A 57,671-nucleotide genomic window follows, 5' to 3' on the forward strand; every position below is an offset into this window, starting at 1 on the left:
GGAGTTCGCGAACCAGGTCGACGGGCGCCCCGTCTACGACTTCTTCCTCGAGCGCCTGAACGACGACGTCGTGCTCGAGATCGATACGTTCTGGTCGACGGTCGGCGGCATGGACACCCCCGCGCTGCTGCGCTCGTTGGGTGACCGCGTCCGGTTCTTGCACGTCAAGGACGGCAAGATCTCGGGCGACATCGCGACCGCGCTGCCCAGCAGCGAGAGCGCCCTCGAGGTGCCCGACGCCCTCGCCGCCGCCTTCAAGAACCAGACCCCGGCCGGTCAGGGTGACGTCGACGTGGCCGCCGTCCTCGCCGCCGCGCCGCACGCCCTGCGCGTCGTCGAGTTCGACGACTACGCGAAGGACGTCTTCGACGGCGTCGCGGAGTCCTTCGCCTGGCTGCAGGAGAACGACAAGTGAGCGGCGTCGACACGACGGGCGGCCGCACGGGTCGCGTGGGCGTCGGCGTCATCGGCGCGGGCGTCATCAGCGGCACCTACCTCGAGAACATGACCCGGTTCGCCGACCTCGAGGTGCTCTTCGTCGCCGACCTCGACCTCGACCGCGCGAAGGCGCAGGCCGAGACGTACGGGGTGCCGGGCCATGGCACGGTCGACGAGCTGCTCGCGATCGACGAGATCGAGATCGTCGTCAACCTGACCATCCCGGCCGTGCATGCCGAGGTCGGGCGTCAGATCATCGCCGCCGGCAAGAACGTCTGGAGCGAGAAGCCCCTCGCCCTCGACCACGAGTCCGCGCGCGACCTGCTCGCCGCCGCCGAGGCGGCCGGCGTCCGCGTCGCGTGCGCCCCCGACACCGTGCTCGGCGCCGGCATCCAGACCGCGATGCGCGCCATCGCCCGCGGTGACATCGGCCAGCCGCTCACGGCGACCACGATGTTCCACGTGCCCGGGCCCGAGTCGTGGCACCCCAACCCTGACTTCCTGTTCGCGCTCGGGGCCGGTCCGCTCTTCGACATGGGGCCGTACTACGTGACGACCCTCGTGCACGCGTTCGGCTCGGCCAGCCGCGTCAGCGCCGTGTCGTCGAAGTCGTTCGACACGCGCTCGATCGGCAGCGGACCGCGCGCCGGCCAGACCTTCCCGGTCGAGGTGCCGACGCACCACGCGGCGCTCATCGAGTTCGCGGGCGGGCAGTCGGCCCAGTCGACGTTCTCGTTCCAGAACGCGCTGCCCCGCATGGGTTTCGTCGAGATCAGCGGCACCGAGGGCACCCTCGTTCTTCCCGACCCCAACACGTTCGAGGGCGACTCGAGCCTGTGGCGCTTCGGCCACGACGAGCCCGAGACGCTCACGGCCGCGGGGTCGACCTACGGCCGCGGGTCGGGCGTGCTCGACCTCGCCCGGGCGATCCGGGGTGGCGATACCGAGCGGGCGAGCGGGGCCGTGGCCTCGCACGTCCTCGACGTGCTGCTGGCGATCTCGTCGGCCGCCGAGCAGGGCGCGCCGGTCGCCGTCGAGTCGGCGGTACAGCAACCGGTGCCGCTCGACGAGGACTGGGACCCTTCGGCCGCGACCCTCTAGGCCGGTCGGCCGCCGGGCCGCCGGGCCGCCGGGCCGCCGAGCCGCCGAGAAGACACGACATGCCGCTCACCTGAGAAGGTGAGCGGCATGTCGTGTCTCCGGAGTGGAGCAGGCCGACCGGGCGCGCGGGTTCAGGTCGCGCGCCCGGTCGGTGTCGACTACGCGGTGCGGATCGAGCCGGTCGCCGTGTGGATCGAGCCCGTGGCGGTGCGGACCGACGCCGTCACGGCCGAGAGGCGACGCAGCGCACTGGCGGTGTAGCGACCGATCGACAGGTCGCGACGAGCGGGCGTGCTGACGTACGAACCGGGGGCGACGTCGGCGGCGAGCGAGCCGACGTACGAGCCGACGGTCGTGGGCGCGGCCGTGCCGACGTAGCGGCCACCGAGCGGGGTGACGGCGGTGCGGGTGGTCGTGGCGGTGGTGTTCACGGTGACTCCTCGGGGCTGGGCGGGTGGTGCTGGTCGGGGGCCCGCGATCGTGGGATCGAGCGGGCGGCCACCGGCGGGGAGGGCTGCGCCGAGGTGCTCGACGGTGACCCTGGCCTCCGTCGGCGTTGTCACCACCATACGCCTTCTTTTGATTAATTCAAAACAACGCGGCCGTTCCTCGCTTTCCGGACAGGACGCACCACGCTCGCGTCGTGGAACCACGCTCCGCGGTGGTTCGACGACACGTCCGTGGTGCGACCTCGGAGCGGCGCGCGGCAGGGCCACGCCCGTCGACCTCCGCTCAGAGCGAGGCGCCGCCGCAGACGACGAGCGCCTGCCCCGTGATGCTGCGGCCGTGCGGCCCGAGCACGAAGGCCACGAGCGCGGCCACGTCGACCGGGTCGACGAGCGCGCCCAGCGGCGGCACGACCGGAGCCGAGGAGGCGCGGGCCGGGTCGGCCAGCATCGGCGTGTCGGTGGGCCCCGGCGCCACGACGTTGGCGGTGACGCCGCGCGGCGCGAGTTCGGCCGCCCAGCTGCGGGTCAGCGCGACCTGAGCCGCCTTCGTCGCCGCGTACTGGCTCTTGCCCGCGACGCCCACGGCCGTGCGGCTGCCGATGAGGACGATGCGACCGCCGTCGGACACCCGGTCGACCAGAGCGTCGACGAGAGCCGCCGCGGCCCCGACGTGCACGGCGAACATGCCCTCGAGCGCGGCGGGGTCGAGTCGGCCGAGGGGCGCGGCGACCTGGAACCCGGCCGCGTGGACGATCGCGTCGACCGGTCCCACCTCGGCGACCGAGGCCTCGACGTCTCGGGGCACCGAGAGGTCGCAGCCGAGCCAGGAGAACCCGTCGCCCAGGTCGACCGCTCGCCGGCTCAGTCCGGTCACCCGCCAGCCCTCGGCCAGCAGGAACACCGCGATCGCCCGCCCGATCCCCGAGCTGCAGCCCGTCACCACGGCGTGCCGTCCGGCACCGGCGTCGGCGCCGAGGGCGTCCCGCGTGTCGTCGTCGACCACGATTCAGTCCGCGACGTCCGCGCCGGGCAGGTCGGCCGGCGACAGGCGCACGTGGCGGATCGCCCGGCGGTGCCAGGTGTAGGCCACGTGCACGGCTCCGTCACTCGTCTGCGTGATGCTCGGGTACGACAGTTCGCGGTTCAGTCCGTCGCGTGAGTTGTTCGACAGGCACCAGCCGTCGCCGTCCTCGAGGTCGAGGCGGTGCGGCCAGGTGTGCCCGCCGTCCGTCGACACGGCCAGCGACATCGGTGCCCGGGGCGTGCCCCAGAACGCCGTACGGCCCGCGGTCGTCGTCCCGGCCCGCGCCTCCTGGTCGACGTCGACGTCGACGCCGACGCCGGCGACCGGGCCGGGCGGCACGGCCTGCTCGACGATGCCGGACTCGTCGATCTCGTCGTAGAGCCCCACCCGCCGTTCGGTCGTGGCGTCGGCCCGGCGGTGGTTGTAGACGATGGCGAGGCGTCCGTCGGCGAGCGGCACCCACTGCACCGACGAGTTGTTGTTCGGCAGCTCGGTCGGCACGGGCACCGACCACGACCGGCCGCCGTCCGTCGAACGCGACTCGTGCACGGCGTCGGCCCAGCGGCTGCGGAACAGCGCCAGCAGCGAGCCGTCGGCCAGCTCGTGCACGTTCATGTGCACGGCGCCCGTGCTGCCCGGGACGGCGACCTCACCCCACGTGGCGCCGCCGTCCCGGGAGGTCATCACCGAGCTCGTGTCGTGGTCGCCCACCCACGCCCGCCCGGGGGTCGTCACACAGCGGAAGACCGGCACGAGCAGGTCGCCTGCGCGCGTGACGACCGGCGGCTGCCGGACGAACACCCCGCTGGTCTCGTCGGCCGCGAAGAGCGTCGCGGGCTCGTCCCAGGTCGCACCGCCGTCGGTCGAGACCCGGCGACGCACCTCGGCGGAGTCCTGGGCGCCCGCGCGCTGCGCCGTGTACAGCAGCCAGACGTCGCCCGAGGGGGCCGTGAAGAGCACGGGGTTCTGCTCCGAGCGCGCGGGGTCGTCGCTGAGCCGCACCGGCTCGGACCACCCCTCGTCGTCGAGGGTCGAGAACCAGACGTGGATGTCCGAGACGCCCTCCTGCGTGCCGCCGAACCAGACGCAGGCCAGCCGGCCGTCGGGCAGCTCGGCGAGGTTCGCCGCGTGCGACTGCACCGTCGCCGTGGGCAGGTACGACCACGAGCGCCCCGCCGCGTCGGGCCGCGGTCGGCCGTCGGCGACGATGCCGTCCGGGCCGCCTGCCCGCGCGACCGTGTCCGGGCTGCTCACGCCGCGCCTCCTGCGGTCGCGGCCGGGTCGTCGGTCTCGAGCGCCCGCCGCAGGTGGTCGCGCGCGGCGGCCTCGAGGTGGTTGAGGTCGCCGGCGACCGTGGCGAACGTGTAGCCCGCCGCGAGCCGCTGTCGCGCGACGTCGCCGTGCGGCGTGTGGATGCCCGCGGCGATGCCCGCGGCCTCGGCCGCCGCCGCGACCCGGACGAGGGCGGCGTCGAAGGCCTCCTGCACGGCCGGGTCGCCCGGGTAGGCGCCGCCGACCGCGATGCAGAGGTCGCTGGGGCCGACGTAGAGCCCGTCGAGCCCGGGCGTCGCGGCGATCGCCTCGACGTTCGCGAGCCCGTCGGGTGTCTCGATCATGGCGAGCACGATCGTGGTGTCGTTCGCCTCGGCGGGCACCGGACCGATGCGCAGGCTCGACCGCATGGGCCCGTACGACCGGCGGCCGTGCGGCGGGTACTTCGCGCTGCGCACGGCCGCGGCCGCGTCCTCGGCCGTGTCGACGAGGGGCACGATGATGCCTGCCGCCCCGGCGTCGAGGGCCTTGCCGATGGGCGTGATGTCGTTCGCCTCGACCCGCACGAGGCCGGCGGACGTCTGCCCCGCGTCGATGGCGAGCAGACCGGTCATCATTCCCTGGTAGCCGAAGAGGCCGTGCTGCGCGTCGAGGCAGACGTAGTCGTAGCCGAGTCGCGCGATGCGCTCGGTGGCCGGCGGCGCGTCGAGGGTGACCCAGTAGCCGACCGCCCTCTCGCGGCGGCGGATCGTGCGGGCGAAGTCGCTGGCGGTGCTCATGGTGCTCTCTTCCGTGCGGTGCGTGCGGGGCGTGTGGTGCGGGGCGCGTGGTGCGGGGCGTGCCGCGCGTGGGGTCGGTGCGGGCTGGTCAGGAGGCGCGGGTCAGGAGGCGCGGGTCACCGAGCGTACGGAGGCATCGGCCCCCGCAACGAGCGCCCGACCTCGTCGCAGGCCGCCACCACCTCGTCGGGCAGCGGCCCCTCGGCGATCGCGGCGACGTTGGCGGTCAGCTGCTCGGGGCGCGAGCCGCCGAGCAGCACCGAGCCGACCTCGGGTCGATGCGCCACCCAGCGCAGGGCGAGCTCGACGAGCGACACCCCGGCCTCGGCCGCGATGCCGGACAGCAGGTCGATCGCGGCGAACAGCCCGGCGTCCCAGTAGCGCTTCGTGTACATCTCGGCGAGGGCCGAGTCGCCGAAGCGCCCGCCGGCCGGTGCCTGGTCGAAACGGTGCCGCCCGGTCAGCAGGCCACCGCCGAGCGGGTTGTAGACCATCGTCTCGATGCCGTGGACGCTCGCGAACTCGAGGTACTCGTCGTCGAGCCGGCGGGCGACGAGGTTGCAGAGCTGCTGGGCGACGACCGGTCGCGGCGCCCCCACGGCGTCGGCCACGCGCTCGACGTCGCCGATCCGCCAGGCGGCGTAGTTCGAGACGCCGAGCGAGAGCAGCTTGCCCTCGGCGACGAGCGCGGCGACGGTCGACAGGGTCTCGTCGAGCGGGGTCAGTCGGTCGGGCTGGTGCAGGTAGAAGAGGTCGAGCCGGTCGGTGCCGAGCCGCCGCAGGCTCGACTCGACGCTCGTGCGGAGGGCCACGGCCGACAGCGGCGGCAGTCCGCCGGCGTCGGCGTGCGGCATGCCCGCCTTCGACGCGAGCACGACCTCGTCGCGCCGCCCGCCGAGCAGACGGCCGAGCATGGTCTCGGTCGCTCCTCCCACGTACGCGTTGGCGGTGTCGATCCAGGTGACGCCGGCGTCGCGCGCCGTGTCGAGCATGCGCCCGGCGGTGGCCTCGTCGACGGTGTCGCCGAAGGTCATCGTGCCGAGCACGAGCCGAGGAGGCGCGGTGCGGTCGGTCGCCCCGTCGCCGGTCACGGCGGTGGCGGCTGCGGCGGTGTCTGCGGCGGTGTCGGTCCGGGTCATGCGGTGGCTCCCAACGAGAGGCTGCGGACGACGTGGCGCGGTTTCACGCCCGTCATCGTGGCGGGGTCGAGGGCGGCTCGACGGAGCCGCCGCGTGTAGTCCTCGGCGGGCGAGGTGAGCACCTGCGCCGTGGCGCCCTGCTCGACGACGGCGCCCTGCCTCATGACGAGGACGCTCTCGCTGATCTGCTGCACGACGCCGAGGTTGTGCGAGATGACGACGTAGGTGATGCCCGTGTCGACCTGGATCTCGCGCAGCAGCTCGAGCACCTGGGCCTGCACCGACACGTCGAGCGCGCTCGTCGCCTCGTCGCAGATCAGCAGGTCGGGGCTCGACGCCAGGGCCCGGGCGATGCCGATGCGCTGGCGCTGTCCGCCCGAGAACTCGTGCGGCCGACGGTCGAGAGCCGTCGAGGGCAGGCCGACGCGGTCGATCAGGCGGGCCGCCTCGGTGGCGCGCTCCTGCGCCGACCGCACCCCCTTCAGCCGCAGCGGCTCGGCGACGATGTCGCGGGCGCTGAGGTGCGGGTCGAGCGAGCCGTAGGGGTCTTGGAAGACCATCTGGAACCGGTGCCTCAGGGGCCGCAGCCGCGCCTCCGACAGGGTCGCGAGGTCGGTGCCGTCGAGCACGATGCGCCCGCTGGTCGGCTGCAGCAGGCGCATGACGGCCTTGGCGATCGTGGACTTGCCGCAGCCGGACTCGCCGACGATGGCGAAGGTGCTGCCGCGACGCACCGAGAACGACACGTGGTCGACGGCGCGGTGGGCGGTCGAGCCGCTGCCGTAGTCGACGACCAGGTCGTCGACCTCGAGGATGGTGTCAGACACGGGTGGCCTCCGGTCGGTCGGTGCTGGTCGCGGTCGTGGCGGGGGTCTCGTCCCAGGCTCCCAGGGTGGGCACGGCGGCGAGCAGCCCCCGGGTGTATGGCTCGGCGGGGTGCTCGACGATCTGCCGTACGTCGCCCGACTCGACGAACACGCCGGCCTTCATCACGTGGATGCGGTCGGACACCAGGCGGGCGACGCCGAGGTCGTGGGTGATCATCAGCAGGCCGATGCCGCGCTGCTCCTGCAGTTCGAGCAGCAGGTCGAGGATCCCGGCCTGCACCGTCACGTCGAGGGCGCTGGTGGGCTCGTCGGCCACGATCAGCTGCGGCTCGCAGGCCAGGGCGATCGCGATCAGCACGCGCTGGAGCATGCCGCCCGACAGCTGGTGCGGGAACTTCCGCAGCTGGGCCGACGGGTCGGGGATGTGCACCTGCTCGAGCAGTCGCACCGCCCGGGCCGTGACCGCGGCGCGACCGCTGGCGGCTCCGGCGATGCGGATGGCCTCGCCGAGCTGCGAACCGATCGACCGCACCGGGCTGAGCGCCGTCATCGGGTCCTGCGGGATCAGGGCGACGGCCCGGCCGCGCACCTTCCGCACCGCCGAGGCGGAGGCGAGCACGTCGAGGCCGGTGATGCGCACGTGGCCCGAGACGACGGCCAGGTCGGCCGGCAGCAGCTGCAACACACCCATGGCGGTGGTCGACTTGCCCGACCCCGATTCGCCGATGATCGTGACGGTCTCACCACGGGCGATGTGGAACGAGACGCCGTCGACGGCCCGCACGATGCCGTTCGTCGTCATCAACTCGATCTGCAGGTCGCGCACCTCGAGCAGCAGGTCGGGGTCGGCGGTGTCGTCGGTCACGGGGGTCATGCGATCGTTCCCTTCGTGCGGGTGGCCGCCGCTGCGGGGCGCGGTCCGACGAACCGGCGGAGGCGCGAGGCCGTCGACCGCCGCGGACGGTCCCGCAGGGCGTCGCCCAGCAGGTTCACCCCGACGACGAGCAGCACGATGAACAGGCCGGGGATCGTGACCATCCACCAGGCGGTGGTGACGTAGTCCTGGCCGTCCGAGATGATGCGGCCCCAGGTGGCGAAGGGCCGCTGCGGGCCCGCGCCGAGGAAGCTCAGCGCGCTCTCCAGCAACACGGCCTGCGCGAGCAGCAGCAGCACGACCAGCGTCGCCTGCTTGATGACGTTGGGCACGACGTGGCGCAGCAGGATCGTGAAGCGGTTCAGGCCGAGCGTGCGGGCCGACGAGACGTAGGGCTTCTCGCGTTCGACGAGCACGAGCGACCGGGTCAGGCGGGCCACCTCCGGCCACTGCGCGATCGCGATGACGAAGGTGATGACGGGGATCGACGGGCCGAACAGCGCGACCACGAGCAGCAGCATCATCAGCAGCGGCAACGACATCTGGGCCTCGAGCAGGCGGCTGATCAACGTGTCGGCCCAGCGCCCGTAGAAGCCGGCGATCGAGCCCAGCACGACGCCGATGGCACCCGAGACGATGACGGCGAGCACGCCGATCGCCAGCGAGACCTGACCGCCGTGCAGCACGCGCGACAGCAGGTCCCGGCCGAGCTGGTCGGTGCCGAACAGGTGGCCGGCCGTGAACGGAGGCGCGAGGCGGTTGCCGAGGTCCTGGCCGTTCGCGTCGGGCAGCGGCAGCGCCTGGGCCAGCACGATCGGGAGGATGACGACGAGGGCGCAGATCGCGCCGACCCAGAGCTTCACGCGGGCGGCGGAGGTGCGTCGGGCCGCCTCGGACCTCGTCAGCAGGCGCGGCGTGACCGCGGTGGGTCGCGCCTCCTCGGGGGTGCGGTCGACCGGGCCTGCGGCGTCCGGTCCGGACGCGCGTCCGGTGGTGTCGGTGCGGGTCATGCGGCACTCGCCTTTCCGAGCCGCACGCGCGGATCGAGCAGGGGATAGGCGAGGTCGATCAGCAGCTGGACGCCGACGGCGAGCAGCGACGTGACCAGCACGGTCGCCTGGATGAGGGGGTAGTCGCGGGTCTCGAGCGCCCGCACGATGAGCGACCCGACGCCGGGCCAGGCGAACACGACCTCGACCACGACCACGCCGTTCAGCATCGCCGCGAAGCGCGTGCCGAGCGCCGTGAAGACCGGGATCGCCGAGTTGCCCATGGCGTAGCGCCAGGTGAGCGCCCGCTCCGAGACGCCCCGCGAGCGGGCCACGGTCAGGTAGGGCGCCGAGAAGTTGGTCGCCATCTCGCGCCGCACCAGCCGCGAGATGAGAGCCACCTGCAGGATCGCGATCGTCACGGTCGGCAGGACGAGGCCGCCCCAGGTCGCGAAGCCCGATGCCGGGAAGATCGGGATCACCACGGCGAAGGCGCTGAGCAGCAGGATGCCGGTCCAGAAGTCCGGCATCGACTGACCCGCGATCGCGACGACGTTGACGCCGGTCTCGCCGCGGGTGTCGGTGCGGCGGGCCATCCAGACGCCGAGCGGGATCGACACGACCGCCGCCAGCAGGATCGCCGCGAACGACAGGGTCAGCGTGAACGGCAGACGTTCGAGCACGACCTGCACGGCCGGCGCCTGGAACGAGTACGAGGTGCCCAGGTTGCCCGTGACGAGCTGCTGCAGGAACACGCCGTACTGCTGCGGCAGCGGGTCGTCGAGGCCGAACTGCTCGCGCACCGCGGCGAGCTGCTCGTTCGTCGCGAGCGGCCCGGCGTAGGCCACGGCCGGGTCGCCGGGGGCGAGGCGGATCAGCACGAAGACCGTCGACACCGTGAGGAACACGGTGAGCAGGCCCTGGCCGAGGCGCTTGAGGATGTAGGTCGCCATGGTCAGGCCCCCAGTCGGACGCTCGAGAGCGGGTACGAGTTCGACGACGCGAGCGAGAGGCGCTCGACGCGCTCGCGACGGGCGAGCACCGACTTGGGCACGAACGCCCAGGCGCACGGCCAGGTGTCCCAGGCCGCCTGCTGCGCCTCGGCGAGCCGACGCTGACGCAGGGCCGCGTCGGGCTCGGTGGAGGCGCGGGCGATGGCGGCGGTGACGTCGGGCTGCACGTAGCCCTGGTAGGTGTCGCGGGTCTGCTCCTTCTCGGCGGTGCCCGCGTACATGCCCTGCAAGATGGTCAACGCCAGTCCCGTGGGGGCGGAGAACCCGTTCCCGAGCAGGTCCCAGTCGCCGGCCTTGCCCTGGCGCCACTGCAGGATGTCGCCGCCGGGCTCGAACTGCTGCAGGGTGGTCCGCACGCCGATCGCGCCGAACATCTCGACGAGGGCCTCCATGATGAAGGTGTCGCCGGCGAACTCGCCGGTCTCCCAGATGACGCGCAAGGTGAGGTCGCTCGCACCGAGCTCGGCGAGCGTGCGGCGCGCGAGGTCGGGGTCGTAGGTGTACTCGCCGGTCTTCGCGTAGCCGAGCAGGCTCGGCGGCACGACGCCGTCGGCCTGCGTCACCGAGTCGGTGAGCACGTCGCGCACGAGGGCGCGACCGTCGATCGCGTGGCTGAGCGCCTCGCGCACCCTGGCGTCGGCCAGCGGGTGCCCCTCGGGCTTGCGGAAGTTGTAGAAGATCTGGTTGATGCGCAGGCTCGAGGCCTCGTCGAGGGCGATGCCGGGCAGGCCCTGCAGCTGGGTCGCGGAGTCGGGCGTGATCGAGTCGATGACGTCGACCTCGCCGCTGCGCAGCGCGATCACCCGGCTCGACTCCTCGGGCAGGAACCGCACCTCGACCCGGTCGACACCCGGGGCCTCGCCCCAGTACTGCTCGTTGCGGGTGAGGCTGTAGGTGCCGGCGCCCCGGTTGAAGCGGGTGACGACGAACGGCCCGCTGCCCACGCCGTCCTGCAGCTCCTCGGGCTTGTTCGCCGCGGCCGGGGTGATCAGGATGTTGCTCATCAGGGCGTCGAGCACGGGGATCGGCTGCGACGAGTCGAGCGTGAAGGTGCGGTCGTCGATCGCGGACACGGTCGGGAACTCGGGGAAGAAACTGGCGACGAACGAGCCCTGCACCTGCTCGTACATCTGCAGTGCGGTGGCGACGTCGTCGACCGTGACGGGAGTGCCGTCCGAGTAGCGCACGCCCTCGCGCAGCCGGACCGTCCACTGCGTGTCGCTCGTCGGCTCGAAGCTCTCGGCGAGCACGAGCTCGGGCGTGATGTCGGGCCCGATCTGGGTGAGCGCCTGCCGTACCGCCCGCTGCACCGTGACGGCCGCGTCGAACTGGTTGAGCTTGTTGTCGAGGCTGACCAGCGAGCGGTTGAGGGCCAGGGTCAGCGTGCCGGGCCCGGGCAGTCCGGTCGGACCGGCGCAGCCGGCGAGGCTGGTGGCGGTCACGAAGAGGCCGGCCGCGGCTCCCCAGCGGAGCAGGGTGCGGCGTGACATCTCGTGGTCCGCGAACGGAACGGTCATCATCGACCTCTCGATCCAGGGGTTCGACGAGGTCGACGGCGCCCGGTCCCGCAGCGCTGCGCCGCCCTCGTCCGGGCTGGATGACACTGTGCCACCGCTGCGCGTTCCGCGCAAGACCGGTAGCGCATAACGCGCAGTCGTGTCAGGATGGCCAGCACCATGACCCAGATCACCGTCATCGCCGACGACCTGTCCGGCGCCGCCGAGACCGCCGAGCAGTTCCGGCTGCGCGGTCACGAGACCGTGATCTCGCTCGGCGTTCCGTCGGTGTCGACCGCCCGCATCACGGTCGTCGACGTCGCCACCCGCGCCGGCACGGCCGAGGAGGCGCGGGTCGCGATCGACACGCTGCCCCTGCCGGTCGGCACCCTCGTCCTGAAGAAGACCGACTCCCTGTGGCGCGGACACGTCGGCCCCGAGCTCGAGGCGCTGACCGCCCGCGGCTACGACGTCGTCGTGGCCGGAGCGCTACCCGCCCTCGGGCGCACGGTCGTCGACGGGCGGCCCCTGGTCGACGGGCGGCCGCTGGCCGAGACGGCCCTCTGGCACCTCGAACCGCACGACGCCCCCTCGACCCTCGCCGAGCTGGCCGGCCATCCGTCGGTGCTCGTCGGGCTCGACGTCGTGCGCTCGAGCCCCGACGCGTTCGCCGCACGCCTGGACGACGCCCTCGTCGCAGGGGCCGTCGCCCTCGTCGACGCCGAGACCGACGACGACCTCGCGGCCGTGGTCGCGGCCGTCCTCCGGTTGACCGCCCGCCCCGGGGCCCGCCGGCCGGTCGCCCTCGCGGGCAGCTCCGCGCTCGCCGCCGCCCTGGCCGACGCGGTGGCACCGGTCGCGACCTCGGTCGACCCCGTGCCCGTACCCGTGCCCGCGTCCGCGTCGGCGTCCGCGTCGGCCGGTGTCGGGCCCCGCGCCGGTGCCGGGCCCGCGCGACCCGTCCTCGTCGTGGTCGGATCGGCCGCCGAGGTGGCCCGGGGCCACGCCGACGTCCTCGCCGCCACCGGTGCGGACGTGCACGCGCTCGACCCGGCGGACGACGTGGTCGACGTGGTCGACGCGACCCGTGCCTCCTTGGCCCGGTCGTCCGTCGCCGTGCTGACGGTGACCGCCCGACGCCTGTCCGACCCGCTCGACGGCTCGGCGGCCCTCGCCGACGTCGTCACCCGGCTCGCCGCCGACGTCGAGCTCGACCTCGTGCTGACCGGCGGCGAGACCGCCCGGGCCGTGCTCGACCGGCTCGGCACGACCGTCCTGCGGCCGCTCGCGCAGGTCGAACACGGTGCCGTCCTCAGCCTCGCCGGCGACGACCGGCTCGTCGCCACCAAGCCCGGCAGCTTCGGTGGCCCGACCGTGCTCGCCGACCTCGTCGACCTGGTGCGCCGCACACGCGCCGGGGCCGACCCCCACGACCTCGCCGCGTCGGCCGCGTCCGGCGCCCCCACGAAACGGAGAACCCCATGACCACGACGACACCCGACACCCGACCGTTCATCGCCGTCACCATGGGCGACGGAGCCGGCGTCGGACCCGAGGTGACCGTCGGCGCGTTGCTCGACGAGGCCGCCTACCGCGACGCCCGCCCGGTCGTCGTCGGCGACGCCCACCGGCTGCGGCTCGGGGCCGCGGCCCTCGGGGTCGAGGCCGAGATCGTCGAGGTCGACGGCCCCGCCGACGCCGTCTTCACGCCCGGCCGCATCAACGTCGTCGACCCGCACCTGCTGTCGGCCGACCTGCCCTGGGGCGCGGTCTCGGCCGAGGCCGGTCACGCCGCGTACGAGTACATCCGCATCGCGTGCGAGCTCGGCATGGCCGGGCTCGTCCAGGGCATCTGCACCGCACCGTTGAACAAGGCCGCGCTGCACGAGGCCGGCCACGTGTTCCCCGGCCACACCGAGCTGCTGGCGCACTTCATGGGCGTCGGCGAGGTGTCGATGATGCTCTCGACGCCGAAGATCAGGGTGATCCACGTCACGACCCACATCGGGTTGATCGACGCGATCGCCCGGATCGAGCCCGGGCTGGTCGAGCGCACCGTTCGCCGCGGCTGGGAGGCGCTCCGTCGCGCGGGCGTCGAGGACCCCCGCATCGGCGTCTGCGCCATCAACCCGCACGCCGGCGAGAACGGACTCTTCGGCTACGGGGAGGAGGCCGAGAAGATCACCCCGGCCATCGAGGTCCTCCAGGCCGACGGCATCCGCGCCGTCGGGCCGTTGCCGGCCGACACCGCGTTCTTCCTCGGCGGCCGTGGCGACTACGACCTCATCGTGGCGATGTACCACGATCAGGGGCACGGACCCGTCAAGGTGCTCGGCATCGAGGCCGGCGTGAACATCACCGTGGGGCTGCCCGTGATCCGCACGTCGGTCGACCACGGCACCGCGTTCGACATCGCCGGCACCGGCGTCGTGGCCGTCGGTAGCATGATCGAGGCGTTGCGCCAGGCCGTCGAGATGTCGCCCAGCCCGGCCGACGCCGCCCGGGTCGGTGCGCCGTCGGCGTGACGTCGCCCGCCCCACCGATCAGGACGGTCACCGCATGAGCACCACCGCACGAGAGCGACGCCGCGACATCGTCGACCTGGCCCGCACCACCGGGCTGGCGAGCGTCGACGAGCTGAGCCGCCGCTTCGAGGTGACCCCGTCGACGATCCGGCGAGACCTGGCCGAGCTGACCCGTCGTGGTGAGATCGCTCGCACCTACGGCGGCGCCATGCCGCTGGCCGCCGCCGGGGCCGAGCCGACCTTCCGGCAGCGCAACCGCGAGGCCGGGGTGGCCAAGGCCGAGATCGCCCGGCACGCCCGCACGCTGCTCGGTGACGGCGAGACGCTGCTGTTCGACGCCGGTTCGTCCGTCGCGGCCCTCGCCCGGGAGGCGCGGTCGGGTCTGGTCGCGACCGTCGCCACCACCTCGATCGCGGTCATCCAACAGCTCGCGGACTCCGAGGACATCCACCTCGAGTGCCTCGGCGGCACGCTCCGCCCGGCCAGCCAGGGATTCGTCGGGCCTCTGGCCGAGGCCGCCCTCGAACGCCTGACCTTCGACCGGGTGTTCCTCGGGGCCGACGGCGTACTCGCCTCGGGGCACGTGGTCGAGGCCGACCTGGTGCAGACTCGGCTCAAAGAGCTGATGTGCCGGCAGTCGGAGCGGGTCTACGTGCTCGCCGACGGGTCGAAGCTCGGTCGCGCGACGTTCCGCGCCCGGGCGGCCCTGCCCGAGGGGTGGACGCTCGTGACCGACTCCACGGCCGCGCCCGAGGCCCTGGCCGAGTTCGCGGCCGCCGGCGTCGACGTGGTCGTCGCCCCCGCCGGCTGACGCCGCGCCGATCCCGCGCGAGACGACCCGCGCCTCCTGCCCGGGGTGGCCCCCCCCCCCCCGGGGGGGGGGGGCCCCCCCCCGGGGGGGGGGGGGGCGGGGGGGGGGGGGGGGGGGGGGGGGGGGGGGGCCCCCCCCGCGGGGGCGGGGCCGGCCGGCCCCCCCCCCCCCCCCGCCCGCCGCGGCCGCGGGCGGGGGGGCCCCCCCCGGCCCCCGCCCCCCCCCCCCCCCCCGGGGGCCCCCCCCCCCCCGGGGGGGGGGTCCCCCCCCCGCGACGGTGGTGCGACCTCGTCGGAGATCCGGCACCCCGTCGGGCAGGATGGGCGGCATGCCCGCACCCACCGCGTCCCTGCCCACCGCGCTCGTCACCGGGGCTTCCGGCGGCATCGGCGCCGAGTTCGCCCGCCGGCTGGCGCCCGACCACGACGTGGTGATCGTGGCACGCAGCGGCGACCGCCTCGAGCAGGTGAGGTCCGAGCTCGTGGCGACCCGCGCCTCCGGGTCGTTCACGGCCGTGGTCGCCGATCTGTCGACGCCCGAGGGGGTCGAGACCGTGCTGGCCGCCGTCGCCGACCGGACGATCGACGTGCTGGTGAACAACGCCGGCGTCGGCTCGCACGGCGCCTTCACCGAGTCCGACCCCGCCACGGTCCAGGCGCAGGTGCACCTCAACTGCTCGCAGGTGGTCGCGCTGACGCGCGCGCTGCTGCCCGGCATGGTGGCGCGCCGCCGCGGCACGGTCGTGAACGTCGCCTCGACGGCGGCGTTCCAACCGATCCCGACGATGGCGGTCTACGGGGCGACGAAGGCGTTCGTCCTCTCGTTCAGCGAGGCGCTGCACGCCGAGGTGCGCGGGGCGGGCGTCACCGTCACGGCGCTCTGCCCGGGCGCGACCGAGACCGGGTTCTTCGCCGCGACCGGGAGCGACTTCCTCACGAGTGGCCGCCAGACGCCCGAGCAGGTCGTCACCGCGGCGCTGCGGGCCGTCCGCCGTCGCCGTGCCGTCGTGGTCAGCGGGCTCGGCAACGCGATCGGAGCCCAGGCGCACCGCTTCCTGCCGCGCCGACTCGTGACCGCGGCCTCGGCCCTGATCGTCCGCGAGCGCTAGGCCCGAAGCCCGCCCGCTCCGCGTCGCACCACGACAGGGACGTCGCACCGCCGACGTGCGCGGTGCGACGTTCAGCCGGCGGTGCGACGCGACCGATCGCCGGTGGTCCGCGCGAGGGCGGCGTCGCGTGCCGCGACGAGCAGGTCGGTCAGCACCGTGCCGGTCGCGCCGCGGTCCTCGGGGTGCCACTGGACGCACCACACCGGGGCCGAGTCGTGTTCGACGGCCTCGACCGTACCGTCGTCGGCCCAGGCCACGGCCCGCAATCCGTCGCCCAGTCGGCCCACCGCCTGGTGGTGCGAGCTGCGCACGACCAGCGACGTCGTGCCGAGCATCGACGCGAGGGTGCTGTCGTCGGCGAGGCGGACGGGGTGGTCCACCATGCTGTCCGAGACGTCGTCCGCGTTCACGTGGCCGGGGTGCTCGAGGTGCTGCACGAGGTCGCCGCCGAGCGCGACGTCGACCACCTGCATGCCGCGACAGATGCCGACCAGCGGCAGCCGCGCCTCCACGGACCCGCGGACCACCTCGAACTGCACCCGGTCGGCGTCGGCGAAGGTCTGGCCGCGCCCCGGGTAGTCGACGGGGCCGCCGTAGTGGCTCGGGTCGACGTCCTCGCCGCCGGTGACGAGCACCGCGTCGGCCTCGCCGAGGGCGGCGCGCACGTCACCGAGCCGGTTCGCGGGCACGCGGCGCGCCGTGAAGCCGACCTGCTCGGCGGCGGCGACCACCGAGGTCGACAGGTCGTCGAGCTCGCGCTCGAACGCCGGATCGTCGCGGGCCTCGTCGGTGACGTCGAGGACCAACAGGTTCAGGAGGCGCGGTGCGGTCGAGTCGCTCATCTCGCCATCCTGGCAGCGTCCGTGCCCGACGGCGACGCGGGCCGCGCCGGGGGTCGAGGACGGCGACCGGCGTGGCCCGCGGCAGCACGCTGGCCTCGATGCGAACCGGACTGGACGGGTGCCGCGCCGCACGGGACGATGACCTCATGTGCCCCGTCGCCGCGCCTCCTGCGAGGTTCCGGGTCGGGGGAGTGCGGCCCGAGAGCGCGATGCGGGCATTCGAGCTCGGGTACGAGGGGCGCGACCTCGAGTCGGGCCGGCCGGGTGACGACTTCTCGTGGCAGCACGTGGCCGTGGGGTCGGGCCCGGTCTCGCTCATGAGCTGCCGCTTCGACGCCTCGTTGCGCGGCACGGTGCGGCCGCCCGACGACTACGTCGCGGCGTGGTTCACGGCCGGTGGTGGTGTCGTCGACGTCGGTCGGAGCGAGGTCGGCGTCCGCACCGGAGAGCCCTTCGCGTTCCCGTCCGACCGGGAGTTCTCGTTCGAGTACGCCGCCTACCGCCTGAACCTGCTGCATCTCGACCGGCGGTGGCTGACCCGGTACGCCGCGGCGCGCGACGGACGCGACCCGATGCCCGTCACGCTGCGGCACGACGTCACCCTGAGCGGCGGGCAGCGTCTCGTCTGGCATCGGGCGACGGCGTCGCTCGCCGCCGTGCTGCTCGGCCCGGCCACGACGACGGCGCTCGCGCTCGCCGACGCCACGGCCCTCGCGGCGGACACCCTGCTCGACGTCTTCGCCGAGCCCCTCGACGGTCCTGGAGGCGCGCGCGGCACGACCGCGTCAGGTGACGTCCTCGGAGCGTCGGCGCGGAGGTCCCGGCTCGACGCCGCGCTCGAGTACATCGACGCGCACGCCGGCCGGCCGATCAGCGCGGTCGACGTCGCCGAGGCCGTCGGAGTGAGCGCGCGGGTGCTGCAGAGCACGTTCCAGCGGCAGCTCGGTCACACGCCGACCGCCCACCTGCGCGGTGTGCGCCTGCGCCGGGCCCACGACGAGCTCGCCCGGCTCGAGGGACTGCCCGGCGAGACCGTCGCCGCGGTCGCCCGCCGGTGGGGCTTCGCGCACCTCGGACGGTTCTCGGCCCGGTACGCCCGCGAGTTCGGCGAGCGACCGAGCGACACCCTCGGCGGCGCGGGCAGGCCCTGACGCCGCCCGCCCGGCCTGGTCGGTGCCGCCCGGCCTGGTCGGTGCCGCCCGCCCGGCCTGGTCGGTGCCGTCGGCGGTGCCCGCTCGGCCTAGTCGGTCCCGTCGATGCCGCCGAGCCGCTCGAGTACGCCCGTGAGGATCGTGCCGGCCGCGTCGGGCAGCACGTGATGGTTCATGTAGATGGCCTCGAGCCAGGGCAGCACCTCGTCGCGACCCCAGCCGACGGCGTCCCAGTCGACGCCGGGAAGGGCCTTGGTGACGGGTTGGTCGGTGCGCGGGTCGAGCCAGGCCTCGGCTATCGGTACGGCGTCGGACGCGCCCTGCGGCGTCCAGGCCAGCGCGATCGGGTGGTCGTCGCCCTCGATGTGGTCGTGCTCGACGGCACCCGAGCCGAGCCACGGCAAAGTGAGCAGCTCGCCCTCGATGTCGACCTCGACGAGGTCGAGCTTGCGGGGCTCCTCGACCTCGCAGACGTAGAGGTCGAAGCCGGCGTCGTGCCAGGCGGCGGCCTCGTCGACCTCGTCGAGCAGGTCGGGCATGCGGCGGTGCAGGTCGACGATCAACCGGGTCGACCATTCGACCAGCACGCGCGTGTCGGCGACCCCGAACGGACTGAGGTCGCTGTCGTCGCCGTTCGCGAGGTGGAAGTGGTGCTCGACGTCGCCGGACGGCGTCGTCTCGAGGTGCACCTGCCCGGTCTCGTAGCCGACGTACAGCGCCGTGATCAGGTCGTCGTCGTCGTACTCGGCGTAGAGGTTCGGCTTGCCGAGAGCCGTCGGGAGCGGCGTCTGCGCGGCCGGGCGTTGGCCCAGGTCGAACACGGCACGGAAATGGGTGGTGGGGAGCCTCAGGCTCATGTCGGTCACGGCGTGGGGTCCAATCGGTTGCTCACGCCAGGGTAGAGGACGAAGGCATCCGTCCGCGGCCCGTCCACGGACGAGGAGGCGCGCTCCGGGACCCCCCGGAGCGCGCCTCCTCGTGTGGTCGCCTCGTCGGCGGTGCGACTACGCGGCGACGGGGCTGCGCTGACCGACGACCGAACCGGCCTCGGCGGCCTCGGTCGACGCGTCGGCTCCGGCGGCGGCACCGCGGCGGACGAACTTCTTGAGCAGGATGAGCACGAGCGCGCTCACCACGGTGCCCGCGAGGATGGCGACGACCCACATGCCGAGCCCGGTGATGGCGAAGAACACGAAGAAGCCGCCGTGCGGGGCCTGCGACGTGACGCCGGCGGCCATCGAGATGGCTCCGGTCACCGCGCCTCCGACCATGCTCGCGGGGATCACGCGCAGCGGGTCGGCCGCGGCGAACGGGATCGCGCCTTCCGAGATGAACGAGGCGCCGAGCAGCCAGGCCGCGGTGCCGTTCGAGCGCTCGACCTGCGAGAAGCCCTTGCGGTACAGCACGGTCGACGCCAGGGCCATGGCCAGCGGCGGGACCATGCCGGCGCCCATGACGGCGGCCATGATCATCAGCGGGGCGGGGTTGTCGGTGAGCGAGCCCGCCGACAGTCCGGCGACGGCGAACGAGTACGCGACCTTGTTGACCGGACCGCCGAGGTCGATGCACATCATGAGGCCGAGGATGACGCCGAGCACGATGGCGCCGGTGCCGCTGAGCCCGTTGAGGAAGTCGGTCAGGGCGACGGTCAGGGCGGCGATCGGTCCGCCGAGGACGAGCACGAGCAACCCGGACGCGAAGATCGATGCCAGCAGCGGGATGATCACGACGGGCATCAGGCCGCGCAACCAGCGGGGCACGTCGGGTTTGCCGATCCAGTAGGCGGCGAAGCCGGCGAGCAGACCGCCGACGAGGCCGCCGATGAAGCCGGCGCCCATGAAGACGGCGACGGCACCGGCGACGAAGCCGGGCGCGATGCCCGGGCGATCGGCGATCGCGTAGGCGATGTAACCGGCCAGGGCGGCGACCAGGAAGCCCATCGACAGGTTGCCGATCTGGAAGGCCGCGGCACCGAGGAAGTAGACCAGGCCCTCGGGCGGCAGGTTGAAGAGCGAGTAGTCGGTCAGCACGGTCGCGGCGTTGCCCGCGATCTCGTAACCCGAGAGCAGGAACCCCAGCGCGAGCAGCAGACCGCCACCGGCGACGAACGGGATCATGTACGAGACGCCGGTCAGCAGCCAGCGCTTGAGCGATGAGCCGAAGCCCTGCTTCTCGGTGGTCGAGCCCGCGGCGGCACCGGCTGCGGTGCCGCTCACGCGGACGGCGTTCGGGTCGGTCGCGGCGGCCAGCGCCTCCTTCACCATGGCGTCGGGCGCGTCGACGCCGCGCTTGACCGGTCCGCGCACGACGGGCTTGCCCGCGAAGCGGCCCTGGTCGCGCACGTCGACGTCGACGGCGAAGATCACGGCGTCGGCCTCGGCGATGACGGCCGGGTCGAGCGGGGTGACCTTGCCCGAGCCCTGCGGCTCGATCTGCAGGTCGGCACCGAGGCGCTTCGCGGCGGCGACGAGGGCGTCGGCGGCCATGAAGGTGTGGGCGATGCCGGTGGGGCAGGCGGTGACGCCGACCAGCTTCGGGCGACGGGCGCCGTCGGCGGACGAGGAGGCGCTGGTGGCGCCGGCCGCGGAGGTCGCGGTCGTGCCGCGCGTCTCGGCGACCTCGCCGCTGACCTCGTCGTCGACCAGCGTCACGATGTCGGCGGGCGTCTTCGCGGCGCGGAGCGCGGCGGTGAAGTCGTCGCGGATGAGGGCGCGGGCGAGGGTCGAGAGGACCGTCATGTGGTCGCCGTCGGCGCCTTCGGGCACCGCGATCATGAAGACGATGTCGGCGTCGCCGTCGGGGGCGCCGAAGCCGACCGTGCGCGCGAGGCGCGAGAAGGCGAGCGTGGGTTCGGTGACCGAGGCCGACCGGGCGTGGGGGATCGCGATGCCGCCGGGGACGCCGGTGCCGACCGACGCCTCGCGTGCGATGGCGTCGTCGGCGAGCGAGTCGGCCGAGCCGGCGCGGCCCGAGGCGGCCACGCGGGCGGCCAGGGCCCGGATGACGTCGGTCGACGTGCCGCCCAGGTCTTCGTCGAGACCGACGAGGTCGGTGCTGATGAGGGATGACATGGTGTTCTGCTCCTTGGGGTTGGGCGACGCTGCTCAGAGGTGCCCGACGGCCGCGGGGGCCACCGGGACGACGTCGATGTCGTCAGGGAAGGTCTGGTCGAGGCGGGGGACGATGCTGCCGGGGAGGGCCGCGGCTGCGGCCCCGGACGCGACGGCCTGGGCGAGGCGGGCCGGGGCGGGGGCTCCGGTCGTCTCGGCGAACAGGTAGCCCGACAGCGACGAGTCGCCGGCGCCCACCGTGCTCAGGGCGGTGATGACGGGGGCGGCGGCGAACCACGACCCCTCGTCGTCGATCAACAGGGCACCCGCGCTGCCGAGGGTGAGCAGCACGGTCTCGACGCCGAGCTCGCGCAGGCGGCGGGCTCCGGCGACCGCCGAGGCCGGATCGGCCTCGTACGCCTCGGGGTCGCCGCCGACGATCTCGGCGAGCTCGTCGGCGTTGGGCTTGACGAGGTCGATGCCGACGCCCGACGCGATGAGCGCGGCGAACGGCTCGCCCGACGAGTCGACCGCGATGCGCGGGGCGGCGTCCCCACAGGAGGCGCGCACGGCCCGGACGACGTCGGCCAGCCAGGTCGTCGGCAGGCCCGGGGGAAGCGAGCCCGCGAGCACCAGCCACGAGGCGAGCGTCGCGTGCTCGACGACGAGGGCGGTGAGTTCGTCCACGTGGGCGCCGAGGTCGGGCCCGAGCTCGTTGATCTTGGTGGTGGTGCCGTCCGGCTCGGTCAGCGTGACGTTGGCCCGCAGGCGCTGCGCGATCGGCAGGTTCACGGTCGGCACGCCGCGCTCGCGCAGGGCGACGAGGACCGGGTCGTCGAGGGCACCGGGCAACAGGGCGACGGTCTCGGCCCCGGACGCGGCCAGGGCCCGGGAGACGTTGACCCCCTTGCCGCCGGGCTCGTCGGTGGTGCTGACCGAGCGCTGCACCGCGCCCCGCTGCAGGGCGCCCGGCAGGTCGATCGTGCGGTCGAGCGAGGGGTTCGCGGTGACGGTGAGGATCATGCGGCTGCCTCCTGGCGGCGGTGAGGTGTCGAGCGGTGCCGCGAGAGACGGGGCGACGGGGACGAGGTGCTCACGCGACGATCACCTCGACGTCGGCGAGTTCGAGGGCGTCGCCCAGGTCGGGGGCGGGGGGCGCGTCGGTGACCACCGTGTCGATCTCGGCCAGGCGCGCGAACCGCACCAGCGCCTCCTCGCCGTGTTTGGTCTGGTCGACCACGGCGACGACGCGGCGTCCGGCGCGGACGTAGGCCGACTTGACGGCTCCCTCGAACTCGTCGGGGGTCGACAGGCCGAAGCCGGCGCTGAGGCCGTTCGCCCCGACGAAGACGATGTCGGGGCGCAGCGCCTGGATCTGCTCGACCGTGCTGGTGCCGACGGCGGCGCTGGTGAGGCCGCGGACGCGTCCGCCGAGGAGGTGCAGGTCGACGTGCGGGCTGTGCTGCAGCAGGGCCGCGATCGGCACGGCGTTCGTGATGACGGTGAGGACCGTGCCGGGGGTCGCCGGGGTCCAGCGTGCGAGCTCGGCGGCGACGGCGGCCGTGGTGGTGCCGGCGTCGAGTGCGATCGAGCCCGTGAAGGTGGAGGGCACGAGGTGGGCGGCGGCCTGGGCGACCGAGGTCTTCTCGGGGCTGTGCCGGGTCTCGCGCTCGCTGAGGCTGAGCTCGCTGACGCTCGAGCGGCCCGCGGCGACGGCCCCACCGTGCACGCGCTGCAGCAGGCCCGCCTGTTCGAGGGCGTCGAGGTCGCGGCGGACCGTCTCGGCCGTCACATCGAGACGGAGGGCGAGATCGCTGACCGACACCCGCCCCGCCGACCGCAGGGCCTCGGCGATCGACTCGTGGCGTTCGGTGGCGTACATGCGACGCGACCTCCTCGTCGTCTGGTGCTGGTGCTGGTGCTGGTGCGGGTGTCCGTGTGGCTGGTGTGGCCGTTCGGCTCTGTCGTGTGCCGGCGTGGGCCGACTGTACGACGCTTCCACAGAGAAAACAAGACAAAGCCAGAAAAACGAAGAAGAACGCAGATCGTGGACTCGCGGGCGGGGCCATGTCCGCAATGCGCACTCTCGCCGATCTGGCTAGTTGATCTAGCTATCTCCCTGCCACAGTGGTGGACGTACCGGTTCACGGCGGTACGGGCACCGACTTCACGGGCGGCGTCATCGCTTCAGCAGGTTCCTCAGGTGGCACAGGGTCACCAGAAATGAGAAGAACATGAACACCAGCAGCACCTCCCTCCAGGGCCTCGGCCACGAGCAGCTCGTCGCCCTCGTCCGGGGAACCGTCGGGTCGGCTCGCCCCTCGGCGTCCCGTCCGACCACCGCTCGAGTCGACGCCGGCCTCTACCGCCGCGACCCCCGCGTGCCGGCCGTCCGCATCGAGACCTACCCGCGTCGTCGTCGGGCTCGCGTCGCGGCCGTCGCCCTCGCCGCCCCGATCTCGGCGGCCGTCTCGTCCGTGGGTCGGGTCGACGAGCCCACCTACGCAGACTTCCTCGTGGCCGCCCCGGCGCACGCGATGTCCGCCTGAGCCGGTCACGATGACCTTCGCGCAGCGCATCCTCGCTGATCAGGTCGGCGACCACGTGTCGTACTTCGACACGGCACTCGACGACACCGACGACCTCGACTGAACGGCCCGGCCATGACCCCCTCGCTTCCCTCGCTCGACACCCTCGTCCACCCCGACCTCCACGAGTACGTCACGGACCGCTACCCGTTCGTGGCGGGCCCGGTCGACGACGACCAGGTCTGACCTCCCCGGGCTCCGGCCCGGTGCACGGCTTCGGACGGGCTGACGCCCGGCCCGTCGACGGTGCGTACCAGCGGCCCGCAGCGCGGGACGCCGACGAGCACCCCACGAGAACCCCTTCGCCCCTCGGCGAGGGGGTTCTCGTGTATCACCGGACCAGTAGCGCCTCGGCGAGGGCGGGCGGGAGGGCGTGTGCCTGCCCGCCGCTCGCGGACAGCCGCAGGCACCCGTCGAGCTCGATCGTCAGGGCGACGTCGACCGGCCGCGCGCCGGGGTCGGAGCGCGGGAGGGTGGCGATCCGGGTCGGGCGGTCGGAGCAGTCGCCGCGCACCGAAGGGCTGTCCGTCGCCTCGACGAGTGCCTCGGCCGTGGTCGGGTCGAGCGGGACGACGCGATCGAAGGTCGCCGTCACCCCGGACTTCGTCGGGACCGAGGAGCCGGAGCCGGAGCCGGAGCCGGAGCCTGCGCCCGCGTCGGCGTCACCGACCCCGGGGGTGCCGGGCGGGACGGGCTCGTCGTCCGGCGCGACCACGCGGTACAGACACACCCGGTCGAGATCGGCGGGGTCGACGGTGGTCGGTTCGGGCAGCGCCGGCGCGGCGGGCAGGGAGGTGGCGCCCCCGTCGTCGAGATCCGTCGCGTCGCCGTCGGGCGAGAGCCCCTCGATGCCCAGATCGTTCGCGTCGAAGAAGGCCGGTGTCGTCGCCGATGTGCCGCACCCCGCGTCGAGGGCGTCGCGGCTCTCGATCCTCTGCACCGGCACCTCGCGCTCGGACCGCACGGTCAGGGCCGCGACCGCCCCGTCGGTGTCGCCCGCGGTCTTGCCGCACCCGTCGACGGGTCGAGCGGCACGCATCGAGGCGCCGGAGGCGTCGACCAGCCAGAGGTCGGCCACGATCTCCATGTCGGCCGTGCAGATCGGGAGGCGCCTGCCGTTCGGCTCGGCCAAGGCCGCCAACAGGCGGTCGAGCTCACCCCCGAGAGTCCTCTCGGTGACGGCGCTCCACAGACCGTCGGGGCGTTCCACGGTCGACATCGAGACGATGCCGCACTCGACGACGGAGGTCGGCACGAAGCCTTCGGGAACCGACCCCGCTCGCGGGGGGCCGGGCCGTGCGGGCGCCTCGTCGTCCGAGGTCGGCGGCGGCAGCAGCGCGACATCGGCCCCCGAGGTCGTGCAATCGGGCGCGGTGTCGACGACCTCGGCGACCGGGCGCTCGAGCGGCTCGCCCGGCATCGCCCGCGCGCACGCCGCGACGAGGAGGGCGACGCCGGCCGTCACGACGACCGCGGGGACGACGACGGCGTGCCACGATCGCCGGCCGGACGACGGGCGGAGGTCCTTCATGCCCTGAGCCTAGGAGGCGAGGATTTGTCGTGACGTGATCGTCACCCGATCGAGACCGGACCGGTCGGGCCCGCGGCATCCGCGACCCGCGGGGGAGGCGGGTGGTCCTCGGGGCGGACGCCGCGCCTCCTCGGAGTTCGTAGCGTGGACGGGTTCGCACCCGTCGGGGCGACGGTGCGGCCGCCCGGTCCGCGCCGACGACGAACCGAGGAGGCGCGGTGCCCGCCGTCGAGATCGTCCCGCGTCTGCGCCTGGGTCACGCCGCCCGCGCGCGCGAGTCCCTGCTCGACCTGCTGGCCTTCGGCCGCGCCCAGGCCCTCTCGTGCGCGTTCGCGGTCGCGATCTTCGCCGGGCTCGCCGTCACCCGCGTGGTGGACGTGGGCATCCCGCGCTACGACGCCCTGCTGATCTGGTGCCTGCTCGTGCAGGTCGTCCTCGTCGCGACACGACTCGATACCCGGGACGAACTGCTCGTGATCTGCGTCTTCCACGTCCTGGGCCTCGGGCTCGAGGTGTTCAAGGTGTCGATCGGATCGTGGACGTACCCGGACCCCGGCGTGCTGTGCCTGGGTGACGTGCCGCTCTACAGCGGCTTCATGTACGCGGCCGTCGCGAGCTACATCTGCCAGGCGTGGCGACGGTTCGACCTGCGCGTCGACCCCGTGCCGATGGCGGCGACCATGGCCGTCGCGGTCGGCTTCTACGTCAACTTCTTCACGAACCACTGGATCACCGACCTGCGCTGGGTGCTGCTCGGCGTCGCCGCGCTGCTGATCGCCCGGCGGTCGGTGACCTTCCGCGTGCGGGGCCTCGACCGCCGCATGCCGTTGCTCGTGTCGTTCGCCCTGATCGGGCTGTTCATCTGGGTCGCCGAGAACGCCGCGACCCTGCTCGGCGCCTGGACCTACGCCTCGCAGGCCGACGGCTGGAGCCTCGTGCACGCCAGCAAGATCGGCTCGTGGATGGTGCTCGTGATCTTCAGCTTCGTGCTCGTGCTGTGGCTGAAGCAGCGGAAGGGGGCGCCGCGCCCGTGACGACGTGAGGGTCGCACCACCGTCGCGTCGTCGAACCACGCTCTGGAGTGGTTCGACGACGCGGACGTGGTGCATCCTCGCTCGCGGGTCGCGTTCAGGGGGCGGCGTGGCGCCCGACGCGCGTGGGGGCCGGCGCGGCCGGCGCGGCGGCAGCCGCGACCGCGGGGACCGCGGCGACGGGAACGGCGCCCGCGGCGTCGGCCACGTCCTGGGCCAGCCTGGCCGCCTGCGGGGGGCGACCCGACACGGCCGCCGCGACCGCCGCCTCCCGCGTCTCGTACATCGTCGGCAGGTCGTGACCGCCGTCGGCCGTCTCGTAGCTCTGCAGCTCGATCTCGGCGAGACGGGCGAACTCGGCCAGCTTGTCCGACGAGACGCTCCTGGCCTTGCGCGGACGCGTGTTGTGCAGGCAGAACGTGCCGATTGCTTCGCCCGTGGACGAGTGGATCGGATGCCCGGCGTAGAAGTAGCCGTGGTTGAGGTCGAGGTAGGGGTTGTCCTTGAACCGGTCGTCCTTGCGGGCGTCCTCGACGATCACGGGGGCGTCGGCCGCCACGGTCACGTCGCAGAACGTCAGCTCGCGCGGGATCGACACCGGCAGCAGCTCGGTGTTGACGGCGTAGTAGAGCTTCTTGCCGTCGAGCAACGAGACGACGGCGACGTCGACGCCGAACTCCTTCTCGGCGCGGCGGGCGAGGTCCTGCAGGGTGTCCGATCCGCCCGAACTCGCGAGTTCGACGAGCTTCTCGGCACCGGACCACTCGAAGGTGGGCTCGGGCAGGACGCGTCGCGGACGGGCAGGAGGCGCGGTGTCGGTCGACGGCGCGGGCTCGGTTTCCGGCGCGGGCGCGGGGACCGCCTCGAGCCGGGCGGCCTCGGCCCGGGCGGCCCCGAGCCGGGCGGCCTCGGCCCGGGCGGCCTCGGCCCGGGCGGCCTCGGCCCGGGCGGCCTCGACTCGGGCGGCCTCGACCCGGGACGCCTCGAGCCGGGCCGCGATCGGGTCGACGGCCGCGGGGGCGGTCGCCGGGCCGGACGCGGTCGGCGAGGGAGCCATCGGGTTCGTCGTCCACGCCGGCGCGGGCGCCGCGACGGACGCCGCGAGTCGCGCCCCCTCGAGTTGGGCGGCGACGCGCTCGGGCACGACCGGAACGACCGAGGTGCGTCCGATGTGCTCCACGGCCTCGCCGCGGCGCACCACGTCGAGGGTCGGGGCGACCCGGTCGGCGACCACGGCGCCCCACTGCCGGTACATCGTCTCGCAGCCGTGCGGTCGGCCCGGCTGCAACTCGCCGGCCGGAAGGCGGAAGTACGAGGTCGACGGGTGCTGCGAGGCGATCCGCTCGGTGATCTCGTTCATGCGGGCCGCGTGCCGTTCGGCGACCGATCCGAACGGGTTGTCGAACCGCGTCACCGAGCGCACGGGCTGCACGCCCACCAGCACGATGCGGGCGGTCGGATGGACGCGCCGCGTGACGTCGGTGACGAGCCCCGAGACGTCGCGCTGCCAGCCGTCGAGGGGGGTGAGCATGACGGCGTCGTTCAGGCCGAGCATCACGACGACCGTGTCGTACAGGCTGAGGTCGTGGTCGCCGATCCACGAGCGGGCCGAGCCGGCGTTCATCATCTCGTCGCCGATGTAGTCGACCGAGCAGGCGCGTCCGGTGCTCTTCGAGGTCTCCTTGGCGATCTGGCCGGTGAGGGCCTGCTCGTGGCTCGTCACGCCGAAACCGTGGGTCGGGCCCGTGCCGATCAGCAGCACGGTGTCGGGGTCGGGGGAGTCCGCTCGGTAGGTCGGCCGGCCGCGGGGCGAGGGCACGTGCCGCGAGCGCGAGAGCGTCCACAGGTAGAACAGGCGCATGGCGGGGCGCAATCGTTCGTAGCTGCGCGTCGGGTGCGCGGGTGTGTCGACCGTCCTGGTCACGTGGTGCTCCTCGGGTGTCTCTCGGTGTGTCGTCCCCCCGATCCAGGCTAGGCAGCGGTCCGGTGGCGGGCTGCCCCCAGTGCGGGTCGGCGGTGGCCCCCCTTCTGGTCGCAGGCCCGGGCGGCCCCGCGGTTCCGGGGCGTCCCTCGCGAACCTGGACGCCGGAGGCGCGGGGCGAGCAGGCTGATACTCGTGACTCCCGCAGACAGCACGTCCCCCGACGACGACCACGGTTCCGTCGCCACCGCCCTCGAGCTCGTGGCGGACGAGGTCGACGCCGCCGTCTCGGCGGTGCTCGACGCCGACGCCGGAGGCGACGACTCGTCCGACACCTCCGGTCAGCTCGACGCCTTCGCCGACCTGGTCGACGACGCCGAACGGGTCTTCGTCCACGGAGCGGGCCGCTCGGGTCTCGCCCTGCGCATGACCGCGATGCGACTCATGCACCTCGGTCTCGAGGTGCACGTCGTCGGCGAGGTGACGACTCCGGCCATCGCCGAGGGGGACGTGCTGCTCACCGCCAGCGGGTCGGGCACCACGTCCGGCATCGTCGCCGCGGCCCGCACGGCCGTCGACGCCGGGGCCCGGGTGGCCGCGATCACCACCGCCGCCGACTCGCCACTGGCCGACCTGGCCGAGGCCGTGCTCGTCGTCCCCGCCGCCGACAAGCAGGACCGTTCGGGCACCGCGTCGGCGCAGTACGCGGGGGGGCTGTTCGAGCAGACGGTCGTGCTGCTCGGCGACGCCGTGTTCCACGCCCTCTGGAAGCGTTCCGGGGCCGACGCCGACGAGCTCTGGCCCCGCCACGCCAACCTCGAGTAGCCCCCCCGCGCCTCCGTTTTTCCGCGCCAGCGCGCCACCGCGCCACCGGGGCCGCACCACCGTCGTGTCGTCGAACCACCTTGCAAAGTGGTTCGACGACACGAAGGTGATGCGACCTGTGGTCGCCGTACTTGTGGACAACCGCCGCCGCGTCTCCACGTGACGGCAGTCTCGAGACGTGTTCGAACATCTGCCCCACATCATCCGGTCCGCCCGTCTCGAGCACGGGCGGCGAGAGTCCGAAGCCGTGCGTCGTGGTGTCCAACGGGGTGAGCTGGTCCGGGTCTGTCGTGGAGCCGCCGTCGACGCTGCCGCATGGCGAGCGGCGTCGTCTCGCGATCGCCACCTGATCCGCGTCCTCGCCGTCACGCCGCGGCTCGCTCCGCGGGCGGTGGTGTCGCACGCGTCGGCGGCCGCTTGCTGGGGCATCCCGGCCCTCGCTCCGTGGCCGAGCCGTGTGCACGTCGTCGACCCCGACCGCAGCACGAGCCAGACGACGGCGAACGTCGTGCGGCACCCCGGGTCCCTCACCCCCGAGGACCTACGGTCGCTTCCTCCGATCACCGTCACCTCCCCGGCTCGAACAGGGGCTGATCTCGCTCTCACCTCACCGTTCCGGGATGCCGTGGTCGCGCTCGACGCCCTCGTCCAGAGGGGGCTCGCCACTGCGGACGACGTGCGTCATGCCCTCGACGGACGTGGATCGCCCAGGGGCATGCCGAGCGCCCGTCGTGCCGTCGCCTTTGCGACGCCCGAGGCCGAATCCCCGGGGGAATCGCTGACGCGGGTCGTCCTGCACGAGCTGGGCGCGCCTCCTCCGACGTTGCAGAAGCGTTTCCCCTGGGGGGACGGCGACCTCTTCGCCGACATCGTCGACTTCTGGTGGCCACGGTTCGGCGTCGTGCTCGAGTTCGACGGTCGGGTCAAGTACGCGGAGGGGCGGTGGAGTGGGAGGCGGTCTGCCGAACAGGTCGTCGTGGACGAGAAGATCCGGGAGGACCGCATCCGCAACCGGCCCGAGGTCCACGGATTCGCCCGAACGGTCTGGGACGAGTTGTCGCACCCGCCGCGCCTCGCAGCAAACCTCCGCTCAGCGGGGCTGCCCCTGCCGTGACGGCTGGGCCGCACCATCGTCGCGTCGTCGAACCAGTCTCGAGCGTGGTTCCGTGACGCGACCATGGTGCGACGTCGAGTCCGTGGTGCGACATCGGTGCGGGTGCGGGTGCGGGTGGGGGCGGGGGCGCGGGTGCGGGCGCGGGGCGCGGGGCGCGGGGCGCGGACGGGGCCGCCGGGCGACGTTTTACCCGCGCGAAACAATTCGTATACAAAACTGGGGCGTGCGGCAGGATTGTATGCAATCCGCGCTGCACAGACCGATACCACCCGAGCATCGGAGGCCCGATGGCCCGCCCACCCCGCCCGACCCGCGCCGCGACCGCGGCCCGCGCCGCGACCGCGGCCCGCGCCGCGATCGCGACCGCACCAGCCGGTCGTCGCCGCCTGCGCCGGGCCCTCGCGCTGCCGGCCCTCGCCGCGGCCGCGACCTTCGCGCTCGCGGCCTGCGTCCCGCAGCAGCCCGCCGGCACGAACCCGCCCGACAAGACCGACGTGACGACCGCGCCCGTCGGCGACAGGACGATCGTCGAGGGCGGCGACCTGGTCATGGCGCTCTCGGCCGAGCCGGACGCCCTCGACCCCACGACGTCGTCGTCGCTCTACACGCGGTACGTCATGGAGACGATGTGCCAGAAGCTGTTCGACATCGACGCCGAGGGCGACCTGGTGCCGTTGCTGGCGACCGAGTTGCCGACGCTGTCGGACGGCGGGTTGACGGTCGACATCCCCGTGCGGACCGACGCCGTGTTCGCCGACGGCACCCCGCTCGACGCCGAGGCCGTCGTCACGACGCTGCGACGCCACCTCGACAAGCCCGACTCGTCGCGGGCCAGTGAGCTCGGCCCGGTCATCGGGGTCGAGGCGCGGGGCGACGACACGGTGCGTCTGACCTACGAGCGCCCCTTCGCCCCGCTCACCGCGGCCCTCGCCGACCGTGCCGGCATGATCATGTCGCCGACGGCGCTCGAGGCCGAGGGCGACGACTTCGGTGACGCCCCGGTCTGCGTCGGCCCGTACAAGTTCGTCGACCGCGTGCCGCAGACCTCGATCTCGGTCGAGCGGGACCCGCTCTACTACAACGCCGAGGACGTGCACCTCGACACGATCACCTACCGCATCATCACCGACGCCAGCATCCGAGCCGCCAACGTCCGCGCGGGCGACGTCCAGGTCGCGGACTCGATGTCGACCATGGACGTCGACTCGCTGATGGCCGACGACGGTCTCACGGTGCTGCAGGTCGGCTCGTTCGGCTACCAGGGCGTGACGGTGAACATCGGCAACCAGGACGGCGTCGGCACCGACCCCGTGCAGATCGACACCCCGCTGGCGAGCGACGTGCGCGTCCGGCAGGCGCTGGCCATGTCGATCGACCGCGATTCGCTCGTGCAGAGCGTCTTCGGCGGCTGGAACGACACCGCCTGCTCGCCCGTCCCGCCCAGCAGTCCCTTCGTCACACCGGCCAGTGTGGCCTGCCCGGGTTACGACCCCGAGGGCGCGAAACGCCTGCTCGAGGAGGCCGGGGTCACCCTGCCCTACGAGATCGAGATGCAGGCCAGCAACAACGCCGACACGCTCCGCGTCGTGCAGGCGCTTCAGGCGCAGGTCGCCGACGGCGGGTTCCGCCTGTCGATCACGCCCGTCGAGTACTCGACCCTTCTCGACGTGCAGTCGCGTGGCGACTTCGACGCGCTGCAACTCGGCTGGTCGGGTCGTGTCGACCCGAACGGCAACATGGTCAACTTCTTGCGCACCGGGGGTGGCAACAACTACTCGGGCTACAGCAACCCCCGGGTCGACGAGCTGTTGGCCGACGCCGCCGCGACCATCGACGTCGACGAGCGCGCCGCGCTCTACGGCGAGGCCGTGACGCAGGTGCAAGAAGACGAACCGTTGATCTACCTGTACCGCACCCGGAGCCTGACCGCGTTGACGAACGAGGTCGCCGGGGTGTCCACCTACGCCGACGGCGTCGTGCGCCTCAGTGACGCCGCGTTCGTCGAGGGGGAGTGACCCGATGACCCGTTACCTGCTCACCCGGCTCTGGCAGTCGGTCGTCACGCTGGTGATCGCCTCGATCGTCGTGTTCTGGGGCGTGCGCCAGCTGCCCGGCGACCCGGCCCTGGCCCTCGCCGGAGAAGAGGCGACGCCCGAGCGCGTCGCCGCGATCCGGGCCGACCTCGGCCTCGACGACTCGTTGCTCGTGCAGTACGGCCGGTTCGTCGGCAACTTCTTCCGAGGCGACTTCGGCGAGTCGACCCGCACGGGCACGCCCGTCACCGAACTGATCGGCGCGACCCTGCCGGTCACGTTGTGGCTGGCGCTCTACGCGATCGTCGTCGCGGTCGTCGTGGGCGTCGCGCTGGGCGTCGTCGCCGAGCGGTACCGCGGCCGCTGGCCCGAGTGGATGGCCAACGCCGCCGCCCTGGTCGGTCTGTCGGTGCCGAACTTCTGGCTCGGCATCCTCGCGATCCTCTGGCTCGCGGCGGGCCTCGGCCTCTTCCCGGCGTCGGGCTACGTGCCGGTCGCCGAGAACCCGGCGAGCGCGTTCTACCACCTGACCCTGCCCGCCGTGATCCTCGGCACGAGCCTCGCCGCCGTGATCATGCGGCAGACGCGGGCCTCGATGATCGAGACGATGAAGACCGACTACGTGCGGACCGCACGGGCGAAGGGCCTCGGTCGCGGCCGGGTGCTGATGCGCTACGGCCTGCGCAACTCGATGATCGTGGTCGTCACGATCGTCGGCCTGCAGCTCGGCGGCCTGATCTCGGGCGCCGTGGTCACCGAGCGCATCTTCGCGCTGCCGGGCTTCGGCAAGCTCACGCTCGACTCGGTGTTCACCCGTGACTACCCGGTGATCCAGGCCGTCGTGCTGATCATCACCGTCGGCTACATCGTGATCAACCTGGCGGTGGACGTCCTGTACTCCGTCATCAACCCGCGCATCAGGGTAGGAGGCGCATCGTGACCGTCATCGAGACACCCACCGCCGCAGGGGCGGGGCTCGGCTCGGCCAGGGGGCGCGTCTGGCGTGGCCTCGTCCGCAACAAGCTCGGCGTCACGGGCGGCGTCATGCTCGTCGTCGTCCTCGTCGCCGGCCTCGCCGCCCCGCTCATCGCCCCGTACGACCCGACCCGGGTGAACTTCGACTTGCCGTTCCAGGTGCCCGGCACGGTCGGCTACGTGCTCGGCACCGACGACCTCGGCCGCGACATCCTCTCGCGCACCGTCTACGGCATCCGTGTCTCGCTGCAGGTGGGCGTGCTCTCGGTGCTGCTGGCCGTGGTGGTGGGCACGCCGCTCGGCCTGCTGGCCGGTTACTGGCGCTGGCTCGACGGCGTCATCTCGCGCCTGACCGACGTGATGCTGGCCTTCCCGTTCTTGATCATCGCCGTGGCGCTCGCCGCGATCAGCGGCCCGAGCCTGACCAACGCCGTGGTCGCCCTCGGCATCGCGCAGGTGCCGACGATGATCCGCGTGGTGCGCGGCGAGACGCTGCGCATCAAGTCGACCGACTTCGTCCTCGCCGCGACGACCATGGACGCCACGGGTCTGCGCGTGATCTTCCAGCACGTCCTGCCCAACTGCGTCTCGGCGATCATCGTGCAGGCGACGGTCATCATGCCGGTCGCCGTCATCGGCGAGGCCCTGCTGTCGTTCCTCGGGCTGGGCATCCAGCCGCCGACGGCCAGTCTGGGCATCATGCTCAGCGACGCGCAGCAGTACCTGGCGAAGGCACCGTTCGCCGCCGTCGTGCCCGGTCTCGCGATCGCCGTGATCTGCCTGGGCTTCAACCTGTTCGGCGACGCCCTGCGCGACGCCCTCGATCCCACCGCCAGCGACCGGAAGTGACCCCCTCGTGACCTACACCACCCCTGACGAGTTCGTCACCCGCCCGGACCTGCGCGGCACCTTCGGCATGACGTCGTCGACGCACTGGCTGGCGACGGCCTCGGCCCAGTCGGTCCTCGAGCGCGGCGGCAACGCGTTCGACGCGGCCGTGGCCGGTGCCTTCGTCCTGCACGTCGTCGAGCCGCACCTGAACGGCCCCGGCGGCGACCTCACGGCGATCTACGCGACCGCCGAGGCGCCCGGCGCCCCGACCGTGCTCGTCGGCCAGGGCCCGGCCCCGGCCGCGGCGACCCGTGAGCACTACCTGGCCGAGGGTCTCGAGCTCGTCCCCGGGTCGGGAGCCCTGGCCGCCGCGGTCCCCGGTGCCGTCGACGCCTGGCTCAAGCTGCTGGCCGAGCACGGCACCTGGTCGCTGGCCGACGTCCTCGCGTACGCGATCGGCTACGCCCGCGACGGCCACCCGATCGTGGCGCGCGTGGCAACCACCATCGGGACCGTCGCCGACCTCTTCACCGAGCACTGGCCCACCTCGGCCGCCCAGTGGATGCCCGGCGGTGAGGTGCCGCGCGAGGGCGACCTGCTGACCAATCCGGCGTACGCGGCCGTCCTGGACGAGCTGGTCGCGGCCGGCGAGGCCCTCGGGCCCGACGCGAGCCGTGAGGCGAAGATCGAGGAGGCGCGGGTCGAGTGGGGCAGCGGACACGTCGCGCAGGCGATCGACGCGTTCGTCCGCGCTCCGCACCGTCACTCGTCGGGCACCGACCACGCGGGTGTCATCACGGCCGCCGACCTCACCGCCTTCCGGGCCACGACCGAACCGGCGACCACGATCGAGTTCCGTGGCCACACCGTCGCCAAGACGGGTGCCTGGGGCCAGGGCCCCGCCCTGCTGCAGGTGTTGGCGCTGCTCGAGCCGCTCGACGACGGGCTGCTCGACCCGTCGACCGCCGATGGCGCCCACACGATCATCGAGGCGCAGAAGCTCGCGATGGCCGACCGCGAGGCCTGGTACGGTCCCGGCGACGTGCCTCTCGACACCCTGTTGTCCGCGGCCTACGCCGACGAGCGCCGGGCCTTGATCGGTGAGCAGGCCTCGCACGAGCTGCGACCCGGTGAGGTCCCCGGGCGCGTGCCGTTCGCCCTGCCCACGATGCGCACCGAGTACCTCCCGCCCGCCCTCAGCGAGGCACCCGCCGGCGTCGGTGAACCCACGGTCGCCGCGCCCGCCGCCCGCACCGCGACGACGTCCCCGGCCGCACCGGCCGCACCCGTCCCACCGCCCGCACCGGCCGCACCCGTCGCACCGGCCGAGGACGTGCCGCCGACCGGCACTGCGCCTCCGGCCGACCGCCTGGCCGAGCCGTTCACCGAGCCGACCGGCGAGACGCGGGGCGACACCTGTCACCTCGACGTCGTCGACCGCTGGGGCAACGTCGTCTCGGCGACCCCGTCGGGTGGCTGGTTGCAGTCGTCGCCGACCATCCCCGAGCTCGGCTTCTGTCTCGGCAGCCGGTTGCAGATGTCGTGGCTCGACGAGGGCACGGCGTCGACGCTCGAACCCGGCACGCGCCCGCGCACCACACTGACGCCCACGCTCGTGCTGAAGGACGGCGAGCCCGTCGTCGCCCTGGGATCACCCGGCGGCGACCAGCAGGACCAGTGGCAGCTGCTGTACCTGTTGCGCACGATCGTCGGCGGCTACACGCCGCAGCAGGCGATCGACGCCCCCGCCCTGCACACCACGTCGTTCCCCGGCAGCTTCTGGCCCCGCACGTGGGAGCCCGGAGGCGTCGTGGTCGAGGACCGCCTGGGCGACGACGTCATCGAGGCCCTGGTCGCCCGCGGGCACGTCGTCACCCGCGCCGGCGGCTGGTCCCTGGGCCGACTGTCGAGCGTCTCGCGAGACCCCGAGACCGGCGTGCTGTCCGCCGCCGCCAACCCCCGAGGAGCCCAGGCCTATGCCGCAGGACGCTGAGAACACCACCTCCCCGCTGTTGAGGGTGCGCGACCTGCGCGTCTCGTTCGGCGACACCCCCGCAGTGCACGGCGTCGACCTCGACGTCCTGCCGGGCGAACGGGTGGCGATCGTCGGCCAGTCCGGCTCGGGCAAGTCGACGGTGGTCGCGGCGATCCTGCGCCTGCTGCCCGGCGCCGGTCACATCACGGGCGGCTCGATCGAGCTCTCGGGCCCCGACGGCAGCACCCTCGACCTCGCGCAGGCGACCGAGGCGCCGATGCGCCGGGTGCGCGGCGCCCGCATCGGCCTCGTGCCGCAGGACCCGTCGACCAACCTGAACCCGTCCATGAAGGTCGGGGCCCAGATCGCGGACGCGTTGCGCGCCCACGGCCTGCGTGGCCACGACGAGGTGCAGCGCCGTGTCGTCGCCCTGATGACCGAGGCGGGCATCCCCGAGGCCGAGCGCCGGGCGGGGCAGTTCCCGCACGAGTTCTCGGGCGGCATGCGCCAGCGCGTGCTGATCGCGATCGCCCTGGCGCGCGAGCCGCAGCTGCTGATCGCCGACGAGCCGACCAGCGCGCTCGACGTGACCGTCCAACGGCAGATCCTCAACCACCTCCAGACCCTGGTCGAGAGCCGGGGGACGTCCCTGCTCTTCATCACGCACGACCTCGGACTCGCCGCCGACCGCACCGACCGCATCGTCGTGATGCTCGAGGGCCGCGTGGTCGAGCAGGGCACGCCTGAGCAGATCCTGCGCCGCCCTCGGCACGAGTACACGAAGCGTCTCGTCGCCGCCGCGCCGACGCTGGCCTCGGCCACCGCCCTGCGTCGCGGCGAGACCGTTCTCGACGAGGGGGCCGGAGCCGAGGAGGCGCGGGTCGACCCGATCCTGACCGTCACCGACCTGGTCAAGGAGTTCCGCCTCCGTGGTCGCCGTGGCGAGCAGGTGCGGGCGGTCGACCACGTCTCGTTCGAGGTCCCGCGCGGCACCACGACGGCGATCGTCGGCGAGTCCGGTTCGGGCAAGACGACCGTCGCCCGCATCGTGCTCGGCCTCGAGTCCGCGACGAGCGGGTCGGCCCTGATCGACGGCGAGAGCATCACGGTGAGCCGGGGTGCCTCGCGTCGTGCGCTGCGTCGGCGGGTGCAGCCGGTGTTCCAGGACCCTTACGGGTCGCTCGACCCGTCGTACAGCGTCGAGCGGCTGATCGACGAGCCGTTGCGCATCTTCGGCGTCGGTGACCGGACCACGCGTCGGCATCGCGTGGCCGAGCTGCTCGACCAGGTCACGCTGCCCCGGTCGGTCGCGCAGAGCCGGCCGAACGAGTTGTCGGGTGGCCAGCGTCAGCGGGTGGCGATCGCCCGGGCGCTCGCGCTCGAGCCCGAGCTGTTGATCTGCGACGAGGCCGTCTCGGCGCTCGACGTGCTCGTGCAGGAGCAGATCCTGGAGCTGCTCGGCGACCTGCAACGTCGGCTCGGCCTCAGCTACCTGTTCATCACGCACGACCTGGCCGTCGTGCGACAGATCGCCCATGACGTGGTGGTGATGCGCAAGGGCGCCGTGGTCGAGCACGGTAGCGTCGACGACATCTTCTTGTCGCCCCGTGCCGAGTACACGACCGAGCTGTTGGGAGCCATCCCCGGTGCCAGCCTCGCCCTCTGAGGGCCCGCCGCCCGTCGTCCTCGTCGACGCCCTGCGCCGCGAGATCGTCGAGGGCACCCTCGTGCCGGGTACGCGCATCACCGAGGCCTCGGTCGCCCGCCGCCACGGTGTCTCGCGCGTCCCGGTGCGTGAGGCGCTTCGGGCGCTCGAGGTCGAGGGGTTCGTCGAGTCGACCCCGAACGTGGGCAGCCGGGTCGCGGCGATCCCGGTCGACGAGGCCGACGACCTCTTCGCCGTGCGCGAGGCCCTCGAGATCTCGACGGCCCGGCGGGCAGCCCTGCGGGCGCGCGAACTGTTCCGCGAGCCTCGGCCGCCCGAGGACTGGTGGCGGACCCGCCGCATGCTGGGGCAACTGCTCGACGACGGGGACGCCGCCGTCGAGGCCGGCGACCTCGACCGTCTCGTCGAGCTCAACGACCGGTTCCACGTCGGTGTGGCGCACCTGAGCGGCAGCGCCACCCTGGCGACCCTGCTGCGTCAGCTGTCGAACAAGATCGAGTGGCTCTACGCGCTCGACACCTTCTCGCGGGGCAAACGGCTGTGGCCCGACCACCGTCTCATCCTCGCGGCGATCGACGCCGGCGACGAGGCTCGGGCCGCCGAGTTGATGGGCTGGCACGTGCGTGAGTCGCGCATCGGGTTCCTCGCCCGGACCGAACCGGCCGACCGGGTGGCCGACCTGCGGGCCACACCGCCCGCCCTGCCCCCCACGATCGCGGCGAGCACGACCACGACACCGACGCCCACGACCACGACACCGACGCCCACGACCACGACACCGACGCCCACGATCCCGACGGCCTGACCCGCGCCTCCTGCCCTCGTCGAGACGTGAGCGTGCATCGACTGCACGTTCTCAGGAGTCGGTCGGCGGTCCTGCTTACTGTTCTCGATCATGGACGAACCTCCCTCTCACATGCCCTGGCCTCTCCCACGCCTGACCGCCCGCGCGGTCGTCACAGACGGGGAGGGGCGACATGAATGACTGGGTCATGGTCGGCATCGGCCTCGTGCTCACCGTCGGCACCGGCTTCTTCGTCGCGTCCGAGTTCTCGTTGGTCAACCTCGACCGCAACGAGCTGGAGGCGCGGCGCGACCGGGGCGAGAAACGCCTCGGTCCCACGATCAAGGCGTTGCGCATCACCTCGACGCACCTCTCCGGCGCGCAGCTCGGCATCACGCTGACCACGCTGCTGACCGGGTACACCTTCGAGCCCGCCATCAGCTCGATGCTGAGCGGTCCGCTCGACTCCCTCGGCGTGCCCGCGGCGGTCGTCCCGGTCGTCGGAAGCATCGCGGGCATCGTGCTCGCCACCCTCTTCTCGATGGTGGTCGGCGAGCTCGTGCCGAAGAACTTCGCCCTCGCCCTGCCGCTGGCCACGGCGAAGTTCGTCGTGCCGTTCCAGGCGGCGTTCACGACCGTCTTCAAGCCCCTCATCCTGCTCTTCAACAACACCGCGAACGCCGCCATCCGCGCCATGGGCATCGAGCCCAAAGAAGAGCTGTCGGGTGCCCGTTCGGCCGAGGAGCTCAGCTCGCTCGTGCGCCGGTCGGCACTCGAGGGCCAGCTCGACCAGGACCACGCGACCCTGCTGGGACGCACCCTGCGCTTCTCGCAACACGACGCCTCTGAGGTGATGACGCCGCGCGTGCGCATGACGACCATCGCCTCCACCGGCACGGCCGCCGACATCGTCGACGCCGCGTTGTCCTCGGGGTTCTCCCGCTTCCCGGTGATCGGCGACGATAGCGACGACATCGTGGGCGTCGTGCACGTGAAGCACGCGTTCGCCGTCCCGCTCGACGAGCGCGCCTCCGTCGCCTCGACCTCGCTGATGCAGGAGGCGCGGTTCGTGCCCGAGAGCATGGGCACCGACTCGCTGCTCGGCCTGCTGCGCCACGGTGGTCTGCAGATGGCGGTCGTCCGTGACGAGTTCGGCGGCACCGCGGGCCTCGTCACGCTCGAGGACGTCGTCGAGGAGCTCGTCGGCGAACTCGAGGACGAGCACGACCGCGCTCGCGTGGGCATCGTGCGCCAGGCCGGCACCGTCCTCTTCGACGGTGCCCTCCGGCCCGACGAGTTGGCCGACCGGGCCGGCATCCGCGTGCCCGACGACGGCGACTACGAGACGGTGGCCGGATTCGTGATCGACCGGCTCGACCGCCTGCCCGAGGTGGGCGACGAGGTCGCCCTCGAGGGCGGCAGCGGCAGCCTGCGGGTCGAGCGCGTCGCGAACGGACGCCTCGAGCGCCTGCGATTCGTCCCCGCCCCGTCGACCGACGGTCTCGACGCCGTCGCGCCCACCACGGAGCACGACCGCGTCGTCGCCTCGCTGAAAGAAGGGGTGACCCGATGAACGAGTACCTGCCCGGCATCGTCTGGCTCGTCGTGCTGCTGATCGTCAACGGCTTCTTCGTCGGCGCCGAGTTCGCCGTCATCTCGGCCCGTCGCTCGCAGATCGAACCGCGCGCCGAAGCCGGGAGCAAGGCCGCCAAGAAGACCCTCTGGGCGATGGAGCACGCGACCCTCATGCTGGCCACCAGCCAGTTGGGCATCACCGTCTGCTCGTTGGTCATCTTGAACGTGTCGGAGCCGGCGATCCATCACCTGCTCGAGATCCCGCTCGGTCTCACCAGCCTGTCGGCCGAGGCCATCGGCGTGGTCGCGTTCGTGGTGGCGCTCGTCCTCGTGACGTTCTTGCACGTCGTGGTCGGCGAGATGATCCCGAAGAACCTGTCGTTCTCGGTGCCCGATCGCGCCGCACTCATCCTGGCGCCGCCGCTGGTCTTCGTGGCGACCGTCTTCAAGCCGGTCATCTGGTCGCTGAACGCCGTCGCCAACGGCGTGCTGAGGGTGTTCCGGGTCGAACCGAAGGACGAGGCGACGAGCTCGTACACGCTCGACGAGGTCGCGACGATCGTGCAGCAGTCGACGCGTGAGGGCACGCTCATGGATTCGTCGGGCACCCTCTCGGCGGCCTTCGAGTTCACCACCCGCAAGGTGCGCGACGTCGAGGTTCCTCTCGACGAGATGGTGCACCTGGCGCCGGGGTCGACCCCGGCCGACGTGCAGCGGGCCGTGGCGGCTCGTGGCTACTCGCGATACGTGCTCACCGACGGCGACGGTCAGCCCACGGGCTACCTGCACCTGAAGGACGTCATGGACCTCACCGAGGACGGGGCGTTCGAGGCGCCCGTGCCCGAGAAGCGCATCCGACGCCTGGGCGCCGTGGGCCGCGACACCGACCTCGAGGACGCCTTGGCCTCGATGCGTCGGGTCGGTGCGCACGTGGCCCGCTCCGTCTCGCCCGAGGGCGTCACGACGGGGGTGCTGTTCTTGGAGGACATCATCGAAGAACTCGTCGGCGAAGTGGACGACGTCACCGCGGTCTGACGGCACCGAGCCCGGCCGGCCGTCCTCGCCCCTCAGGCGACGGGACGCCGGCCGGGCAGGGCGTGCAGTTGTTCGGCGGCGAGTTCGGCCGCCAGTGGATCGCCGGCTTGGGTCGCCTCGCGGAGGGCGACGAACGAGTCGGCCATCGATTCCCACTGCAGCACCTGCACGATGTCGGGCACGCGCAGTTTGTAGGCGAGGCCGTCGGTGACGTCGGTGCAGACCTTGACCAGCGCCGGATTGCCGCAGTGGTGGACGTAGGTCGAGAAGAGCGCGACGGCGTGGGTGTTCAGGGCCGGGCCGTCCTCTCGGTCGAGGTCGGACAGGCAGACGTCGATCATGCGGACGATCTCTCGCGTCACGGCGGCCGACAGGTGCGGCACGGCCAGGCGGACCGCGCCACCGAAGAGCACGCCGAGGGTCTGGACCGCCTCGACGGCCTCGTCGGCCTTCGGCATCGCGACCTTCGTGTACCGGTTCGGAGCCATCTCGACGAGGCCGGCGCGGACGAGGTCGCCGAGTGCCTCGCGGATCGGCGTGCGCGACACCTGCAGCCACGCGATCAGTTCGTCGTCGTGCAGGCGTTCACCGGGTTCGAGCGTGCCGTCGATGATCGCGTCACGGATGCGGATGCGGACCGTGTCGCGCAGCAGCTGTCGCTCGGCGGTGGGGGGAGTGGCGGGAACGGGCATGCGGCCTCCTGGATGCTCTCGGTCAATTACCCGGCCAGAATCTTACCCGAAGAGCATCACATTTTGCCCGATGGGCACCGAAGGTGACATGTCTCATTCTCCCACAAGCGAGCGAGCGAGCGAGCGACGGGCGGGTGGCCGGACGGCGAGGCCCCACCTTCCCAGGGGAAGGTGGGGCCGTCGGGGCCGGGTCGGTGCCGTTACTTCGCGACGGCCGGGGTCGCCGCGGGCACGTGCTGCGAGGCGACCTCGACGCCGTGCGAGTCGCGCAGGGTCGTCAGGGTCCGCTCGATCTCGTCGTCACGCTGCTCGGTCGTCCAGCCGAGCGAGCCGGCCATGACGTCGGCGATCTCGGTGAGCAGCTCGATCGTGACGCCACCGACGAACGCGAGGTTCGTGCGGCGCAACACGACGTCGGCGAGGTGGACGGCGTCCTCGTGCTCGGCGAAGTAGGCGATCTCGGCCGTGGTCAGCGTGGGGTCGGCCTCGAGGGCCTGCGACGGCTGGTCGAGCAGGACGTCGATGACCTCGGAGGCGCGGGTGCCGTAGCGGGTCAGCAGACGATCGACCTGGTCGCGGTCGAGCCCGTCGGCGTGTGCCGCGACCCAGGTGGTGCGGGCGCCGTCGGTGGTCGGGAACCCCTTGCCGCCGCCGATCGCCATGCCCGTCGTGTCGATGGAGCGCTTCACGCCGAGCTTGGTCGTCGCTTCGGTCGAGAGGTGGGCCGACAGGGCGCGGAAGGTCGTCCACTTACCGCCGACGAGGCTGAGGACGGTCGTGCCGGGCAGTTCCGTGACCTCGGTCTCGACGATGCGGTAGTCGCGCGACACGAAGCCGGCCGCGAGGTCGTCGTGCTTGGGCAGCGGTCGGACACCCGAGTATCGGTAGACGATGTGGTCGCGGTTGAGCTCGATGTCGGGGTAGACGTGCTTCACCAGATCGAAGAAGTAGTCGACTTCTTCTTCGGTGCAGACGGCGGGCTCCGCCATGTCCGCCTCGAGGTCGGTCGTGCCGATGAGCACACGCCCCTTGAGCGGGTAGATGAGGACGATCCGGCCGTCGTTGTTCTCGAAGAAGATCTCGCGACCGTTCGTGGCCTCGAGCAGCTCGGGGCTGTCGACGACGATGTGCGACCCCTTGGTGCCGCCCATGTACTGGGACTCGGCACCGAAGGCCTTGTTGGTGAGGTCGGTCCACGGGCCCGACGCGTTGATGACCACGTCGGCCGTCATCGTGAACTCGGTGCCGGTGACGACGTCGCGCAGGGTCACCCCGCCGTCGGCGGTGCCGACGGCCTCGAGGTAGTTGGCGCTGCGGGCGTTGTCGCCGGCGGCCAGGCCGTCCTTCAGTACGTCGAGCGCGAGGCGCTCGGGCTCGTGCACCGACGCGTCGTAGTAGGTGCCCGTGTACTTGAGCGCCTTGTTGAGGTGCGGCATCTCGGCCAGGGCCTTCTTGCGGCCGAGGAACTTGTGACGGGGGACCGATCCGCCGTCGCGCGAGAACGAGTCGTACATCGTCATGCCGACCTTGATCAGCAGGGCGCCGCGCTCCTTCGTGGAACGCTGCTTGTGCGTGAGCATGCGCAACGGCGCGTTCATGATGCCGCTGAACGTCGAGAAGATCGGCATCGTCGTCTGCAGGGGCTTGACGTAGTGCGGAGCGATCTTGAGAAGGCCGTTGCGCTCCTCGACGCTCTCGCGGACGAGGCGGAACTCGCCGTTCTCGAGGTAGCGGATGCCGCCGTGGATCATGTGCGACGAGGCGGCCGAGGCGCCCGAGGCGTAGTCGGCACGCTCGACGAGCACGACGTCGACCCCCTGGAGGGCGAGGTCGCGGAAGGTCGCGATCCCGTTGATGCCACCGCCGACGACGAGCACCTGTGCCGTCGGGCGGTCGACGATGCGCTGCACGTTGGGACGGATCGAGTCTGTCTTCTTCGACATGGTCACTGCTTCTTTCGAGATGCGATGTCTGGTGGTGGTGACCGACTCGTCGTGCGGGCCGGTAGATTCATCGTCGTCCCGATGCACACAGGGTGCAACGGATCTGCACGAACGTGCAAGGAGGTCCCCTTGGCCGTCGGCGATCAGTCGGAACGCACGCAAGAAGCCCTGCGCGCCGCGCATCTGTACTACATGCAGGACCTCACGATGGAGGCCATCGCGCACGAACTCCAGACGTCCCGCTCGTCGGTCTCGCGCCTCCTGAAGTCGGCTCGTGAGACGGGGCTGGTCGACATCCAGATCAAGTCCCCGCTCGATCAGCCGACGGCCGTGGGCGAGGGGTTGCAGCGTCGGTTCGGCGTGGTCGCGCATGTGGTCCCCGTGCCCGACCAGACGAGCGACGTCGACCGGCTCGACCGGGTCGCGTTGTCGGCTGCACGAACGCTCACGCAGTACGTCGACTCGAACATGGTCGTCGGGGTCGCCTGGGGCTCGACCGTCAGCGCGGTCAGCCGCTACCTGGTGCCCAAGACGACGCACAACACCGTCTTCGTGCAGCTGAACGGAGCCGCCAACACCCGCACCACCGGCATCGAGTACGCCAGCGAGATCCTGCGGAGGTTCGGTCACGCGTACGGCGCCCTGATCCAGCAGTTCCCGGTGCCGGCGTTCTTCGACGACCCCGCGACGAAGCGGGCCCTCTGGCGGGAACGCAGCACCCGTCGCGTCCTCTCGCTGCAGGGCACCATGGACCTCGTCGTCTTCGGCGTCGGATCGCGCGAGGCGCACGTGCCGAGCCACGTCTACTCGGGCGGCTACCTCGAGCAGAGCGACCACGAGAGCCTCGTCCACGACCACGTGGTGGGCGACGTCGCGACCGTGTTCTTCCGCGAGGACGGCTCGTCGGCCGACATCGAGCTCAACCAGCGCGCCACGGGCCCCGACCTGGCGACCATCCGGCGCACGCCGCGTCGGGTCTGCGTCGTCGCCGGCGAGGCCAAGGTGGCCAGTGTCCGCGGTGCGCTCGCCGCGGGCCTGGTCACCGACCTGATCCTCGACGAGGGGACGGCCAGGGCCCTCCTGGCCAGCTGAGGACGCAGGCGCGGGGGCGACGGGGCAGGCACGACCAGGAGGCGCGGGCGGGGTACAGCGGGCCAGCCGCGACCCAGCCCGGTCGCGTAGACGGGACGAGTCGCACACCGGGCCCCCGACGGGCCCCGAGAGGAGCATCACCATGGCCAGCACCGAACTCACCGGACGCCGCGTTCTCGCGATCGTCACCAACTACGGCGTCGAGCAGGACGAACTCGTCGTCCCCTTCGCGAAGCTGCGCGAACAGGGCGCGACCGTCGTCGTCGCAGGCGTCTCCACCGAGCCGATCGAGACGCTCGTCGGCGACAAGGACCCGGGTCAGACCGTCCGCCCCGACACGACGATCGCCGAGGTCGAGGCCGCCGACCACGACCTCCTGCTCGTGCCCGGCGGCACCATCAACGCCGACACCCTCCGCACCGAGAGCGACGCGGTCGACCTGATCAAGGCCTTCGCCTCGGCAGGCAAGCCGATCGCCGCCATCTGCCACGGGCCGTGGGCGCTGATCGAGGCGGGCCTCGTCCAGGGCAAGGAGCTGACCTCCTTCGCGTCGTTGCAGACCGACGTCCGCAACGCCGGCGGCACCTGGGTCGACCGCTCGGTCGTGACCGACGTCGAGCAGGGTTTCACGCTCGTCACGTCGCGCGATCCCGGCGACCTCGACGACTTCGTCCGCGAGACCTCGACGGCACTCGCCGCCACGGCCTGAGCCCTCGCCCTCCGTCGCGGCGGGGTCCGGCGTCCCACCTCGGGGCGGCGAACCCCGCCGCGGGTCTTTAATGGACCGTCGGGCCGTCGTCGGTCCGACCCCGGGTGCTCCGGCGCCCATCCGGTCGAGAGAGAGGCGCGATGAAGTTCGGCAAGGCGAGCAAGGTCCCCTCCGAGCCGGCGACACCCGACCCCGCGGCTCTCGAGCGGGCCGTCTCCGAGGGCGTGCTCATCTCCCGTGCCGCCGCCGTCGTCTCGGTCGCCAACTCGATCGTCATCCGTGCCCTCCGCGACGACGAGCACTTCGACCACGAGCGCACCCGCGAGGCCGTGCGGACCATCCTCGGCCGTCTCGCGGCCGAACAGCGCGAACAGAACGAGCGCATCGGCGGCGAGCGTGCGAAGGCCCTCAAGGCCAAGGGGCGGTCCCGGCACCAACACGACTATCGACGGGGTGACGACGACACCCTCTGGTTCCGCGAGAAGACCTACACGGCCGTCGCCGAGAGGTTGGACGACCTGCAGTCCGACGACGGCTTCGTCGACGGCATCGTCTCCTCGGCGGTCGACCGGGCGTGGGGTGACGTGGGTGCTGCGATCGTCACCAAGGTCTCGGCGGTCGAGGCGGTCGACCCGGCGTATCCCGACGAACGCGACCAGCGCCTCCGTGAGTTCGTCGACGTCGACATCGCGCGGTTGCTCGCCCAGCCTCCGGCGGGGTCAGACGCGCCACGTCCGACCTGACCGACGACCCCGTCCACCGGCCCCCGACCTGGGGCTTTCCCGGCCCGGCCCGGGACGACACCATGAATCGACACGCTCGGCCCTCACCACGCGGAGCCCTCGTCGATCAGGCCACCGCTGTGGGAGGAACCCGGCATGCATCGTTTCGTGAGCCCGCTCGTGCGCGGGGTGATCCGACAGCGCAACCGCTGGTTCGACCGGCGGCTCGGGCTGCCCCGGCCCGAGGGCGTCGCGCGGGCTCACGCCCCGGGTATCACGCCCGACCGCGTGCTGCTGTTCGGCAGCGGGCCCGCCGTCGGATGGGGTGTCCGGAGCCACGACCTGGGGCTCGCCGGCCATCTCGCGCGAGCGGTCTCGCACGCGACCGGGCGCGGTGTCGACGTCGACGTCCTGGCCGACCCCGCGATGCGGACGGTCGACGCCAGACGTGTGCTCGGGGATCGTGATCTCACCCGCTACGACGCCGTGGTCGTGGTGACCGGCATCAACGACGCCCTCGAGATGACGGACGTCACCAGGTGGCGGCGTGCCTTCGTCGACCTGCTCGTGCACATCGAGACCGAGACCGGGGGAGCGAGCAGTCCCGTGCTCGTCACGGGCGTCCAGGCACCCAGCGAGGTGACGGTGTTCCGCATCGCCGGCGGGGGCCTCGTCGACCGGCACACGGCCGAACTGAACAGGATGATCCGCGACGTCTGCTCGACGCATCCCCGCGTGCACGTGCTCATGCCCCCCTCGCCGCTCTCGGGTCACGACGACCGCGACCGGCTGATCGCCAAGTACGCCCGGTGGGGCGAGGCGCAGGCCGAGGTGCTCGCGCCCATGCTCGACGCCCAGATGTCCGCCGGCGGAGGGGTGGCCCGGGCACGTCGGCACGCACCGCAGGCCGAGATCGACCGGGTCGACGCGATCCGGTCCCTCGGCCTCCTCGACACCGATCCCGAGGAGCGCTTCGACGACATCGTCGAACGGGCCCGCACGCTGCTCGGGGCGCGCGGTGCCGCGTTCTCGCTCGTCACGGCGGACCGGACCTGGAACAAGGCGCTCGTCGGGGGCGGTGACCGCGAGATGCCGGCCGCCCTGTCGTTCTGCGCCCACACGGTGGCCGGCGGCCAGCCCTTCGTCGTCGAGGACGCCTGGGCCGACGAACGGTTCGGCGTCGACGCACCGGCCCGGTTCTACGCCGGTTACCCCGTCGAAAGCCCCGAGGGTGTCCGCATCGGGGCCCTCTGCGTCGCCGACCCCGACCCCCGCACGGTCGAGAGCGTCGACCTCGTCATGCTGCGCGAGCTCGCTCTCAGCGTGCAGCGTGAGCTCGCGAAGCAGGTCGTCGCGCGGGCGTGACGTCTCGTCCGTCGTCGTCCCGTGTCGCCCCGTGTCGGCCTCACCGGTCGGCCGCCGTCGGCGGACCGACGAGCCGTGCCCCTTCGGTGCACAATCGACGCATGAGCGCCGAACCCCTGGTCACGCCCGACGGCCGGTACCTGGTCGTCCGGGGCCGGCTGTGGCGGCGGACGGACCCCCGCCTCGACGAGGCGACCCGCGCCTCCTTGGTCCACGACCTGATGGAGGCGCGGCGCGCGAAGAAGGCGGCGCTGGCCGACGGCGACGACGCCGCCGTCGAGGACGCCCGGGCCCGGGTCGACGCGGCGAAGACCTCGCTCGGCGAACGTGGACCGGTGTGGTGGGACGACGACGCCCCTGACGAGACCCGCCGCATGGCACGGAACACGCGGTACTCCGAGTGGTTCGCCGGCGTCGAGTCCACGAGCTGACTAGCGCGCGATGAGATGCACTCCGCACCACGAAGTGGACACCGCACCATGAGAAAACGTGGTGCGGTGTCCACTTCGTGGTGCGGTGGCGGGTTGGTTGCCCGCCGCGGGCGTGCCTAGCGGCCCTGGCGCTTCTTGAACGGCTTGGGCTGACCCTTGACGGCAGGGGTGCGGCCCTTGCCCTTGGACGCCTTGGCCTTGCCGCCGGCCGGCGGGGGCGGCGGCGGTGTCGGGGTGGACGGACTCGCCAGTTCGTCCTCGGCGACGACGACGGCAGCCTGGCCGGCCTTGGTCAGACGGTAGGGCGTGGCGTCGCGGTCGAACAGCTTGGCGCCGAACTCGAGCTCGAGCGCCTCGATCGACGACTCGAGCTTCTGGCGCGAGATGCCGAGCTTGTCGGCCGCGACCGGGAAGTGCAACACCTCGGCGGCGACGAGGAAGTGCCTCAGGTGACTGGTCTTCACGCGGTGGCGACCGAACCGCCGGCGGGGGAGTCCGCCCGGATGCCCAGGCCGTCGAGCGCCTTCTGGAAGATCGTCAGACCGCTCATGCCGGGCAGGTTCGAGATGTTCTGGTCGAGCTTGACGGCGGCCTTGCGTCCGTCCTCGCCGCTCATCAACTGGCCGAAGACGAACTTCACGTCGTCGACCTCCATGATGGACGAGCCCACCGGGGCCCAGACCTTCGACAACAGGAACCGCGTGAGCTTCTGGGCCTTCTTGCTAGCGAGCAGGCGCTCACGGGCCTGCGAGACGTAGAAGGCGACGTGGCGGGCCTCCTGCTTGGCGATGCGTTTCAGCAACTCGGCGAGGACGGGGTCCTTCTCGAGCTCGGCCATGCGCTTGTAGGCCGAAACGGCCGAGTACTCGTTGGCCGCGCCCCACGACATGTGGACGGCGACGAAGTCCGAGCCGACGATCTTGCCCAGCAGACCCTGCTTGACCGGGTCGAGGCGCTCACGCCACCCCAGCTTGAGCCGGTTCGCGCGCAGCTGGTCGTAGTCGACCGTGATGCCGTGCACCTCGAGGATGGCGGCCAGGGCCTCGCCGTGCCAGAACTCCTCGCGGTTCCACATCGTCATGAACGTGGTCATCTCGTTCTCTTTGTGAGAAGGCGTGGTGAGCAGGTCACGGGTGTAGCAGACGGTGTGGTACTCGACGTCGGCCATGTAGCGCAGGGTCCGCAGCGAGTCGGCCGACAGCGGGTTCTTGCGGAAGTGGTCGAGGTCGAGGTCGTCCCAGCTCAGTCGTTCGGAGGTCGCCGCGAACTTGTCGATGTCGAAGGCCATGTGATGTCAGGAGGCGCGGGCTCAGGCCCTGCCTCCGTCTCCTTTCGCTGTGGTGCCGCTGGTGCCGCTGCGCGTCCAATCCCGGATGCTCCATCTTCTTCGGAGCGCTTCGCGTGCCAGATTGCTGTCGGGGTTGACCGCGTTCGGATGGCCGACCATCTCGAGCCAGGCGAGGTCGGCGAACGAGTCACCATAACCGTACGACCCCGAGAGATCGATGTCGTTCGCCTGGGCGTACTGGCGCAGCCATGCGGCCCGTGCCTCGTCGACCAGCGGGGGCTGCGCGAGGTAGCCGGTGTAGACCCCGTCACGCTGGTGCATCGTGCTGGCGACGACGTCGTCGAACAGGTGCGCCAGGGGAGTGGTCAAGGTGTCGATCGAGCCCGTGACCAGCACGGTGCGGTGCCCGGCGGCGCGGTGCTCGGCGAGGCGGGCGAGCGCGTCGCGGAGCGTGTGGCGGAGGACCGTGTCGGCGTAACCGCGCGAGCGGACCACCCCCGAGAGCCGTGCCACGGGCATCCCCTCGTAGCGTCGCGAGAAGGTGCGGATGAACTCGCCGCGGTCGCGACCCTCGGCGCGCAGGTAGCGGGGCAGCGAGGTGAGCAGGCTGGCGACCTCGCCGGGCCAGGCGGCCTTGCGGAATCCGGCGGACCGCACCCAGAGGTACTGCTCGACGATGTTGCTGTCGAGCACCGTGCCCTCGAGGTCGAACACGGCCACGACGTCGTCACGCCGCGGCAGGGCCCGGGTGTCGGCGACGACGGCCGACGCGGCGGGCCGCACCGAGAACGCCCGGGTCATCGAGGTGATCGACGGGAAGTGCACCTCTTGGAAGTAGGCCTCCCAGTCGACGTCGGTCACGTCGAAGCCGATGTCGGCGGGCGAGTCCGACGGAAGCCCGGCGTGCAGGGCCCGCGTGCGGCGGTCGTCGAAGATGATCTCGGACTGGACGTAGTGGCGGTAGAGGTCGGTCAGGCTCTGCAACGACTCGAGGTCGGCCCGGCGGGTCTGCACCCCGGCCAGGGCCGTGCGGGTGCGGAGCGTGCTCGGCAGCCGGGTGAGCACGGCCTCGCGGACGTCGTTGACGCGGTTGGCGGTGCGGATGGCACCCTCGACCTTCCGCACACCCGGGAACTTCCAGTGCGGGGCCTCGATCGACGAGTGCTCGTCGCGGGGTAACGGGTTGGCCGTGAAGAACGCCTTGAGGTTCTCGAACATGCGCAGGATCGAGAACGGGTTGCTGCCTCCCGAGCTGGCGTGGAAGTACTGCGGACTGCCGGCCTCGACCGGGTTCGCGGCGACGGCGAGGATGACGTTGACCACGTAGTCGACCGGGATCACGTCGAGCACGCTGTCGGGCACCCCGGGGAACTCGGGCAGCAGGCCGCGGGCGTACGACATGATCAGCGGGTCGGCGACCTTGAAGCCGTCGATCCACCCGGGGTAGGGGTGGCGGTGCGCGCTCTCGACGATCGCCGGTCGGACGATCGACAGGCGGTGCCCGGCGTCGGCCCAGAGCTCTTCGGCGGCGCGCTCGGCGAACGCCTTGGTCAGTGTGTAGACGTCCGTCCAGCCGAGCGTCTCGGCTCGGGTCCGTCCGTAGTCGACGAGACGGGCCTTGACCCAGGCGACCCGCGCCTCCTCAGCCGCCGCGGCGACCGCCTGCGGGCCGGTCTTGCCGTGCGCCGCACGACCCTGGGCGAGGAAGGTGCGCAGCGTCTCGGGCTGACGCGAGGCTGCCTCGACCCGGGCGCGCGCGTCGGCGGCCGCGGCGCGCTCGACCCGCCAGTCGACGGTGTGGGCGAGGGACGCCTCGGGGAACACGCCCTTGCGGATGCCGCCGACGTAGGCCGTCGACACGTGCACCACGTGCGGGTCGGTGCCGGTCTTCCGAAGGGCCTCGTAGAGCCCGACCGCCCCGCCGACGTTGGTCTCGAAGGCCTGGTCGATCGGTGGGTCGAACGACACCGTGGACGCGCTGTGGATCACGACGTCGAGGTCGCCGGGCAGGTCGGGCAGGTCGCCGAGACCGCTCTCGATGACGCGGAGCCGCTCGGCGAGGGCCTTCTCGACGCCCTCGGGCCCCACGGCCTCGCGCCAGGACGAGAACACGGGCTTCTTCAGCAGGTGCCGCAGACGACCCTCGGCCGAGGTGCCGGCCTTGGGGCGGATCAGCAGCGTGACCGTCGTGCCGGGGTGCGACGAGAGGAGGCGCTCGAGGATGGCCTGGCCGACGAAGCCCGTGCCGCCGGTCAGCAGGACGTGCGAGTCACCCAGATCGACCCGGGTCGCGCCGGGGGTGCGGTCGGGCAGGGCGAGGCCGGGGGCGGAGCTCATGCGGTCAGCTTTCTGGTCACGGCGGCGCCGACGGTGGCATCCATGCCCGGCAGGTCGACGACGAGTGCGCCCACGCGGTCGGCGCGCAGGTGCCCCTCGGCCCCGCCGAAGACGGTGGCGTCGAAGAAGGTGCGCTCGGAGTCGGCGCGCTCGACGGCACCGACGGGCCACACGGCAGTCAGCAAGGAGGCGCGGGTCATCGTGACCGAGCGGCGTGAGTCGCGCAGACGCCAGTCGGCCTCGCTCGCGAAGAACCGCTCGTGGCGGGCCTTCACGACCCGGGCCCGGTCGATCACGGTGGTCAGGGTGGGGTGGCCCCCCAGCTCGTCGAGCCGGTCGTATGCCTCTCGGAGCACCCATTCGTCGACGGCACCCGTCGTTGTGTGGACGGCGACGATCGGGGACCCGACGGTGATGGCCTGGAGGGCGCGCGTGATGGGGCCGCGACGCTCGACCGCCTCGGAGGCGGCGTGCCGCTTCGGGCCCTCGGGCACGTCGCGGTTGCGGGGCTCGTCGTGGGCCTCGAGGACGGCGTCGAGAGCGTCGGCCAGCCAGAACTTCTCGAACGCCCAGGTGACGAGGAACGCGGTGACCCTCGTGTCCTTGTGGGTGGCCGTGACCAGCAGGTTGCGCAGGTTCTCCATCGTCGCGCTCTCGAGCCGGCCGAGGTGGCGGACGAGACGCAGGGCGTCGGGGCCGAGAGGCGTGTCGGCGAAGCCGGACAGATCGAGGTCGGGGCGCCAGTTGCCCTGGGCCGTCTTGGTGAACTCGCGGATGTCGAAGTCGAGGTCGGCGCGCGGGGCATCTCTGGTCGTCATGACGGGTGATCCTCCGGGGCAGATGTGGACGAGGCGAGAAGGGCCTCGAACGGGTCTCGATGCGCGCAGTCTGCTCTCAGCACCGTATCGTAAGCGGCATGGCTGTAGCGCTCGTCACCGGGGGCACGTCCGGCATCGGAGCCGAATTCGCCCGCCAACTCTCCACGCGCGGCTGGGACATCGTCCTGGTCGCCCGTGACCTCACCCGACTCGACGAGACGGCGACCGCGCTGCGCGCGCTCGGCCGCGACGTCGAGGTCATCGCGGCCGACCTCGGCGACCGTCGTGACGTCGATCGGGTCGCCGAACGACTGGCCGATCCGACCCGTCCCGTCGACCTCTTGGTGAACAATGCCGGCTTCGGCATGCACACCCCGCTGACCTCCACCGACGTCGCCGCGCACGACCTCGCGTTCGAGGTCATGTGCCGGGCCGTCCTCGTGCTCTCGGGTGCCGCCGCCCGGTCGATGCGCGAGCGCGGGCACGGGCGGATCATCAACGTGTCGAGCACCGCGGGCCTCATGGCCATGGGCGGCTACTCGGCCGTCAAGGCGTGGGTGACGTCGTACAGCGAGGGACTGTCCGTCGAGCTGAAGGGCACCGGCGTGGGCGTCACGGCCCTGCTGCCGGGTTGGGTGCGGACCGAGTTCCATCAGCGCGCCGGCATAAAGTCGTCGTCGATACCCAACGCCCTGTGGCTCAGCACCGAACAACTCGTCGTCGCGTGCCTGCGCGACGTCGACAAAGGCAAGGTGATCTCCATGCCCACGCTTCGGTACAAGGTGCTGATGGGATTGGTCCGACACGCCCCGAAGGGCGCCGTCCGTGCCGCGTCGGGCGCGATCTCGTCGAGCCGCCGCAAGCCAGGGGGGCAGTGAGCGTGCGGAACGATCGCGACGGGCGCCGCGAACACGCGCGCCTCGACGCCGTGGCCCAGCGCGTCGACGACGTCCGGGCCGACGTGGCCCAGCGCGCCGGTGACGTGGCCCAGCGCGCCGGCGGCGTGGCGAGCGACGTCCGCGACCGGTTCAGTTCACGTCGGCACGCGATGGCGCGCTACGTCGCCCAACGCATGGTGCTCAAGCCGACGATCTGGTCCATCACCGACGTGACCGTGATCGACCGTGACCGCGTCGAAGGCCTGACGGGCGGCTTCATCGTCGTCGCGAACCACTCGAGCCACCTCGACGCCCCGCTGATCCTGGGCGCCCTGCCGCGCAAGCTGGCGCGGTACCTCGCCACGGGTGCCGCGGCCGACTACTTCTTCGACGTGCCCTGGCGGCGTCAGCTGACCGAACTGTTCTTCAACGCGTTCCCGGTGCAGCGGGGCTCGGGGACCCCGGCGTCCGCGGCCGACGCGACCCGCGCCTCCTCGTCCGGTGCGTCGGCGGGGTCGACGCCGCAGAGCTCGGCCCGTCGGCGGGCCGCGGCCAAGGCGGCCGCCCGCGGACGACAGGGACAGCCCACGGTCAGCGCGCGATCGCTGTTGCAGCGCGGTTATCCGGTCCTGGTGTTCCCCGAGGGCACCCGCTCGAAGGACGGCACGGTCGCCGCGTTCAAGCCCGGAGCCGCGGCCCTCGCGTCGGCCTGTGGCGTGCCGGTGGTGCCGCTCGCCCTGATCGGCGCCAACATCGCCCAGCCCCGGGGCCGGAGCTGGCCCCGGCCCGGCCGGCTCCCCGTCGGGGTCGCGTTCGGCGACCCGATGCGACCCCACGACGGCGAGTCCGTCACCGACTTCTCGACGCGTGTGCGCACCGAGATCCTGCGTCTGAAGGACGCCAACACCGCCCGCATCCTGGGCCCGTCAGACCCGCTCGAAGGAGAACGCCCGTGACCGACGTCCAGCAGAAGAAGAGCCCCGCCGTCGACGGCGTCAAGCACATGAAGTGGTGGGGTTGGGGCGTCGAGGGCGTCGCGTTCCACCACGACGACAAGCCGGCCTTCGCCCCCTTCGTGAAGAAGATCGTGGGCGTCGAGTTGTCCCAGGGGCACGACACCGGCCTCTCGTTCGACGACCTCGACGTGCCCGCCTCGCGGGCCGGCACCGAGGTGCTCGACTCGCTCGTCCAGATCGTGGGCGACGGCCAGGTCGTCACCGAGGACCACGACCGGGTCGTCCACACCTACGGCAAGAGCATCCGCGACCTGATCCGCATCCGTGCGGGACGCCTCGATCGTGTGCCCGACGTCGTCGTCTACCCGGCCGACGAGGACGAGATCCAGCGGATCGTCGACCTCGCCGTCGCGAGCGACCTCGTGCTGATCCCGTTCGGCGGCGGCAGCAACATCGTCGGCAGCCTCGAGCCGCTCCCCGCGGAGGAGCGCACGGTCGTCTCGCTCGACATGGGTCGCCTCGACAAGGTGCTCGACATCGACGAGGACGGCGGACTCGCGCGCATCCAGGCGGGCGGCCAGGGCCCCGACCTCGAAGAGCAGCTGAACGCCCGCGGGTGGACCCTCGGGCACTTCCCGGACAGCTTCACCCACTCGACCATGGGCGGCTGGGTCGCCACCCGGTCGTCGGGCATGCAGAGCGACAAGTACGGCGACATCGCCGACATCACCAAGGGGCTGCGGGTCGTCCGACCCGGGGGCGTGCTCTCGATCCGCGCCGTGCCCAGCGCCTCGACCGGGCCGTCGCTGCGCGAGATGATCATCGGCAGCGAAGGACGCCTGGGCGTCATCACCGAGGTCACGGCCCAGGTGCACCGCCTGCCCGAGAAGCGCGAGATCCTCGCGTACCTGTTCCCGTCGTGGCACGACGGCCTCGCCGCCATGCAGGCCATCGCCGAGAGCGACGTCAGCCCGTCCGTGACCCGCGTCAGCGACGCGCACGAGACCGCGTTCTCGTTCGCCACCTCGAAGCCGGGCAAGGGCATCTCGCAGAAGGTCACCGACCTGCTGCCGACGATCCTGAAGGCCAAGGGTTGGGACGTCGACGCCATGTGCCTGTCGTTCATCGGCTACGAGGGCAGCCCCGAGCACGTCGCCCACACCCAGAAGGCGGTCGCCAAGATCGTCAAGGCGAACAAGGGCATGAGCGTCGGCAAGGGGCCGGGCAAGCTCTACGACCAGAAGAAGTTCGACACGCCCTACCTGCGCGACTTCTTCATGGACCACGGAGGCGCGGCGGACGTCTCCGAGACCGCCGCCCCCTGGTCGAAGCTGCGCCTCGTGTCGTCGCGGGTCTACGCGGCGGCGAACCAGGCGTTCGACCAGATCGGCAAGCAGGGCTGGATCATGGGCCACCTGTCGCACTCGTACCACTCGGGGGCGTGCCTCTACTTCACCTTCGCCTTCGAGCACGGCGACGACGCCGAGGCCGAGTACGACGTGGTCAAGCACGCCATCCAGCAGGCCTTCATCGACACCGGGGCGACCGTCTCGCACCACCACGGCGTCGGGCTCGAGCACCAGCCGTGGCTCGCACAGGACGTGTCGCCCGAGGGCGTGGCCGTCATGCAGGGGCTGTTCGACTCGGCCGACCCGGGCCGCGTGTTCAACCCCGGGAAGGTGACGGGCGCGTAGTCCCGCGCCGCGCCTCCTGCGCTGCCGCCGCCGCGCCGGCCCATCACGCCACGAAATGGTCACAGCACCACGATTAGTCGTGGTGCTGTGACCATTTCGTGGCGTGGTACGTGATGCATCATCTCGTGCACAGGACCGGCGCCCCTGCATCGCGTCCACAAGGAGGCGCGGGTCACGCCCCGAGGACGCGACCGGTCGATCAAGGTGGCCTCGTGTCCACCTTCCTTCCGCCCCTCGTCTTTGCGGCCACCCACGGTTCACAGAGCAGACACGGCTCCGCCCTCCGTCGTGACGCCAGGCGCGGGGTGTTGCATCGCGTGCATCCCGGGGCCTACGTCGTGACGGCGGACTGGATCCGGCTCGACCCGCGTCGGCAGCACGTCCTGACGGTGCGAGCCGTCCTCGCTGGACTGTCCCCGAGTGCCGTGGTGTCACACGCGTCGGCGGTCGCCCTGCACGGGCTCCCGAGCGTGGACTGGCCCCGTGGACCGGTCCACGTGATCGATCCGTCGCGCGACCGGGTGCACGTGACCGACCGTGTCGTCCGTCATCCCGGGCCGATCGACACCCAGGACGTCGTCGAGGTCGACGGGCTCCCCGTGACGAACGACGTACGGACGGCCGTAGACAGGTCCAGGACGTCGTCGTTCGCCGACGGCGTGCTCTGCGTCGACGCCGTCCTGCGGCGCGCGGCGATCCGTGCCGGTTGCTTCACCTCGTCCGCCCGACGAGACCCGACGTCTGCCGCCGGACATCGGTGTCGCGTGGAGGACGCGGCCGAGGACGCACGTCAGTCGCTGGTCGAACGGCTGGCCCGGGCACCCGGGACGCGGGGACTCTCCACGGCTCGGCGGGTCGCGCTGTTCGCCACTCCATGGGCAGAGAACGGCGGTGAGTCGTTGTGTCGCCTTGCACTGCTCGAGCTCGGCGCTCCGGAGCCGGCGATGCAGGTCGAGTTCTTCGACGGGCGGGGGTTGGCGGGTCGATGCGACTTCGTCATCGGTGACGCGGCGCTCGAGTTCGACGGCAAGGCCAAGTACGACGACGCGGCGATGCGCGCAGGCAAGGTGCCGTCGGCGGTGGTGAAGGCTGAGAAAGACCGTGAGCGGCGTCTCGTGCGATCAGGCAGGATCACCGCCATCGGTCGATGTGACGCCGAGGACGTCGCCCTGCGCCTTCCCCTCGCCGGAACCCTCCGAGACCTCGGCATCCAGCTCAGGCCGCGCCACAACGCCAGGATGTGGGCACACCGCCAGGTTTAAGCATGGTGCTGTGCCCACATCCTGGCGGGATGGGGCAGGCAGGCAGGCAGGGGCAGGGGCGGCGTCGCTCGGGGACACACAGGGGGACGGCGCAGGGCGGCTGCCTAAGATGAGCGTCGATCCGTCCGCACAGACCCCGTTCACGGAAGAGACCCGCGCATGCCCGGAATCCACGCCGACATCACCTCGGCCTTCGGCAACACCCCCCTCGTCAAGCTCAACTCGTTGCCCGCCGAGGGCGGGGCCGAGGTGCTGGCCAAGCTCGAGTTCTACAACCCGGGTGCCAGCGTGAAAGACCGCCTCGGCGTCGCCATCGTCGACGCGGCCGAGGCCTCCGGCGACCTGAAGCCCGGCGGCACGATCGTCGAGGGCTCGAGCGGCAACACCGGCATCTCGCTCGCCCTGGTCGGTGCCGCCCGCGGCTACCAGGTGATCGTCACGATGCCCGAGACGATGAGCGTCGAACGACGCACCGTGATGAAGGCCTACGGCGCGAAGATCGTGCTGACCCCCGGCCCCGAGGGCATGAAGGGCGCCGTCGAGCGGGCGAAGCAGATCGCCGCCGAGACCGAGAACGCGATCTGGGCGCAGCAGTTCGAGACCCGGGCCAACGCCGAGATCCACCGCCGCACGACGGCCCCCGAGATCCTGCGGGACACCGACGGCCAGATCGACTTCTTCGTCGCGGGCGTCGGCACCGGCGGCACGATCA

Annotated in this window: 52 protein-coding genes (2 of these 52 only partly in view); 29 read left to right on the forward strand and 23 right to left on the reverse strand. The window is 72.3% G+C overall.

Annotation, left to right across the window (positions count from 1 at the left end; genetic code table 11):
- On the forward strand, positions 1–415 hold the 3' portion of the coding sequence (locus EDF50_RS05045) for a sugar phosphate isomerase/epimerase (RefSeq protein WP_123518512.1). Its footprint begins 389 nt before the window's first position; 415 of the gene's 804 nt are visible here — the last part of the coding sequence; the start codon falls outside the window, past its left edge; it ends in the stop codon at positions 413–415.
- A complete protein-coding gene (locus EDF50_RS05050) occupies positions 412–1,539 on the forward strand; it encodes a Gfo/Idh/MocA family protein (protein WP_123518513.1) in 1,128 nt (375 codons plus the stop codon). Before EDF50_RS05045 ends, EDF50_RS05050 begins: the two co-directional genes overlap by 4 nt.
- A gap of 158 nt (positions 1,540–1,697) precedes the next feature.
- On the opposite strand, the gene EDF50_RS05055 is transcribed toward EDF50_RS05050, so the two are convergent.
- From EDF50_RS05055 to EDF50_RS05100, 10 genes are all read right to left on the reverse strand, one after another.
- On the reverse strand, positions 1,698–1,970 hold the full coding sequence (locus EDF50_RS05055; protein WP_123518514.1) for a hypothetical protein: 273 nt from the start codon (positions 1,968–1,970) through the stop codon (positions 1,698–1,700).
- Positions 1,971–2,271: 301 nt separating this feature from the next.
- Positions 2,272–2,991, reverse strand: coding sequence for an SDR family NAD(P)-dependent oxidoreductase (locus EDF50_RS05060; RefSeq protein ID WP_199738637.1), 720 nt, complete (start codon positions 2,989–2,991; stop codon positions 2,272–2,274).
- Positions 2,992–2,994: 3 nt separating this feature from the next.
- Positions 2,995–4,266, reverse strand: coding sequence for an exo-alpha-sialidase (locus EDF50_RS05065; RefSeq protein WP_370453969.1), 1,272 nt, complete (start codon positions 4,264–4,266; stop codon positions 2,995–2,997).
- Positions 4,263–5,063, reverse strand: coding sequence for an HpcH/HpaI aldolase/citrate lyase family protein (locus tag EDF50_RS05070; protein ID WP_123518515.1), 801 nt, complete (start codon positions 5,061–5,063; stop codon positions 4,263–4,265). The genes EDF50_RS05065 and EDF50_RS05070 overlap by 4 nt, the downstream gene beginning before the upstream one ends.
- Before the next feature lie 116 nt (positions 5,064–5,179).
- On the reverse strand, positions 5,180–6,202 hold the full coding sequence (locus tag EDF50_RS05075; RefSeq protein WP_123518516.1) for an aldo/keto reductase: 1,023 nt from the start codon (positions 6,200–6,202) through the stop codon (positions 5,180–5,182).
- Positions 6,199–7,029 (reverse strand): ABC transporter ATP-binding protein, encoded by an 831-nt coding sequence (locus EDF50_RS05080; protein ID WP_123518517.1) that lies wholly within the window; start codon positions 7,027–7,029, stop codon positions 6,199–6,201. The genes EDF50_RS05075 and EDF50_RS05080 overlap by 4 nt, the downstream gene beginning before the upstream one ends.
- Positions 7,022–7,903: an ABC transporter ATP-binding protein gene (locus tag EDF50_RS05085; RefSeq protein ID WP_123518518.1), complete on the reverse strand. Its 882-nt coding sequence runs from the start codon at positions 7,901–7,903 to the stop codon at positions 7,022–7,024. The genes EDF50_RS05080 and EDF50_RS05085 overlap by 8 nt, the downstream gene beginning before the upstream one ends.
- Entirely contained in the window at positions 7,900–8,913 is a 1,014-nt protein-coding gene (locus EDF50_RS05090; protein WP_123518519.1) for an ABC transporter permease, read from the reverse strand. Before EDF50_RS05090 ends, EDF50_RS05085 begins: the two co-directional genes overlap by 4 nt.
- Complete coding sequence (locus EDF50_RS05095; protein WP_123518520.1) at positions 8,910–9,845, reverse strand: ABC transporter permease; 936 nt, start codon at positions 9,843–9,845, stop codon at positions 8,910–8,912. The genes EDF50_RS05090 and EDF50_RS05095 overlap by 4 nt, the downstream gene beginning before the upstream one ends.
- Before the next feature lie 2 nt (positions 9,846–9,847).
- The gene (locus EDF50_RS05100; protein WP_199738667.1) at positions 9,848–11,422 is read right to left on the reverse strand and encodes an ABC transporter substrate-binding protein; all 1,575 of its coding nucleotides are present in this window, start codon (positions 11,420–11,422) and stop codon (positions 9,848–9,850) included.
- A 159-nt stretch (positions 11,423–11,581) separates the two neighbouring features.
- On the opposite strand from EDF50_RS05100, the gene EDF50_RS16910 reads away from it, so the two are divergent.
- The 4 genes from EDF50_RS16910 (at position 11,582) to EDF50_RS05120 (ending at position 15,845) form a co-directional block, all read left to right on the forward strand.
- Positions 11,582–12,886: a four-carbon acid sugar kinase family protein gene (locus tag EDF50_RS16910; protein WP_158612633.1), complete on the forward strand. Its 1,305-nt coding sequence runs from the start codon at positions 11,582–11,584 to the stop codon at positions 12,884–12,886.
- The gene (gene pdxA / locus EDF50_RS16915) at positions 12,883–13,926 is read left to right on the forward strand and encodes a 4-hydroxythreonine-4-phosphate dehydrogenase PdxA (RefSeq protein ID WP_123518523.1); all 1,044 of its coding nucleotides are present in this window, start codon (positions 12,883–12,885) and stop codon (positions 13,924–13,926) included. Before EDF50_RS16910 ends, pdxA begins: the two co-directional genes overlap by 4 nt.
- 34 nt (positions 13,927–13,960) lie before the next feature.
- The gene (locus EDF50_RS05115; protein WP_123518949.1) at positions 13,961–14,737 is read left to right on the forward strand and encodes a DeoR/GlpR family DNA-binding transcription regulator; all 777 of its coding nucleotides are present in this window, start codon (positions 13,961–13,963) and stop codon (positions 14,735–14,737) included.
- 328 nt (positions 14,738–15,065) lie between these two features.
- Positions 15,066–15,845, forward strand: a complete 780-nt coding sequence (locus EDF50_RS05120; protein ID WP_123518950.1) for an SDR family oxidoreductase — start codon at positions 15,066–15,068, stop codon at positions 15,843–15,845.
- 71 nt (positions 15,846–15,916) lie between these two features.
- Here the strand turns inward: EDF50_RS05120 and EDF50_RS05125 are convergent, their stop codons facing one another.
- Positions 15,917–16,687, reverse strand: a complete 771-nt coding sequence (locus EDF50_RS05125; RefSeq protein WP_123518524.1) for a gamma-glutamyl-gamma-aminobutyrate hydrolase family protein — start codon at positions 16,685–16,687, stop codon at positions 15,917–15,919.
- 98 nt (positions 16,688–16,785) lie between these two features.
- On the opposite strand from EDF50_RS05125, the gene EDF50_RS05130 reads away from it, so the two are divergent.
- Complete coding sequence (locus EDF50_RS05130; RefSeq protein WP_158612634.1) at positions 16,786–17,838, forward strand: helix-turn-helix transcriptional regulator; 1,053 nt, start codon at positions 16,786–16,788, stop codon at positions 17,836–17,838.
- An 89-nt stretch (positions 17,839–17,927) separates the two neighbouring features.
- On the opposite strand, the gene EDF50_RS05135 is transcribed toward EDF50_RS05130, so the two are convergent.
- The 4 genes from EDF50_RS05135 to EDF50_RS05150 form a co-directional block, all read right to left on the reverse strand.
- A complete protein-coding gene (locus EDF50_RS05135) occupies positions 17,928–18,704 on the reverse strand; it encodes a hypothetical protein (protein ID WP_123518526.1) in 777 nt (258 codons plus the stop codon).
- 138 nt (positions 18,705–18,842) lie between these two features.
- Positions 18,843–20,909 (reverse strand): fructose-specific PTS transporter subunit EIIC, encoded by a 2,067-nt coding sequence (locus tag EDF50_RS05140; protein ID WP_123518527.1) that lies wholly within the window; start codon positions 20,907–20,909, stop codon positions 18,843–18,845.
- Positions 20,910–20,942: 33 nt separating this feature from the next.
- A complete protein-coding gene (locus EDF50_RS05145; protein ID WP_123518528.1) occupies positions 20,943–21,911 on the reverse strand; it encodes a 1-phosphofructokinase family hexose kinase in 969 nt (322 codons plus the stop codon).
- Positions 21,912–21,981: 70 nt separating this feature from the next.
- Positions 21,982–22,770 (reverse strand): DeoR/GlpR family DNA-binding transcription regulator, encoded by a 789-nt coding sequence (locus EDF50_RS05150; RefSeq protein ID WP_123518529.1) that lies wholly within the window; start codon positions 22,768–22,770, stop codon positions 21,982–21,984.
- A 352-nt stretch (positions 22,771–23,122) separates the two neighbouring features.
- On the opposite strand from EDF50_RS05150, the gene EDF50_RS05155 reads away from it, so the two are divergent.
- On the forward strand, positions 23,123–23,437 hold the full coding sequence (locus tag EDF50_RS05155) for a hypothetical protein (protein ID WP_123518530.1): 315 nt from the start codon (positions 23,123–23,125) through the stop codon (positions 23,435–23,437).
- A 370-nt stretch (positions 23,438–23,807) separates the two neighbouring features.
- On the opposite strand, the gene EDF50_RS05160 is transcribed toward EDF50_RS05155, so the two are convergent.
- A complete protein-coding gene (locus EDF50_RS05160; protein ID WP_123518531.1) occupies positions 23,808–25,007 on the reverse strand; it encodes a hypothetical protein in 1,200 nt (399 codons plus the stop codon).
- A gap of 218 nt (positions 25,008–25,225) precedes the next feature.
- On the opposite strand from EDF50_RS05160, the gene EDF50_RS05165 reads away from it, so the two are divergent.
- A complete protein-coding gene (locus tag EDF50_RS05165) occupies positions 25,226–26,041 on the forward strand; it encodes a DUF817 domain-containing protein (protein WP_199738638.1) in 816 nt (271 codons plus the stop codon).
- A gap of 94 nt (positions 26,042–26,135) precedes the next feature.
- On the opposite strand, the gene EDF50_RS05170 is transcribed toward EDF50_RS05165, so the two are convergent.
- Complete coding sequence (locus EDF50_RS05170; protein WP_123518532.1) at positions 26,136–27,962, reverse strand: GAF domain-containing protein; 1,827 nt, start codon at positions 27,960–27,962, stop codon at positions 26,136–26,138.
- Positions 27,963–28,154: 192 nt separating this feature from the next.
- On the opposite strand from EDF50_RS05170, the gene hxlB reads away from it, so the two are divergent.
- The 10 genes from hxlB (at position 28,155) to EDF50_RS05220 (ending at position 40,772) form a co-directional block, all read left to right on the forward strand.
- Positions 28,155–28,784: a 6-phospho-3-hexuloisomerase gene (gene hxlB, locus EDF50_RS05175; RefSeq protein WP_123518533.1), complete on the forward strand. Its 630-nt coding sequence runs from the start codon at positions 28,155–28,157 to the stop codon at positions 28,782–28,784.
- A gap of 178 nt (positions 28,785–28,962) precedes the next feature.
- Positions 28,963–29,898, forward strand: a complete 936-nt coding sequence (locus EDF50_RS16585) for a hypothetical protein (protein ID WP_158612636.1) — start codon at positions 28,963–28,965, stop codon at positions 29,896–29,898.
- A 287-nt stretch (positions 29,899–30,185) separates the two neighbouring features.
- On the forward strand, positions 30,186–31,913 hold the full coding sequence (locus EDF50_RS05185; RefSeq protein ID WP_123518534.1) for an ABC transporter substrate-binding protein: 1,728 nt from the start codon (positions 30,186–30,188) through the stop codon (positions 31,911–31,913).
- 4 nt (positions 31,914–31,917) lie between these two features.
- Positions 31,918–32,871, forward strand: coding sequence for an ABC transporter permease (locus tag EDF50_RS05190; protein ID WP_123518535.1), 954 nt, complete (start codon positions 31,918–31,920; stop codon positions 32,869–32,871).
- Positions 32,868–33,755, forward strand: a complete 888-nt coding sequence (locus tag EDF50_RS05195) for an ABC transporter permease (RefSeq protein WP_233570353.1) — start codon at positions 32,868–32,870, stop codon at positions 33,753–33,755. Before EDF50_RS05190 ends, EDF50_RS05195 begins: the two co-directional genes overlap by 4 nt.
- A 7-nt stretch (positions 33,756–33,762) precedes the next feature.
- Positions 33,763–35,730, forward strand: coding sequence for a gamma-glutamyltransferase family protein (locus EDF50_RS05200; protein WP_370453970.1), 1,968 nt, complete (start codon positions 33,763–33,765; stop codon positions 35,728–35,730).
- Positions 35,714–37,378, forward strand: coding sequence for an ABC transporter ATP-binding protein (locus tag EDF50_RS05205; protein ID WP_123518536.1), 1,665 nt, complete (start codon positions 35,714–35,716; stop codon positions 37,376–37,378). Before EDF50_RS05200 ends, EDF50_RS05205 begins: the two co-directional genes overlap by 17 nt.
- Entirely contained in the window at positions 37,359–38,183 is an 825-nt protein-coding gene (locus EDF50_RS05210) for a GntR family transcriptional regulator (protein WP_199738639.1), read from the forward strand. The genes EDF50_RS05205 and EDF50_RS05210 overlap by 20 nt, the downstream gene beginning before the upstream one ends.
- 172 nt (positions 38,184–38,355) lie before the next feature.
- The gene (locus EDF50_RS05215; protein ID WP_123518537.1) at positions 38,356–39,735 is read left to right on the forward strand and encodes a hemolysin family protein; all 1,380 of its coding nucleotides are present in this window, start codon (positions 38,356–38,358) and stop codon (positions 39,733–39,735) included.
- Positions 39,732–40,772: a hemolysin family protein gene (locus tag EDF50_RS05220; RefSeq protein WP_123518538.1), complete on the forward strand. Its 1,041-nt coding sequence runs from the start codon at positions 39,732–39,734 to the stop codon at positions 40,770–40,772. Before EDF50_RS05215 ends, EDF50_RS05220 begins: the two co-directional genes overlap by 4 nt.
- Positions 40,773–40,804: 32 nt before the next feature.
- Here the strand turns inward: EDF50_RS05220 and EDF50_RS05225 are convergent, their stop codons facing one another.
- Both EDF50_RS05225 and EDF50_RS05230 read right to left on the reverse strand, forming a co-directional pair.
- Complete coding sequence (locus tag EDF50_RS05225) at positions 40,805–41,464, reverse strand: GntR family transcriptional regulator (protein WP_123518539.1); 660 nt, start codon at positions 41,462–41,464, stop codon at positions 40,805–40,807.
- 200 nt (positions 41,465–41,664) lie between these two features.
- Complete coding sequence (locus tag EDF50_RS05230; protein ID WP_199738640.1) at positions 41,665–43,407, reverse strand: glycerol-3-phosphate dehydrogenase/oxidase; 1,743 nt, start codon at positions 43,405–43,407, stop codon at positions 41,665–41,667.
- A 192-nt stretch (positions 43,408–43,599) separates the two neighbouring features.
- On the opposite strand from EDF50_RS05230, the gene EDF50_RS05235 reads away from it, so the two are divergent.
- From EDF50_RS05235 to EDF50_RS05255, 5 genes are all read left to right on the forward strand, one after another.
- Complete coding sequence (locus EDF50_RS05235; protein WP_233570417.1) at positions 43,600–44,499, forward strand: sugar-binding transcriptional regulator; 900 nt, start codon at positions 43,600–43,602, stop codon at positions 44,497–44,499.
- Between the two features lie 142 nt (positions 44,500–44,641).
- Entirely contained in the window at positions 44,642–45,208 is a 567-nt protein-coding gene (locus EDF50_RS05240) for a type 1 glutamine amidotransferase domain-containing protein (RefSeq protein ID WP_123518541.1), read from the forward strand.
- Between the two features lie 140 nt (positions 45,209–45,348).
- Positions 45,349–45,951, forward strand: a complete 603-nt coding sequence (locus EDF50_RS05245) for a hypothetical protein (protein WP_123518542.1) — start codon at positions 45,349–45,351, stop codon at positions 45,949–45,951.
- Between the two features lie 135 nt (positions 45,952–46,086).
- Positions 46,087–47,295: a GAF domain-containing protein gene (locus EDF50_RS05250; protein ID WP_123518543.1), complete on the forward strand. Its 1,209-nt coding sequence runs from the start codon at positions 46,087–46,089 to the stop codon at positions 47,293–47,295.
- A gap of 101 nt (positions 47,296–47,396) precedes the next feature.
- A complete protein-coding gene (locus EDF50_RS05255) occupies positions 47,397–47,726 on the forward strand; it encodes a hypothetical protein (protein WP_123518544.1) in 330 nt (109 codons plus the stop codon).
- A gap of 116 nt (positions 47,727–47,842) precedes the next feature.
- On the opposite strand, the gene EDF50_RS05260 is transcribed toward EDF50_RS05255, so the two are convergent.
- Genes EDF50_RS05260 through EDF50_RS16590 form a run of 4 tightly spaced genes read right to left on the reverse strand, consistent with a single transcriptional unit; the run spans position 47,843 to position 52,169 of the window.
- Positions 47,843–48,190, reverse strand: coding sequence for a LysR family transcriptional regulator (locus EDF50_RS05260; RefSeq protein WP_123518545.1), 348 nt, complete (start codon positions 48,188–48,190; stop codon positions 47,843–47,845).
- Positions 48,187–49,014, reverse strand: a complete 828-nt coding sequence (locus tag EDF50_RS05265) for a ferritin-like domain-containing protein (protein WP_123518546.1) — start codon at positions 49,012–49,014, stop codon at positions 48,187–48,189. Before EDF50_RS05265 ends, EDF50_RS05260 begins: the two co-directional genes overlap by 4 nt.
- 21 nt (positions 49,015–49,035) lie before the next feature.
- Positions 49,036–51,351 carry an SDR family oxidoreductase gene (locus EDF50_RS05270; protein ID WP_123518547.1) on the reverse strand — a complete coding sequence of 772 codons (2,316 nt, stop codon included), beginning with the start codon at positions 51,349–51,351 and terminating at the stop codon, positions 49,036–49,038.
- A complete protein-coding gene (locus tag EDF50_RS16590) occupies positions 51,348–52,169 on the reverse strand; it encodes a hypothetical protein (RefSeq protein ID WP_158612637.1) in 822 nt (273 codons plus the stop codon). Before EDF50_RS16590 ends, EDF50_RS05270 begins: the two co-directional genes overlap by 4 nt.
- 98 nt (positions 52,170–52,267) lie before the next feature.
- Between EDF50_RS16590 and EDF50_RS05280 the strand changes: the two genes are divergently transcribed.
- From EDF50_RS05280 to cysK, 5 genes are all read left to right on the forward strand, one after another.
- On the forward strand, positions 52,268–53,047 hold the full coding sequence (locus tag EDF50_RS05280; protein WP_123518548.1) for an SDR family oxidoreductase: 780 nt from the start codon (positions 52,268–52,270) through the stop codon (positions 53,045–53,047).
- Positions 53,044–54,003, forward strand: a complete 960-nt coding sequence (locus tag EDF50_RS05285) for a 1-acyl-sn-glycerol-3-phosphate acyltransferase (RefSeq protein WP_123518549.1) — start codon at positions 53,044–53,046, stop codon at positions 54,001–54,003. Before EDF50_RS05280 ends, EDF50_RS05285 begins: the two co-directional genes overlap by 4 nt.
- Positions 54,000–55,697, forward strand: a complete 1,698-nt coding sequence (locus EDF50_RS05290; RefSeq protein WP_370453971.1) for an FAD-binding oxidoreductase — start codon at positions 54,000–54,002, stop codon at positions 55,695–55,697. Before EDF50_RS05285 ends, EDF50_RS05290 begins: the two co-directional genes overlap by 4 nt.
- Positions 55,698–55,909: 212 nt before the next feature.
- A complete protein-coding gene (locus EDF50_RS05295; protein WP_148076760.1) occupies positions 55,910–56,959 on the forward strand; it encodes a hypothetical protein in 1,050 nt (349 codons plus the stop codon).
- Positions 56,960–57,118: 159 nt separating this feature from the next.
- Positions 57,119–57,671: the 5' portion of a cysteine synthase A gene (gene cysK, locus EDF50_RS05300; RefSeq protein WP_123518551.1), read on the forward strand. 386 nt of this gene lie beyond the right edge of the window; 553 of the gene's 939 nt are visible here — the first part of the coding sequence; it begins with the start codon at positions 57,119–57,121; its stop codon lies off the right edge, out of view.

The sequence above is a fragment of the Frigoribacterium sp. PhB24 genome, assembly GCF_003755185.1.
In the GTDB taxonomy this organism is placed as follows: Bacteria; Actinomycetota; Actinomycetes; order Actinomycetales; family Microbacteriaceae; genus Frigoribacterium.

Coding starts and splice junctions, on each gene's coding strand:
- EDF50_RS05085 (WP_123518518.1), bottom strand. CDS start 7,903: ATGACCCCCGTGACCGACGACACCGCCGACCCCGACCTGCTGCTCGAG.
- EDF50_RS05250 (WP_123518543.1), top strand. CDS start 46,087: ATGCATCGTTTCGTGAGCCCGCTCGTGCGCGGGGTGATCCGACAGCGC.
- EDF50_RS05230 (WP_199738640.1), bottom strand. CDS start 43,407: ATGTCGAAGAAGACAGACTCGATCCGTCCCAACGTGCAGCGCATCGTC.
- EDF50_RS05270 (WP_123518547.1), bottom strand. CDS start 51,351: ATGAGCTCCGCCCCCGGCCTCGCCCTGCCCGACCGCACCCCCGGCGCG.
- EDF50_RS05225 (WP_123518539.1), bottom strand. CDS start 41,464: ATGCCCGTTCCCGCCACTCCCCCCACCGCCGAGCGACAGCTGCTGCGC.
- EDF50_RS05255 (WP_123518544.1), top strand. CDS start 47,397: ATGAGCGCCGAACCCCTGGTCACGCCCGACGGCCGGTACCTGGTCGTC.
- EDF50_RS05155 (WP_123518530.1), top strand. CDS start 23,123: ATGAACACCAGCAGCACCTCCCTCCAGGGCCTCGGCCACGAGCAGCTC.
- EDF50_RS05160 (WP_123518531.1), bottom strand. CDS start 25,007: ATGAAGGACCTCCGCCCGTCGTCCGGCCGGCGATCGTGGCACGCCGTC.
- EDF50_RS05240 (WP_123518541.1), top strand. CDS start 44,642: ATGGCCAGCACCGAACTCACCGGACGCCGCGTTCTCGCGATCGTCACC.
- EDF50_RS05095 (WP_123518520.1), bottom strand. CDS start 9,845: ATGGCGACCTACATCCTCAAGCGCCTCGGCCAGGGCCTGCTCACCGTG.
- EDF50_RS05130 (WP_158612634.1), top strand. CDS start 16,786: ATGCGAACCGGACTGGACGGGTGCCGCGCCGCACGGGACGATGACCTC.
- EDF50_RS05090 (WP_123518519.1), bottom strand. CDS start 8,913: ATGACCCGCACCGACACCACCGGACGCGCGTCCGGACCGGACGCCGCA.
- pdxA (WP_123518523.1), top strand. CDS start 12,883: ATGACCACGACGACACCCGACACCCGACCGTTCATCGCCGTCACCATG.
- EDF50_RS05150 (WP_123518529.1), bottom strand. CDS start 22,770: ATGTACGCCACCGAACGCCACGAGTCGATCGCCGAGGCCCTGCGGTCG.
- EDF50_RS05140 (WP_123518527.1), bottom strand. CDS start 20,909: ATGTCATCCCTCATCAGCACCGACCTCGTCGGTCTCGACGAAGACCTG.
- EDF50_RS05205 (WP_123518536.1), top strand. CDS start 35,714: ATGCCGCAGGACGCTGAGAACACCACCTCCCCGCTGTTGAGGGTGCGC.
- EDF50_RS05145 (WP_123518528.1), bottom strand. CDS start 21,911: ATGATCCTCACCGTCACCGCGAACCCCTCGCTCGACCGCACGATCGAC.
- EDF50_RS05190 (WP_123518535.1), top strand. CDS start 31,918: ATGACCCGTTACCTGCTCACCCGGCTCTGGCAGTCGGTCGTCACGCTG.
- EDF50_RS16910 (WP_158612633.1), top strand. CDS start 11,582: ATGACCCAGATCACCGTCATCGCCGACGACCTGTCCGGCGCCGCCGAG.
- EDF50_RS05100 (WP_199738667.1), bottom strand. CDS start 11,422: ATGACCGTTCCGTTCGCGGACCACGAGATGTCACGCCGCACCCTGCTC.
- EDF50_RS05125 (WP_123518524.1), bottom strand. CDS start 16,687: ATGAGCGACTCGACCGCACCGCGCCTCCTGAACCTGTTGGTCCTCGAC.
- EDF50_RS16590 (WP_158612637.1), bottom strand. CDS start 52,169: ATGACGACCAGAGATGCCCCGCGCGCCGACCTCGACTTCGACATCCGC.
- EDF50_RS05070 (WP_123518515.1), bottom strand. CDS start 5,063: ATGAGCACCGCCAGCGACTTCGCCCGCACGATCCGCCGCCGCGAGAGG.
- EDF50_RS05280 (WP_123518548.1), top strand. CDS start 52,268: ATGGCTGTAGCGCTCGTCACCGGGGGCACGTCCGGCATCGGAGCCGAA.
- EDF50_RS05185 (WP_123518534.1), top strand. CDS start 30,186: ATGGCCCGCCCACCCCGCCCGACCCGCGCCGCGACCGCGGCCCGCGCC.
- EDF50_RS05215 (WP_123518537.1), top strand. CDS start 38,356: ATGAATGACTGGGTCATGGTCGGCATCGGCCTCGTGCTCACCGTCGGC.
- EDF50_RS05120 (WP_123518950.1), top strand. CDS start 15,066: ATGCCCGCACCCACCGCGTCCCTGCCCACCGCGCTCGTCACCGGGGCT.
- EDF50_RS05220 (WP_123518538.1), top strand. CDS start 39,732: ATGAACGAGTACCTGCCCGGCATCGTCTGGCTCGTCGTGCTGCTGATC.
- EDF50_RS05245 (WP_123518542.1), top strand. CDS start 45,349: ATGAAGTTCGGCAAGGCGAGCAAGGTCCCCTCCGAGCCGGCGACACCC.
- EDF50_RS05115 (WP_123518949.1), top strand. CDS start 13,961: ATGAGCACCACCGCACGAGAGCGACGCCGCGACATCGTCGACCTGGCC.
- EDF50_RS05235 (WP_233570417.1), top strand. CDS start 43,600: ATGCAGGACCTCACGATGGAGGCCATCGCGCACGAACTCCAGACGTCC.
- EDF50_RS05265 (WP_123518546.1), bottom strand. CDS start 49,014: ATGGCCTTCGACATCGACAAGTTCGCGGCGACCTCCGAACGACTGAGC.
- EDF50_RS05075 (WP_123518516.1), bottom strand. CDS start 6,202: ATGACCCGGACCGACACCGCCGCAGACACCGCCGCAGCCGCCACCGCC.